Raw genomic sequence first — 57,671 nt, forward strand, 5'->3', positions numbered from 1 at the left:
TTTCCATAATCACTAAGTTCCCCAGCAATAACAAAAATCTTTCTACCCACTAATTCCCCATTTTGCTCCTCAATCGACCACAAATCCATGCTTGCCAGGTAATCCCTGGCCATATGAGTGGGGAATAATGATTGTGTAACAGGTTTTAATTTAGGTTCCCTATCTTGATTTTCCGCCTTAAAATAAGTACCTTCCGACTCATCTACCTCCCAGATATAATCCTCACTATAGTAATATCTGCTTTCCTCGTCACCGTTAATACTATTCGAAGTGGCATAACCTCCAAATGGGTCCTCCATGCTTAACTTATAATTAACTTCCTCATTTAAGTCTATATTCTCAAGGTGATAGTTGAATTCTCCTTGTGCTGTCATAAAGTTTTCATCTGAATTCAGCATTAGATTCTTGATAGCCTTTTTAGTTAAGTTGTTCTTTTCCTCATTTGTGGACTCTTCGAAAGAATGATCACTCTCACCAATTGATGGATTATCTTCGGAAGAAGAGTTAAACTGACCATTATCCTTTATGGCACTATATCCAATATAGCTTATACCGAGCAATAAAATTGCCGTAAGAACGAAATTCATTGGTCCTCTCCAATGCCGCTTTTTGTACCTTTTCTCATTATTTGTACGATGTAATTTGTCCAAGACTTGCTCTTTACTTTTTTTTGTAAACTCCACTTTTTTTAATTCCGACGAGTTATCTATTCTTTGTTTTAGTAACTGAAAGAATTCTTCATCCATTCTTGGACACCTCTTTCTTTAATAAGTCTTTAGCCCTTCTTAATTGTGATTTAATCGTGTTTTCATTCTTTTCTAATGCGTAAGATATTTCCTTTATTGTTAGCTCTTTATAAAAATATAATATAATGATTTCTCTGTATTTAACGGGAAGATTCATAATAGATGCTGTTACTTCATCCTCTATGCTCTTCTCCAGAATCTTTGTTTCTACTGAAGGGGTTTTTAGTAGATTGATAAGATTTTCTCCTAATAAAGTCCGTTTTTTGTATGCACTCCGCAAATAATCTTTGGAGCGATTGATTGCTATTTGGATCAGCCAGTTCCTCAGCGAGTCCCCTCTAAATTGGTGGTAATGTGTGAAACACTTAATAAAGGTTTCCTGCGTAATATCGTCAGCTAATGAATAATCTCTAACATACATGTACACAATTCTCTTAATATCTGTACCATAGAGATTCATTATTTCTTCAAATTCTAATTCCTGATCATCCATTTTTTCACCTCAACAATATGACGGGATAGGTTTTAAAAAGGTTTAATTTATTTTATAAAAGCACTGCAAAAGATACAATAGTAAAAGAAAAAAGTGTATTCTTGGATATTTCCAAGAATACACTTTTTCTTTACGGCAGGTTAATATTATAGCTTGAAGGATAATATCCTTTTGTGGGCTCATCCAAATAAAGTTGGGTACTCTTATAGGTACCTCCTTCATAATAACCTGTAATACGGATTAAACTGTTTTTGGGATAACTACTGGATGGTGTGTAACCGTAACCACTTGCTACATGAATTTTGGTTCCAGCAGGCAACCGTTTTAGAGGTCCTCTAATACCATAATCCGATTGGCGGTACAGTCTGCCTTCGAATCTGAGTGTATAGTAAACCCCGCCATTTCCATCCGTCCACTTAGATCCCCAAATACCATTATGAATGCTTAATCGTCTTAATGTGTAATATTTATACAACCCATTTACGTAAAAGTTCCCTCCTGAATATTCATAGGTATCGGTGATCCAACGTCCTTTTGACTGATCCCAATGCTTAAGTTCTGCTACATAACCACCTTGATTACCAAACGCGCTACTCTTATAGTAGGGGTCATTTAATTGATAAAAAATAGTACCATCCCTAGGAAACGAAAAACCTCCATTACTTGTATCCATTCCAACAAAAACCCATGCCATTATAATTCCTCCCTTATATTTTAGCCTGTATACATAAGGCCACTTTGTTGTTACATCCTTTAAAGAGAGGTATTAAGTAAAAAAATCAATCATATTATTCAATTTCATTAAAAATATCCAATCGCTCATGTATAGAAATATTCTTGTTTTTAATAGTCCCATTTCAAATCTATGTATAATTCTTCAACTTCGTTTCATCTAAACTCTATCTCCGTTAGCAACAGGAGATAGATATCTCCTTTAATCTAGCTTTTTTAGGAAACTTAAATTATTTCAATTTCATTCTTTTAAGACAGAAAGGGGATGCAGGTTCGTAAAAAGTTTGCGAAAAATTCACTATAATCTAATTGAAAGTAAAATTATAAAATAATTTATAATAATGATTGATTTTCAAGCTTTATCTTTCTCTTTAGATATTGTAATAACTTAAACAGAAAGGAATGAGTTTAAATGGATGAAATGGTACTAGAAACACAGCACTGGTTAAACGATACGTATGGAGGAAGAAGTGGATTCAATTATGTGTATCCTAGTGGTCAAACCGGTTGGGAAACAATGTATGGATTAACTAGAGCGCTACAACTGGAACTCGGAATCATAAATACCGCTGACAGCTTTGGACCGACAACCTTAAACTATCTGGATGTTTATGGTCCAATCAGCCTTTCTTCAAATAATGACGCTAGTAATCAACAAAACGTCAATATTATTAAAATTATTCAGGGCGGTCTTTATTGTAAAGGGTATTCGCCAGGCGGTATAACGGGATACTTTGGACCTGGTACAGATTTAGCCATCAAGTCTATACAATCAAATATTGGGCTGAATGAACTTACTGGCGTGGTTACACCTAAACTATTTAAAGCAATCCTAACAATGGATGCTTATATAGTAGTTAATAACGGAAGTTCCGTTATTCGAGAAATTCAACAGTTTTTAAACAGAACATATAACCATAGGAAAAATTTTTTCTTCGGACCGTGCGATGGACATTTTTCCAGGGACACTCAAAAGGCTTTGGTCTATGCTATTCAATATGAAGAAGGACTCCCAGACTCTGTTGCAAATGGTAACTTTGGACCTACTACACGAAGTGAATTACCGGTTTTAGAGTTAGGAGACTCTGATTCTGATAAAAACTTTGTTCGCTTATATCAAGCATCATTAATATTTAACAATCAAGACTCCCCATTTGATGGAGTATTTTCTCAAGAAGTTGCAAATGCAACCCGGATTTTTCAAGAATTTGCCAAACTTCCCGTAACCGGTAAGGCAGATTATCAAACATGGGCTTCACTTTTAGTAAGTACAGGTGATCCAAATCGCAGAGGGGATGCTTGCGATACAAGTACAGAGGTCACTTTCAAAAGAGGATTGGCTATCAAAAATGCTGGATATGATATTGTTGGCAGGTATTTAACTAATGCACATATACCTGACCCTTTAAACAAGAAAATACAACCTGGAGAACTGGATCAGATTTTTGGCGCAGGACTCTCCGTATTTCCGATTTTTCAAACCTATGGAGGGGACGCCTCCTACTTCGGTAAAAATCAAGGTAGAGCTGATGCTATCGAAGCCTTTAATGCAGCCAAAGAGTATGGTTTTCCTGAAGGTACAACTATTTATTTCGCAGTAGATTTTGATGCAATGAACTACCAAATAACAGACAATGTTCTCCCATATTTCAAAGCAGTTAGTGAGAGACTAACAAATCTTGGAGGATTCTACAATGTTGGGGTTTACGGTCCTCGTAATGTATGCATAAGAGTCTCCCAGAAGGGTTATGCGACAAAGAGTTTTGTCAGTGGGATGTCAACAGGTTTTAGTGGAAATCTTGGTTTTCCTCTTCCTCAAAACTGGGCCTTTGACCAAATTTCTACAATTGGAGTTGGAGCCGGGGAGAGTTACATTGAAATAGACAATAACATTGTTTCTGGCAGAGATACAGGGGTGACGAATGTCAATCCTGAACAAACAGTTCCAGACGAAACGTGGATGGCTCTTTATAACGCTTGGTTAGACGTCGCATCCAATTTCCCTGTATTTAACGAAAAACCGTCATTATTCACAACAAACTTTAATTTTAATAGAAGATATAATGTGATTAGTACCTCTTTAGTAGACGTAGATGTAGAAACATCCACAACTTTTACTATGCCCGGATCTAATGACGTACATGCTATAGAAGTAAATAATGGTACGTTAGGTATGTCAAGTTCAGAAATACTAGGAGACGCTAAAACAAAACTTTCTACGTCGCAAATTGACCAATATGAAAATTTGCTTGAGAATGTGGCTCTATCTGTAGGAAATGGCTTTGTTGAATTTACTTTAACTCCGATTGGTGACAAGTTAGAAGTAAGAGTAACAGCTTATAAAGACGATGTTCAAGTTGGAGATAATGTACTGAAACTGAAAGTAGATGTTATTTATTCTATTTCAAACTTAGAGCCAGTTGATCCTGAGCCTGGGTTAGGAACTTTATTAGGCACTCTTGCAGTAGGAACAGTAGCTCTGGGTGTACTTATTTACTTTGCACCCGCGGTGCTTGGTATAGGTTTAGCCGGAGCCACAGCGGTAGGATTATTCTCATTTCTAACAGGTGACGCCGAAGATGACAATGAAGCGTAAATTATCTAACCGCCCGTAAAACGGGCGGTTTTAGTTTCGCCCTATAAGGCTCTTTAACTTTACCAACATGGCCACTGATGGGGTTTCGGAATTGACCGTCAACCGCTTATATTCCTACCTATAACTAAATGGTGACGCATTCACATTTATCATGTTGACTATTAGTCTATCCTCCTCCTGTTCTATAATATATCTTGCCATAGTTTTTTGATTGAGCCCACTATACTGAGATCATAACCTTTTGCCCAAAATGTGTGTTTCCCATGATTTTACTTTAAGCACATGTCTGTCAACGATCATTAAAGAGCTTTTACCTTTTAAGTAACTCGTAAATAAAAGTCCTGAATATTATAGGGTAAGATTCTTACTGGTTTGTCCTCTTATAGTTTTTAGATACTCAGCTTTCTCCTCTGTACTAAGATTTATTGTCTCCTTTTTCAATATGATAGCAAAGATGTCAGAAACATATAGAAAAAAATGCTCTGAATCCTCCCCGATTCTTTCCACATCCTCCCAAGAATAATGATCCTTAAAATTATCCGTTTCTCTCTCTATTCCCGATTTTGAAATAGTTACTTTATGTTGCCCTAACAATGGTGAAGGTTTACTTTTTTTATATATTCTTTTAATACTTAATAATGTCAGCCAATCGTAAAGAGGATTAAAAATTAAAAAAAAGACAACAGTAAGAATAATGGCTAAAATACCTTCACTTAAAAATGGAGGTCTACCTAATGATATGAGCATTAACACAAATATAGAAACAGTTGAAATTAAACGGCCGTACAATTTCCTTTTGATATGAATACTTGAGTTACAAAGTGATTCTTTTTGCAAAGCCATTAAATCATCTAAATTGACATCGTACAATAAAACCATAAGATTTATTCTCCTTAATAGTTATATAAATTTTGTTTAATCAGTATGTCCAAGTAAATTTTAATATCTAGAGGATTGTAATTAAGCACAAAAGCACATATTTATTCCTTTCCCATAGAATACATTATTTTTTACTTGTTCAACAGCCTCTTTTTATTCTTACTGATTTTTCTGATTACCTAACTTTAACCACTATTAAATAAGAATCTTCTTTACATTCGTGAGAAGGTTAATAGATTACTTAAGGTCTTGGAAACCTATAATATCATCATTAAGATACAACCCTTATCGAATATGGATGGTTATTCCTCTTGTACATTTTGATAAGCTGCATTCAAAAAATCCCAGTATGTCTAGCGCTTCTGCCGAGCAAAGAATAGATTCGAAATTTTCTTGCCGTTTTTTCAATTACAGATTATAAGAGGAATATTTTGTGAATTTGTATCAAATTTAAACGAGTAATAATAGAAAAAATCCCCCGAATGATGATTAAACGGATATTCTTATATAGATAAAGTGAATTTTTAAAACTATGCAAAAAATTGATTGGCATATGCTAATAGGTTGTCCTTTATGCCACTAAAATCTTGTTGTAAATCAAGAGATATAACTATAATTTGATTACCTTTAATGTGATAAATATGGTTAGGTTGACTTAATGAGGTTGTTTTCGCATAAAGTAAAATACCAGCAACCGTTTCATCCGGTTCTTTTTTCCAATTATTTATATATGTAAATATTTGATAAAGATTACCGGATTTTTGTTTTGCAGCTCCACCTTCAAATCTTGCCACCATATTATCAGAATAAAATTTCGCATCGACAATCAATGTTTTGTTATCTTTTTGAAGTACAAGGTCTGTTTGCATAATCGGTAATGCATCTGTGAATTCATCATCAACCATCCACTGAATTTGAGGATGGGATACTTTATATTTCGTTTCACGTTTAAAAAATGCATAGATGAACTTTTCATATAAAGACGATAATCTTTGTTCGTCTTGAACCTCTTTCATCATTTGAGATGTAGAGCTTTCATCAAATAATAACTGCTCATAAAGATATCTACACACGTCTACAATAAATTGATAACGAATGTTTTTGCGGTTATATCTAACGTTTTTCCATAGCTTCAAATCCAGCTCTACATCTGATACCTCTGTAAAATAAGGCAGCATACCGTAAAATAGTCTACGCATTTTTTGACTTATTTTATTTGAGCTCGACAGGTAAACAAGTGCCGCTTTAATAATTTGATTCAACAATACATTTTCAGAGAACTCATCATATACTACTGCAACTTTCTTATTTACCAATGCATCTTTCTTTATCGTAGAATTGATATCAATTTTCCCCTTAATAACATTGGAAGTCTCTTCAACACTTATATAACCTTTACTTAATCCTCCACGAATCAAAATAGGTATACCAATCGATAAAATTTTTGTGTAAAGCTCTTTGACGTTATCAAACTTTTCTGTTCCGATTTGTTTATACTCGGAAAGATTTAACGTTTGATATGCATAGGAAAGCATATAGTATATATTACGAATTGGAATATTATTATTTCTCTCCATCGTAACAACCTCTAAGTCGTTCAGCCCAATCGTTTGCTTTCTGTTCATCATCAAACCAATACTCGAATAGCTGTGGAATAATTTCATATTCGATTACTTCCTCTACACGATCTGTAGTATCTACTTTATAAGCATCACCTACAAAGTAGCTATGCCCAATTTGAAAGCCTGTCCCTAGCTCTTCAACAATTTGATTATTTAAGCTTTTAATTTCATCAATAATACGATTTAAAGCTTCTGGATTATTTAATTCGTTTACATACGACTTAAATGTCTCATTTTGGAACGCTGGTTTAATTTCAAAAAATGAAAACCTTCTTCTAAGTGCGTAATCTAATAAAGCTAAGCTTCTATCTGCCGTATTCATCATGCCAATGATGTATAAATTCGATGGCACAGAAAACTTATCATTAGAATAAAGGAGATTGATTTGCTCGCCTCGCTTATCCGCTTCGATAAGCATCATTAATTCCCCAAATATTTTACTCATATTCCCACGATTAATTTCATCAATAATAAAGAAGTAGTCTCGTTCTGGATCTCGTGCTGCTTTTCTAGCAAACTTCACAAACGGACCTTGTTTAAGCTCAAACCCATCTCCTTCAGCTTTTGGACGGAACCCTTCAATGAAGTCCTCATAACTATAGTTCTGGTGGAACTGAACCATATGGATACGCGTTTCATCTTTTTCTCCCATCATTACATATGCTAAACGTTTGGCAATATACGTTTTACCTACTCCCGGTGCGCCTTTCAAAATAAGGTTCTTCTTATTTTCAAGTAGAGAAATTAGACGTACAAGCTCCTTCTTCTCGATAAAAACCTCCGAAAGAAATTTATCCATTGTAAAGGATTCATTTTCTTGTACAGTAGGCTTAGATTCAATAAAACGAATGTAGTAGTCAATTGAACTTCCCGATACACCTTTATATTTTTTGTAGGATGCATCTGATACAACAGCTTCTTTCACCCGTCTTAGTTGCTCAATATCTGTCTCACCAAAAATTGGAGCATCAAACTGGTGCTCTTTATCCTTTAACGCATTTACTTTTGACGTAACAGTTTTATCATTCAAGCTACCTCCTGTATCAGTAACTTGGTTGGATAACCAAATTCTAAATTCATTTACTTCAGCAATCTTTGGATCAATAAAATCTTCATTCATAACTTGATCAATTTCTTGAATGAAATTAGGATAAGGATTTAGACATGTTAACGTTTTTTGAGCAAAAGACTGATGTAGTTCCCACTTTCCAACTTGAAGCCAATCTACTTTTCTTCTATGTTTATATTCTGATGCTTCATCATCAAAGTAGTAATCTCCCGTAACAACTCCACGTGCGAGGATTTTCTTAATTCCTTCTTTCACATATATAACGTCGCCTGTTTGAATTTCATGATAGAAATCCCAAACAGCCTTTGTATCATTGACAGGGCGCACTCCATCCGCTCTTTGCTCAGTTATTTTTCGTTCAACTGCTTCCTTTGAATCATAGTTTTTTAAATCCCCAAGATAGTCCCAACCAAGTGCAATCATATCTTCTGCGTGGAACTGCTCCCATAATCTCGAATATTCACCCGGTGAAATTACCCAATAATTAATACTGTTATCAATTTCATCTTCTTGATTCGCTATTTTCTTCTCTTTTTTAGGATAAGTTAAAGTAGGATTTTCATCATAATATAAAAATATTAAATATGACCGAATTAAAACACCCCAGTCAGGTATTCCACCTATATTATCAGACTTACTTCTACGGCCGAGATTATATTCATCTTCCGCATATTTTTTTCTAAATTGAATTCTTCTCGTACCAAACTTTTCTGGATAGCGAGGTGTACTTTTACCCGTTACTAATCTCTCAATATCTTCATCACTTTGTTCCGTCATTTGTTGATAGATATTTTTATATTCCGAATATGATTGATAATCAAAGAAATTTTCCTTATAGCCGCTAGCTAATCCAAACCTTTCTAACAAGTGTCCAAGTTTTTCAAGATATGGCGTGTACCACATTCCTGTTTTTTCACCTAAATTTTCCGTAACCCAAGCTTTATATTTTTCTTTTTGAGTATTCACAACATCTTTCATAGCGTACCTCCAAAAAAGAATTATTACCTTAAATTATAACACTGTACAGTTCTTATTTCTTTCTAGTCTTATATGGTGCAATGTTTTAAGATTTCCTTCACAACAAGACCGCCTACTCAATAATTTTCGATAAAAATTAAAAACCCAATTGCTAGAGTAACTGTCTAGCAATTGGGCGATATCACTTTCAATATTTATGCTGTGACGACCAGTGTTCCTTGCATTGTGTCATGTCCTGGGCCACAAGGAATGCTGCAATAGAATTCGAATTCTCCGGCTTCTGTAAGGACAACTTCAAAGGTTTCCCCTTCCTTAATATTCATGTAAAATTCGTCCAAAGCAACACCATGTAATCCAGAATCATTGCTTATTGTAAAACGAACAGTGTCACCGACTTTAGCTTGAACTTCATTAGGATTGAATTTAAAATTTTCAGCTGTCAGATTAATTTCTACAACATCACTAGTTGAACCGTCTGCCTGTTCTGACGTATCCGCTTGTAACTGCTAAACTAAATTGGCTCTTACGCAATTTTGGTGATTTTGATTCACTTCTTATAAGACGGGTACGGTTTTATAAGGAGGGTATCATCATGATTTTAGAAAAAGCATCCAACCATAAAATTGAATTATTACATCAAGAGGAAGAGGAAACGCAATTTTCATTCGTGATGAAAGTAACTTCCAAACAGACCACCTGTCCCCGTTGCGGTTCCCTATCTAATCAAAACATAGTCGGTATAGCCGAAAGCTACGAGATCTGCCATTAGATGATAAAGAGGTAAAAGTCCTGCTTTGTTCTAATAAGTGGTTTTGCACCGACCCCACGTGTCCTACTAAAATATTTACAGAGCGTTTTTCTTGGCTGGACTCTTATCGTAGGAAAACCAGACGTCTTGAAGATAAGCTGACAGCGATTGCTTTTTCCATGAGCTGTCTGCAGGCAGAAAAAGTCTGTCAGCATTGGAAGGTACCTGCCAGCCATGATGCTTTGTTATCCCTTATCTATCGGGAAGAGGTGGTAAAAACTAAGCCTACCTTCTGTGGGGATTGATGATTTCGCTTTTCGAAGGTCATGATTATGGGACACTTCTGTGCAATCTAGATACCCATGAGCCTGTTGATATATTGGAAAACAGAGAGGAAGAAACGGTACGGCAATGGTTTCGGGAAAGGCCTCGGCAAGTTATCCATCGTGCAAATCCATCGATTATACAAATCAGTGATCGCTTCCACCTTGTTCACAATCTAGGTTCTTTATTAGAGCGTATTCTGATGAAAGAGCTACCTGCAAAAATAAAGAAATATAATCCAAAGAGAATCCAAGAAAAAAGTGATAGCCCCTCAGTTTCTTCCACAATGGGATATGCAGAAAGAAAAAGAGAAGAAAATGCCTGGAAAAAATGGGAGGTGGCTCTGGAAGTCAAAAAAAAGCGTCGGGCAGGTATTCCTTATCAACGGATAGGACGGAAGTTAAACCTTCACCGTACAACGGTGAAAAAATATGAAGAAATGAAAGGGCCTCCTGATACCCGAAGAACTTCCCGTTCTACTGCTATCCAACGCTTTCTGTTGGAATTAGAGGATCAGGTGAAAAAAGGCTATAAGACAGCTGACATCGAAGCAGCCCTTCGGGCGGAAGGATATGAGGGCAGTTATTCTGCTGTACGTAATCATGTGGAAGCCATACGCCGTAAGGCGAAGAACAAAGCAAGAAAAGAAACAATCATCTCTCGCAAACAAGCGTGGGTGCTGTTCTGGCGGCCGCTTGAAGCATTGTCCGAAAAAGAAAGAGAAGCGCTGAACCATATATTGTCCCTTTATCCCAAGACAAAAGGATAATATGGATTTGTCCAGCTTTTCCGCGATATGATCCAGTCAAAAGATAAAAGTATTTTTCATTATTTTTTACGGTGTGATCAAGCTTTTCACCATCGAAATATTACTTCTTTTATCAACAAGTAAAGAGAAGAAAAAACTTCTATCGAGGCGGCTCTTACCTATTCATATAGTAATGGATTCCTAGAAGGAAACATCACCCGGTTAAAAATGATAAAGCGACAGCTATATGGACGAGCAAGTTTTGAACTTTTAAAAAACGAGTATTATTTCATCATTAAAAAATGACAAGGATAAGGAAAGTCGTTTTTTACCACCAAAATTGCGTAAGAGCCAGTTTATCTTGACGGTTACAACTTTTCGTTTTACGACTTATTATAATTGAGAAAATAATAATAAACAGCCCAATTATCATATAAATAGATACACTTTCGTTTAGAAACAAAGAGCCAAGAAACACACCAATTAATGGAATAAAATAGTTTGAAAAAGAGGCAAATACAGCTCCTTCCATATGAATTAAGAGATTATAAAACCAATAAACTAGTCCCGTTTGAAAAACACCTAAAATAAGCAAGTCAATGACATCTATCATACTTAATGTAGCAAGTGTAGGATCTTCAATAATAAAAGTGATGGGTATTAAAATAACAGAGGCTATACATAGGACATTTCGCATAGACGCAACTGTTGCTTCAGACGGCAAATATTCCATTAAAACTAAAGCACCTGCATAACTTGCTGTAGCAATTAAAAGCGCTATAAAACCTGCTAAACCATTTGAAAATAAACTCGTTCCCAAAGATGGAGAAAAAACGAATACAATGCCAAGAAACCCTAATACCACTCCTGTCGTTTGATAGAGGCTTAGTTTTTTTCGAAACACTGCCCCAATGATTAATATTGTCCATATAGGAGTAGTACCTATTAATATTGAAGCTATACTACTGCTCACCCTTTGCTGTCCCCAAGCAACCAAGAAAAACGGTATGACTGCCTCTAATAATGCAATCGAAACATACAGTAAATATAATTTAGGAGATCTAGCGACTTTTCTTTTTTTGTGACTTGGATTCTTAATTAAAGCGGCAACAATAGATAAGGCGATGGCACCTACAATTGATCGAATTGCAGCCAATGTTAAGGGGGCTACTTCATCTAAAACTTTTTCAGCAAAGTAAAACTGAGAACCCCAAATGAAACTTATAAGTATTAAAAATACATATTTTTTCATCGTCTATTCCCTTCTGATACTCAAGAATTCAGTAGTTTCATTATAATAAGAAAGTGTTATCATTAAAAATGTCAATTGTTGATATCAGTATCACTTTTTTTGATAAAGGAGGTTATTTAAATGGATGTAGAAAATATGAAGGCTTTCGTGAAGGTTGCAGAATTAAGAAGTATATCGGCCGCTGCAATAGACTTAAATCATCTTCAATCGAACATGACTGCTAAAATTAAAAAGATCGAAACACATTATAACCAAGTGCTTTTCAATAGAAACACAAAAGGAGTCACTTTAACGGAATCTGGCCAAGAATTATATGATCAATTCAAGAAAATACTTTTACTTTGGGAAGAAACAGAAATGAAAATGGGGAAAAGGAAGGAACAACTTCGTATTGGTACGATGATATCCCTTGGAGGAGCAATGTTTTCAGATGCCTTGGAAGAACTATATAAATCTTATCCTGATCTTTCTGTAACGTTCAAAACAGGTTCAACAGAGTACTTAGAGGAGCAGGTTGTCCTTGGTCATCTCGATATTGCTTACACCATTGGCACATTACATAATAAAAAAGTTCAATATCAAAAAGCCGGTTTAGATGAAATGGTGATTATTGGGAAAGACATCAATTCAAATACGAACTTTTATGATTATATATCCGGTAAGGACTTAATTACATTATCAAATCAATGTTTATATTTTTCTAAATTAGATCAAATATATACCGACCATACTATACAACAAGGGAAAATTATTGAAGTGGGCGACTTCGAAACATTAGTTCAATTTTCAACCATTGGCATGGGAATAGCCATTGTGTCCAAGCATGTAGCCAACCGTTTCAACGTTAAGCATTACTTAGAAGTTCCCTCTCCATATAAACACATCGATCTATATTTAATCAGTAGACTAAATCATGAATTTTCACCTTTAGAGGATAGACTCATTAAAACAATATTTTGACCTTGTTCTAACAATCAATCAAATAAACAGTTGGAATAGAATCTCTATTGCAACGGGGAATACAGCAACTAAAAAATAAATGCTCTCAACGAAAATCTATGATGCTCGTTTTTCCCCCTCTAATGTTGGACTCTGTTCATTATTTAAATAGTCCCAAAGTTTTGGTTGATTAATATTCGTTTCTTCAATCAATGTAGTAATATTAAAACCATTAATTTCAAGATTCAACTCCATGTGTGTATAGGGAATCTCTTGAAAAATGCCCTGAAAAAGAATTGCTATCCTACCCAGACTTCTATTTGTGCCTTCGACTTTTCATACTGTTACATCTATACCCGAAAAAGAATGTAAAAAATACACCTATTATTTTAGCTTTACTGTAAAAAACCGCCACTAAAAGAATAGATGTCAATTTTATTTAGCATGTTTGAAATAAGTCGTACATACCCACAAAAGTCCACAATATCTTCAACTCTCTGTAGATTATCTTTACCTTACATTTTGGCCCAGTGCATGTTGTTAAGTCATCTTGAGTTGGTTTTATCCCACAGGTCAAACCTGGTGTCCATCCAGACTGTTAATTATTAGGTTAATTACGTTGCGATCTGCTATATTGTATTATCAAACAAAAAAATTGTAATTTTATGTTAAAATGAACAAAGAGATTGTGAAAGACTTGTTCTTGAATAGCTGGTAGGATAGGGTAATTAGAAATGAATTTGTTAGGTAGAGGAGATACAAAAAATGAAAAAGCGAAAGGTCGGTATTTTACTGTTTGACTATGTAGATGTTTTAGATTTTACTGGTCCCGCTGAGGTGTTTTCCTTAACAACAAATAATAAAGCAGAAAAAACGTTAACCCTTTATAAAAAGCATTTATTACCAATGAGACCATTTGAAGTATGTACTATTTCAGAAACAGGAATGGAATTAAAAACTCACTCAGAGATAATAATAAATCCTGATTTTAGCATTGATAATAGTCCTGCGTTGGATATTTTAATAATTCCAGGTGGTCCCTTAAGAGCGGTACAATCTATGGCTAAAAATCAAAAGATACAAGATTGGATCATAAAGCATAAAAGTATCGAATATATAAGTTCTGTTTGTACTGGAGCATACATATTAGGGGGAACTGGATTATTAGATGGAAAGAAGGCAACTACCCATCATTTAGCACTAAAACTGTTTGAAGAAAAGTATCCGGAGATTCAAGTTTTATCCGATAGAAAAGTTGTACATGATGGCAATATCATAACCTACGGTGGGGTTTCTTCAGGAATAAACATGGCACTATATATTGTTAAACAAATTTTAGGCAAATCTACTGCTGAAAGAACTGCAAAAACTATTGAATTCACAATGTGAATTTTCGCTTACACGAGCCTTATTCAAAGGAAAGTATGTAAGCTGGATTTAATCTAATTACAAGATAAAGAAAAAGAAGATTAGATACCCTTCTAATCTTTTTTTCTTTTTGTTGAGATACTCCTATCAAATATGATTTCAACTCTTTACTTTACTACTATTTGGGGTATGGTTCTAAGAAATAATTAAATATTCAGGATTCGCTTTCTATCTTCTCTACGAAATAGGACAACCATGCCAATCCCATCCCAAGATAGGTTACTAAAGGTAGTAATACTTCCTTTAACGAAAGTCCAAATAATCCTGCTGTTATGGTTGTTATAATTGCTAAATATAATCTTAGTCTTGCTTTAACTACCTTTGTAGATATACCTTTCACTGAGTGAAAGAGTCGCATTTAAAATGGACAATATAGCCGGCTAAAAATACACAAAATCGTCGCCTTAAATTTCGACAAGCTTCATAATTAAATTGAATTCTTAAAGGGGAGGAGATTTAGTTTATGAAGCTGGAGGCAGAGCGACGAAAAGTGAAAGAATTCTTGGAACGGGGTATGTCTTATAGGTAATGCCCAACTATTGGACATGCATCGGCATACGGTGAAAGCCTTAAGTGATCGAGAAAGAAACCATGTTTAAAAACGGACAAAGAAAGGATCAAAGTTAGATCCCTACAAAGATTATTTGCTTAAGCGATTACGTTTCAATTGTGAGAAACTCTTTCAGAAAATTTAAGTGTGTTTGTTCACATTCACTCATCATAAACAAATTAAGTGTACCTACTTCTCACAAACAATAGAGAACATTCGGTGAGGTATTTCCAACATTTCTCCTGAAAAGTTACTTTTTAAAAGATTATCTAAATCCTTATCGAATAACAATACCTCTTCCTTGGATAAACTCCCGCCTATTTCTGTTGAAGTTCTCATTCGTCCTCTCCATTCATCGTGGGTAAATGTAGTTGTTATATCGAATGTAAAAGTTTCTATATTCGAAAAACCAACTTCGTAAATTTCTTCAATCCATTGTGGATAAAAGCCAAAATTATTTTGTCGATTACACTTAGAATTATACTTGGAAACAAGTTTCCTAGTTTCAGATACTATATTATCTCCCATAATAAGCTGGTCAAATTGGGCAACAATAAATTTCCCCCCATCTTTTAAGACTCGTAAGGCTTCACTACTTGCTTGTTCCGTAGGTAAGACCTTCCAACAATGAACTGCTGTAATGAAATCAAAAGTTTCATTATTAAAAGGTAATCTTGTAACATCACCAAGAACATAATCAATTTTTAATCTTGTACTATTCTTTTTTTCTGCTTCATCTAAAAGCTCTGGTGAATTATCTAGTCCAGTTACAGAGCACCCTTCGTTTGCTAAATCTGTCGCTGCCAAACCATTAGAAGTGGCAATATCTAATACCTTTTGATTTACAAGAGCTACCCCGTATTCTTCCTGTAATTTTCTATAAAATTTTTTTGGATATCCAACACGATACTTGCTAAAATCTTTAGCTACATTACCAAATAAATTACCCATAAAAACTCTTCCTTTATCCATTGTTTTGTTTTAATCAGCAAGTAATCCTTATTCGAATATTCTGTCTCATTAGTTCAAAATTTAAGTCTAGTTATTATTTTACATTATTTACAATAGTTTTTTACCCTCTCCTTAATTATCTGTCCTCAAATTCTTTATCCTTTTATACAACTATTTAATTGTTATTATGCTAAGTAAATAACATAGAATTGTAAACTACGTAGCTCATTTTTTTAAGGTGAACTTTTCCCATCAAACCTTCAGAAAACGAAAACTTGAGATGCGTTGTCTTTGATATTCCTTGCCTTGTGCAGGCTGTTTTTCTAAACATTTTCTGTAAAACGGCAGTGCCAATCGCATTTCCACTTTTTTCGCCAAATTATGCCAAATTGCGATGCCTTCTCTGTCGATATCCCCGAAATAAAAGAACTGGTGACTAGCAGCAACCGGATATTGCCGATCAAATTGCTCGATGCTCTGGATAATGGCCTTCCCCTTACCATAAATAAGGGTTGCAAAAGCAGTTTGTTTGATGGCCGGCAACAAACCTTGATAAGTTGTTTTATTCTCGACAATCAAATGCCGTTGGGTAGGGGTTTGAATTTGTCCCGGGTTAATCGCAAACTGTAATGGGTCCGACACAGGCATGACTTGCATTTTATCGAATACTCGAACCCGTTCTAATAGTTCTTTTCCTTTTTTCTCGGTAATCCACTTCTCATCTCCAGCAATCTCATAGCTTCGTTCTGGTGCTGGAATGGCCTCTTTTGGAAAGCCCTTCATTTTTATGTACTGATCGATTTTTTGTAAATAAGGCAAATCCTTTTGCCATTGTTTTGGATCCTGTTGGTAGTAGTAGTCTAGATTTATAGCAGAGTGGAATTGTACACGATATTGTTGGATGCTGTGATGGTGTCCTTTTTTTAGCTTCGCGCTGTTTATACGGTAATGAAGTGCGACCGATGGTTTTCTAGGCGAACGCCCCTTGCTTTTCACCATCGTCAGAATGCCCAAATTCTCTAGCGCGATCACCTCGTTCGCAAACGCTTCATAGCTATCAAAAAAAGGAGAGGATAGTTCTTGCAGGGTATTTATGTCGATCGTTTTCTTGGGATATAAAGCAAGCGCTTCTTTCATCTCTTTCATGGAACGTCCCACCCTATAGATATGTTAAATCTCATTTTATTTTAGCATAATGCACGGGGTGGTGTCTGTGAGGTGGAGGCTGTGTTGTTGAAGTACACATTGTCATATCTTCCCACCCTTCCTCGTCTTTTAGGATGAAATAACAATAGGATGTTATCTTATGACTCACACGTGGGATGTTGTCATTGTTGGTGGTGGACTAGCAGGTTCTGTTGCGGCAAATGCTTTAAAAAAACGATTTATCTATCCTACTTTTAGAAAGGCTCTGTTAACCTTTAAAGTTGAAAAATAAAATTCGGAAAACCCTTAATTAAAGGTTTCCCAATTCTTGTTATCCACCTGTTAATATATGCTCTAAATATATAATCCCCATAAAAAATAGCCAGACTGCTAATGGAATTGCTAAACTCTTGATGGCTTGTAATGGTTTATAATCTTTATTTTTCCTTTGTAGGACTCTATCGGTAATAAAGAACAAAATAGAAGCACCTAAACTATACAATAGTAATATAAGACCAAAAACAGCGTGCAAAATCCCAGAGAAAATTATTTCAGATTTTCCATTTTTCATTTTTGTTGAAATAAATTGACTAACTTTATCACTAATGATAGAGGTTAACACTCCATAAATTAAAATTGCCGGGAAACTATACATCAAATAAACAGGCGTGGCTAATACAACTGCAAATAAATAATTTGGTATTGATGAAATAGTTTCACCAAATGGATTTGGCACTATTAGACCTAACAAAATAGCAAACATAGAACCAGAGACAGATGCCGAAATAATTTTTCTTGATATCATTTTGTTCACCTCCATATTCAGTATATACATAGTTTAATGAAAGGCTAAATGTTGAACTTGAACTTAGCCAATCTCAAACTATCATATGTTTCAGTCATTTCAAATACAAACTGGGCTTCTCCTCATTCTATATTGTCAGAAGGAGCTATTAGAAACGGGAAACAGGCAGCTGAAGAAATTATTCAGAAAGAAAAGAGGTGAATATGGTGCAGATTAGTAACGAGGATTATAAACAATTTAAACCGTTGTTGTTTTCAATCGGTTATCGGATGTTAGGTTCTGTAGCAGAACAGAAGCAGAAGATATGGTACAAGAAACTTTTCTAAAAGCGTATCAAATTGATGACCAGAAGATAGATAATAAGAAAGCATATCTCTGCAAAATCATGACAAACCGCTGTCTTGATGCATTAAGATGGGCACGCTATAGACGGGAATATTACGTAGGACCATGGAATCCTTAACCCCTATTGCTAGAGAGTACACATGACATTGATCTCTCGGAAGTTGTTCTTCAAAAGGAAGGATTGAGTATTGCCTATTTAGGAATGATGGAACATTTAGCACCGGATTAACGGGCAGTCCTCCTTTTAAGAGAAGTATTTCATTTATCCTATTCGGAGATTAGTAACTTCATTGATAAGAAAGAAGAAAATTGCAGGAAAATTTTTAGCCGGGCCAAGCAAAAAATTTCGAGTATAGAGGGTGAAAGTTTAAACTATGAGAAGAATAAATCCCTTATCGATCGCTTTATCCAAGCGTTTCAAATGCAAAATATCGATTCCTTATTAGAACTCATATCTGAAGTAGTCACTCTCTATTCCGACGGCGGAGGAAAAGTCAACGCCGCTGTTCGTCCAATCGAATCCCGATCCAATGTTTTGGCCTTTTTATACGGGATATTCAATAAGGCTCCTGAAGACTTTTATTTTGAAGTCAAGAAGTTCAATGGTCAGCCAACCATTGTGACCTATGTAAATGGTAAGGTTCAAAGTATCATTAGTTTTTATATACGTAATGATAAATTTAACGAAATGTATATTACCATGAATCCTGATAAGCTTCCGACTTATTAAAAAAAGGGATAATAAGTTGGTCAAAATGAGACTGTCTCTAAAGTTTAGTTAATTACAACCTTTTGAAACAGCCTCTTCATTTTCTATCAAATAACTACAATATTAAGATAACCAGCCTTATCAATTAAAGGGCTGATTAACAAGCGTTAATCAGCTTTTTCGGTGGTTAAACGGTGGTTAAACGGTGGTTAAACAGGTTTAGGTTAAGAAATGGGAAGAGTACTGTCTTGTTAATAGTTATCAAGAATTTATATACTCATCCCAATTGGATTTCTAAATCCTCTAAAATACTAGTCTCTGCCTAAGGTTTCCTTACACCATTGGTTTAATGACCACTTCACTTACATCGGTATTTTCTGGCTGTTCAAGCGCATAGACAATAGCGCGAGCAATGGCCGTTGCTGGCAGAGCGGTACGCCGGTATTCCTTCATGAATTCCCTTGCATCGTTGTCGGTAATGCTATCAGCTAGTTCTGATTCCGTTACCCCTGGCGATAACAGGGTTACACGGATATCTTGCCCTACAGTCTCTTGACGCAATCCATCCGTTATTGCACGTACTGCATATTTGGTCGCGCAGTAGACAGCAGCTGTCGGGCTAACTTCGTAGGCACCGGTGGAAGCGATATTTATGAAATGACCGCAGCCTTGTTTTTTCATGACAGGAAGACCAGAGGCAATGCCATGGAGGACGCCGCGAATATTGACATCAATCATTCGGTTCCATTCTTCAATCTTCAATGCTTCCAAAGGAGAGAGCGGCATTACCCCTGCATTGTTGACTATAGCATCCACCCGTCCAAAACGACTTTGGGCTAATCTAATGATTGCCTGCATCTGTTCTAATTCTGTCACATCGAGCTGTTGAACGACTACAGAACCACCATCCGAAAGAATGTCAGATGCCAATGCCTCTAGTCTTTCCATACGTCTTGCCCCGATAACAAGATGAACGCCCATGCTTGCAAGCAGTCGGGCTGTTGCTTCACCAATTCCGCTGCTTGCCCCTGTAATCACAACAACTTTTTCATTAAGTGCAGACATCATTATTTGCTCCCTTCACTGAGTTCTTCTAGATATAACACCATACCTGCATGGTAAAGCACCCCGTTGATAAAATCACCATCGGCAGTAAAGCCTGTATCGTCAATATATTCGATATGATTGCCCTTGATGGTATAGTTGCCTTGGTAGGCACTTTTGCGGTCACCACGGGCTTCGTCGTATCGTCCGTTCGGAAGCAGCTCGTGACGAATATAGCCGTCCGCGGTCACCCAGGTGCCCAAATAGGGATGTAAATGATCATGTTCTTTTTTCATTTCATAACCCTCCTTTCATATTTAAACGATGGATGGCACTCCATTTTTTGCAGGATAAGATAACATAAATAAAGCGTACCAAAGAGCGAATAACAGAAACTTGATCAATTTCTTACCCTCCAATTAAGTGTCTCACCATAAATTCATTATGAACTTTTGAGCTAAGTAGGGGGTAGCCGAAAACTACACAATTATTGCCTAATACTCCAATAAAATATAGTATAGTGTAAGATATCTATAAATTTGCTGGAAAAGATGGGGGAGTTGTCTATGGAGCAAATGAAGGAATTAGCAGAGTTGATTGAGAGAAATGTAACGACGGATGGAACGCATGAGACGTCTATAGCAGGCTTAAGGTTTGTTCGCACCTCCCAGATTTCCGAACCGGTTTACTCTGTTTATGAACCGTCCCTATGTGTTGTAGCCCAAGGATCAAAATTGGTCTTGCTCGGGGAAGAAAGCTATAAGTATGATTCGGCCAGTTATTTGACTGCTTCTGTTCATTTACCGATCACTGGACAAATTGTAAAGGCTACACCTGAAAAACCTTATTTATGTGTTCATTTGCAGCTTGAAATGAGTCAGATCTTTGAAGTCGTTCAATCATCGAATCAAGAAATCCCTAGTAGCTCCCCAGGACGTGGACTGGTAATCAGCCGGATAAATGACTCGCTCCTCGAAGTGGTATTACGGCTTATTCGGCTATTGGAGAACCCAAAGGATATACCAGTCCTAGCTGAAAGTATCAAACGTGAAATTATTTACCGGGTACTACAGAATGAACAGAATGAGTCCTTGAAGCATTTTGCACTTGTAGGTAGTCAGGCCCACCGGATTGCAAAGGCGATTGGGGTGTTGAACCAAAAATTTGATCAGCCCTTGAAGGTTGCCGATTTGGCGAAAGAAGCTAGAATGAGCTCCTCATCCTTCTACAATCACTTCAAGGAAGTCACGGGCATGAGTCCAATCCAGTATCAGAAACAGCTCCGGCTGCAGGAAGCACGCCGATTGCTTTTAACGGAAAACATGGAAGCAGCTGAGGCAGCGTTTCAGGTAGGTTATGAAAGTCCATCGCATTTCAGTCGGGAATACAGCCGTAGGTTTGGCCTGTCCCCAATGAAAGATATACGACTTTTGCGGGAAATGTTTTAACCCATGATTATTTCACTCCGAAATATAGGTTTTGGAGTTCAACTCCATGTCGGTATGGGGACTCTCTTGATCTATTTCATCAAATGAAAGCGTAGTTAATAGTACAGAAGTGACCCATGATTTAAAATAGGACTCATACTCAAGATGGGGTTTGAGTACCTGATTTAAATTTTATTCACATACTTCGCTTTGACAAGATGCGATCTTTCTGAATCATTAACATTTTTATCTTTTTGAATAAACTCATCTGATCTTTCCATAGAAAGTAACATAAATTTTCAAACTATTAATTCGAGATCAGACCCCTTATCCGAAAAAAGGAACACTCAAAGTATATTGTTATTCAAGCATTGCTTTTGAGTAGAATTTTTGAACTTTTAAATTTATATAAGCCTATGTTCATTGGTTAACTAACAATTTTTACTTTATCATTGACTCGTAAGTATCTGATAAACATCTCATTATCGGGAGATATGCCTGAGACTTTGAAGATTCCAACAAACCTATACCTATTAAATCCAAGATTATCTTTGTATTTTGCAAATACTGCCCTTTCACGGCCAGATTCAACTTCTTCCATATAGCTTCCGCTTCTTTCTTTGGCAATTCCCCCATCTTGGTGGGATTCATCAATGTATGACCAATCTTCTGCTAATATATTTAGCCAACCTCCAGCTACTGACTTAGTATTCCCATTTTCTATAATTGAGAGTTTTGGACACCACAACCACAGTTTATCTTTCACCCTAAAATAACTCCGTTGGTATCTTTTAGCATTTTTCCCGAATACAGTATTGGCTATATCCTTTATATCCATAAATGATATATCATCGTAAATGGTTAGATATTCTTGTTGTTTCAACTGCTTTAATTCTTCTTCATATGTTTTCCACTTCAAAATAGTTTTTGAAGCCTTATCTTGGATAACTGATACAATCTCATTGATGCTATCATTTATCTCTTCTAGTGACTTAGTGGCATCAATTCTAAACCATTGAAAATCATGAATAGAATCTTCATTAACAGCAGAAATAATATCATCCATTCGGAGTTTATCTTCTTTTTGATTTTCTTGATGGTATGCTTCATCCACTTCCACCCCTAGGTGTAATTGAGGGAAATATAGATCCATCAAAGCATATGTGCCATTTTGTCGTTTTACATATTGCTGACTAACAGGTTTAAGATTCATGTTGTCCAACTTATGCCAGATAGCAGTTAAAATATAATTCTCGTAATCTTTCCTCTTGGTACGTGAAAAGGTCTTTACTAAGTAATCACGCTTGTTCATCACTACACACCCTCTTATTAAATTACTTCAATTTCTTAGTCGTTATCACCAAAGGTAAGTTTATAAATCACACTAGATTTCTAAAAGAGGCAGTTTCTTGCTTTTTCTTTTTGTTCTTTTCATCAATTATTTATGATACGGTTCTGCGTGTTTTAATAGATGGTAAAACATCTACAGAAGAAAACCAGAAGGTTATCTTCTTAATATCCTTCCGGTTCTCCTCAACGTGTATTTCTTTTATTAGCGACCTTATTAAAAGCTTTTTTTCTTTTCCATCCGCTTGGTCGAACAACTTATTAAAATTTTTCAAAGTATAAATAATCGATTCTTCATCAAGTTCTATATTATGGCTATCCAGTTTACTTTCTAATGACCGTAGATTATGTTCAACTTCATTTATTCTTTCTTGCAAGGCGTTCATTAACCGATTATAAGTGGTAGTTTCAATATCATCATTAAAGTAGTCATCATCAAGTTTGGTTCTCTTATCATATAATTTCTGCAACTGTTGCTTAAAAATTTTTATATCTTTAGCATATATACTGCTTTCGTTGTTCTGGTTGTCCCTTAACTCACTAATCAAATCGTTAATAAATTCTTTATTGTTAATCATTCGCTTAATAACCTCTAATACCTTTGGTTCTATCACTTCTTTTTAATCAAGTTGGAACTACAAACAGACTTTCCTTTTGTGTGGAAGGCTTGGCACATATAGTAGTATATGTAATCGCCTTTTCTCCCTTTAGCTTTACTCATTACAGTTCCCGCTCCACATTTAGGACACTTTAAAAGACCAGTTAATAACAAATTCCCATTAAAATTGCGATTAGTGGTAAATGATTTCTTTTGTGCTTCATTTACTGCTTGTACCTTATTCCACAACTCTTCAGATATAATAGGTTCATGATGCCCTTGCACAATTATTGGGTCGGTTTTACCCTTCCTTCTTTTAGTGCTCCATTCTGCATGTTTCCTCCAAACAAGTTTACCTCTATACACATGATTATGTAATACTGCCTTTACACCAGCTATGCTGAAATCTTTACCTTTTTTGGTTTTAAGTCCTTTTCCGTTCAGTATGTTGGTAATTACCTTGTATCCTTTACCGATTGACCTTAACTCAAATATCTCTTTCACGATTTTACTTTCTTCTTCATTCACCACCAATTTTTTATTTTTAGAATCATACCCTAAAATTATACCGCCATTCCAATACCCTTGTTCCGCTCGTTGCTTCATTCCTGAATTTACCCTATCAATTATTGTAGCTCTTTCATAACGAGCAAACGTACCTAATAAAGAAATAAACATGTAACCAGTTGGAGTAGATGAATCCATTTCTATTGAAGTAACTACCAGTTTCTTATTATTTGGTGTCAACTCATTATCTATTAGATTTACAACATCGGTATTATTACGAGATAACCTATCCACTTTCCAAATTAAAATGACATCTACTCTATCCTTATTTAAATCTTTGAACAACCTTTGAATTTCAGGGCGGTCAAAATTCTTACCCGAGTATCCACCATCCCTATAAACATCATATATCTCATATCCTTTATTTTTTGCGTATTCTTTTAATGTATTTTCTTGAGCATCTAATGAATAACCAGTTTTTTGTTCTTCTGTTGATACTCTTGTATAAATAGCTGCAACTTTACTCATTTGTACCTCTCCCTTTTTTCATAAAGCTAGAGGAGTTCTACCCCTAGCTTTTTTTGTTAGCATTTAAAGACATACTATATTTTCTAATCATTTCTGCTATTAACTTTATGGCTTCATTTTTTTTCACTTCTGTTTCTGTCGGTATTACAACTGTACTTTTTTTGTCTTCCAATTTTTTCACCTCTTGTTGTATCTAAAATAGAAACGTGCTGACCAGTCGATGTTACTTGTCCGTATTTGTAAAATCCTTTATAAAAATCTTTTTTATCTAGTATTCTTTTTACTTGTACTTTCGTGAATTTTTTATTTTGCCTAGTTGTGTACCCCTTATCATTTAAAGCCTCCGCTAAATCAGATAATGACCATCTAGGAAACTCTTTTCTTAATTTAAATAGTTCACGTACAACTTCTGCTTGCTTATTATTTACTTGCAATTGTTTACTACCTTTTTTATCGTCATATCCAAATGTTGCTCTTCCGCCAGCAAAACCACCGTTTTGAGCCTTACACCAGGCAGTATTTCTAACTAGTTTAAAACTTCTATCAAAAGTAAAGTAACAATGACATAAGTGTTTGACTAGCCGTCTGGGTAATTCCGTTTCTTAAATAGTCTATTTTTGGTAATATGTAATTATAGAATAAGTTATTTACAGAAGGGGATTACAAAAATGGCTTTTAATCCAAATGATTATCCAGAGTTATTTACAATTAAAGATGATAGAATTTATTACAATCAAACCAATAAAGGTGGTACACCAAAAAACTATAAATGGTCTGACCCAGAAGAAAAAGTACGAGCCAAGTTTTATTATGATCTAGTACATAAATATGACTATCCTGCTCATAGAATTGACTTGGAAGTTGAAGTTTATAGAAGAAAACCAGAAGACTTTGCAGATATTGTTATCTATGAAGATAATGAATTTAATAGTCCCTATTTGGTAGTAGAGTGCAAAGAAATGGAAGTTAGCGAACCTGACTTTGAACAAGCAATAAAGCAAGCTTGGGGTAACGCAAACAACCTCGCGGCAGAATACGCAGTTGCAGTTGCAGGTAAAAGGTTATTTGCTTTTGAACCTAAATCTTTCAACTATAAAAATAGAAATAAGTATGCCCTTAATATTCCTGAAAGATACGGTAAACCTATTAAGTATAGATTAATTAAAGGAGATCCTGAATGGGATGTAAAACCTTCTTCGCTTGAAGAATTAAGAAGCGCTTTTCAAAAATGTCATGACATTTTATGGGAAGGTGGAAAACGGAACCCTTCTGAAGCATTTGATGAGATGAGCAAGTTATTATTCTGTAAGCTTCAGGATGAGAGACATGAGACTGGCGATGGAGAAGCATACAAATTTCAAATTGGTACACATGAGCAACCAAACGAAGTTGCTACTAGAGTAAAAGACATATATGCTGATTCTCGCTCAAGAATGCCTCACGTTTTCCAAAGTTCGATAAAGATTTCAGAGGAATTAATCTATAAAGTAGTAGAAGAAATCCAAGAAGTTTCACTTTATAAAACTGACTTAGATGCCAAGGGTAGAGCCTTTGAAAAATTTCTCGGTACAGTTTTCAGAGAAAAAATGGGGCAATATTTTACACCAAGGCCAGTCGTTAATTTTATGGTAGACATGGTAAATCCTACCGTTAGAAATAGAATAATTGATCCTGCATGCGGTTCTGGTGGATTTTTATTATATGCTTTAGAAAAAATTCAACAAGAAGCAAATGATAAATTCAAAGATGTTATAAGTAGAAGAGATTATTGGAAAGACTGGTCATTAAGGTCTCTTCATGGTGTAGAAATAAACGATCAAATTAGTCGCGTTGCTATGATGGGTATGATTTTGCATGAAGATGGACATACCAATATCCAATGTGCTGATTCTCTTCAATCATTTTCGGATATGAAAAATATAACCACTGAGTTTCAACCAGAATCTTTTGATATCATTTTAACTAATCCACCTTTTGGGGCAAGTGTTAAAAGGGTAAACAAAAGACAATCCCATCCAGTCTTAGATGAGTATGAACTTGGTGGAAAGGAAAGAAATGGTCAAAAAACTGAAATTCTCTTCATAGAAAGATGTTTAGACCTACTAGTTCCAGGAGGAAAAATGGGGATAGTTTTACCTGAAGGAATATTTAATAATCCGTCACTTGAATATGTAAGAGATTTTGTTGAGGGCAGAGCATTTATAGATGGTGTAATATCATTGCCATTAGAAACTTTTATAGCTTCTGGTGCCTCAGTTAAAACAAGCATACTATTTATAAAAAAATTCACCAAAGAAGAAACTTTGACCTATAACCAAAAATATAACTCCATATTAACTAAAAAAATCAAAGAGTACAGTGATACACGTGACGAGATAAAAGAGCATTATCAATCTGCAATAGACTGTTATGATAGGTCTGATATTAAAGCTTTACAAGACGAAATTAGTCACCTAAATCAAGAACTTGAAACTGACCTCTCTTCAGAGGAAAAAAAGAAAACTAAGGCTAAAATTAAAGATTTAAAGAGTAATATAAAGAAAATAATTACTAAAGAAGATAGAGACAATGTAAAGAAACTTAAGAAAGAATATAATTCAAAAATGAAAGAATTAGAAGAAAAAATAATTATGGAAACTAAACAAAAATTAAAAGAAGAGTTGAACTACAAAGTGTTCATGGCAAATGTCGATAAAGCAGGAGTTACAGCAACAGGTGATAGTGCTGAAAATGAACTTCCTGAAATTTATAAAAGATATAAGGAATTCCGGAAAAAGAAACCTCTTAAATTTAATACAAGCAAGGATGAATAGTTATGGCTGAGGTTATTGAGGTAAATTGGAAAGATACTTTTCAATGGATTGTATCTGACGGTTTAACATTATTTGAAGACCTACCAGAAGGTTGGAAGAGAACAAAAGTTAAAGATATTTGTGTACAAAAAAAAGAGGTTGTTGAAGTATTAAACAACGAGGAATACAAAATGGTTGGAGTTAGATTGGAGGGTAAAGGGTCATTCCATAGAGAAACTCTTTCTGGAAGCGATATTGGGGCAAAGTACTTAACCAAATTAGAGAATGGTGCCTTTTTATATAGTAAGTTGTTTGCTTGGAGAGGTGCCTTTACAGTTGTACCTAATTCTCAAAATGGATGTTACGTATCAAGTGAATTCCCATTATTTTACGTTGATAAAACAAAGGCTAATCCCTATTATTTATATTTGTTCTTCACTCTCCCTGATACGTTAAAACTTGTAAAGAAGTTATCGGTTGGATCAGCAGCTGTTAGCAGAAATAGATTTAAAGAGGAAAGATTTTTAGAATTAGAAATACCATTACCTCCAATTGAAAAACAGAATGAGATAGTTAATATATGGCAAAAAAATAGAGGGGAAATAAATAAATTAGAAGTCCAATTGTCCCAGAAAAAAGATGACTTGTTTACAGATTTCACTGCTGAACTTTGGGAAGATAAGGGTATTAATCTTAAAGATGAAAAAGTATTTTCTATTGATTGGTCTTCATGCAATAAGTGGGGGGTTGAATTTGCGAAGGAAAAACTAAAAAATCGTAGAACCCCTAACTATAATGTAAAGAGAATTACTGAAATCTGTAATGTAAGCAGCGGGGGCACACCTTCTAGAAAGGAAAAGAAATACTTTAACGGCGATATACCATGGGTGAAAACTACTGAAGTCCGTAACAATATTATTACTGAAACTGAAGAAACAATAACTGAGCTTGGACTTAAAAATAGCAGTGCGAAACTGTATCCTAGCGGAAGCCTAATAGTAGCAATGTACGGTCAAGGTGCAACAAGAGGACGAACAGGAAAGCTAGGTATTGAAGCAAGTACTAACCAAGCATGTGCAGTATTAACTGAATTCAGCCCAAATGTTAATGTAGACTTTGTTTGGTATTATCTTATGAGTGAATATTCAAATCTGAGAAAACTTGCTAGCGGTAACAATCAACCCAATTTAAATGCAGACATGATTAAGAACTATGAAATTCCACTACCTCCGAGAACGAAACAAAATGAGTTATCCATCACTGTTCGTAATGCTTACAATAACATAAGTAACCTTGAGCAACAGTTAGAAGAAAAATATAATGAAATTAGTAATTTAATAAGAGACTTATTGACAGGTAAGACTGGCAAATAATACATGAAATTAGAGAGAAACCACCTTATTGGTGGTTTTTTTTCCTCTTTTAACACGCTTCAATATAAATGAAAAACTTAAATGGACGCTACTAAAATTTTTTATGTCATGAAATGTATTTAAAATCTTGAAGTAAAATTTATTAAGTATATCTGTTTATATAAAAACACCCAAACAAAATATGTCCAATCTTATACCATCTTCTACAATTGTTATTTCTGATGCTTAAATTCATTTTTAGCTCTTAGCTTATTCAACCAATATTTCCTATAGCTAGGTTAACTCTTTGTTTTACCAACACTTATAGTACGGCTCTTCTATTCTATTATTTGGAAACATCAACAGTAGAAAAACCATAAGGCTATCTTTTAAATAACCTTATGGTTCGCCTCAACCTGTATTTGTTTTTTAATTTAAATATTTAAAAATAATTCACAGTTATCTAATATTTAAAATCACAAGTTATTTTATTTATATGAAATTCCGGCAGCTTCTTCTATCCAATCTGAAAAATTTTCATAGCCATTATCCAAATCCCAGAAATAAGTTTTAAATACATTTGAGGCTTTTTTTGTTTTTCCATCCACTTCCACATAATAATTATCTAGTGGATTATCGCCTCTAGTATCTTTTTCACCTTTTTGGTTTTTTAGCCGATGTATATAGATCCCCAAAAGCTTATTCCCTTTTTCCAAACTTTCCTCAATCTCATATTTAACCCATTTTCTATTTGACGTCTCTTTGCCAATTAGAACTACAGTTACAGAGGTTCCTTTTAATTGTCCTGCTATCCAATCTTTTATTGATTTATCACCCTTTTTCTTAACCTCTTCCCACTCAGCAGCATCAAGGTAACCTTTGATTTCCTGTGTTACATTTGAATTCCTTACCTGTCCTGCTCTCCAAGCATCTCTTTCATAATGAAAGCTAAAAAACACTTTCCTTGCCATTACAAACTCCTCCTTATTTTTTCTATAATTCTATGTGTTTCTTCTATTACTTTCTTCTCATCTCTTTCGTTTTCTAGAGTCTCTAATGAGTCTTCTAAATACCAATATCTATCCATATCTTTTTTAACCTCATTAAAGATTCTTTTTGTAACATATCCTGTGGAACCAATAGGGATAATATATTTATTTTTGTTTTTTGCTATTTGAAACTCTTCCATCATACCGTCCGCTTCAATAGTTTTGCCATCCTTGTCTTTATTTCCAAACAAAAATATAGTAACACCAGCATCATTAATCATGTCTTTTCTATACTCGGTCCACAGTTCTTTTAGAGTTTTTCCACCAGATTCATTCTGTGGAAAGGGCCGAAGAGTTAAAAAGTCATTTGTTTTTTTATTCTTACTATTAAATATTTCTTCAAGAGCTCCATTTATTACATAGCTTCCAACCCCTAGTCCAAAGCCTGAAATTATATGGTGATTTTTTGATACTAAAGATTTAGAAAGATTATGTAAGAGATTTTTAGCTTCTTCCTCAGAATAGTTCCCATATTCTTTTGCACTACCAGAAATAAACACCTGATTTATTTTATGTTTTTTTTCTATATTATTAAGAATAGTTGTGATATCTGTGTAATTATCAATAAGTACTGCATTAATACCATATCTCTTTAAATCTTTGATTTTTAGCTCTTGTTTTACTTTATCGTAACTAAATTCTTCTTGATTAATTGAACCGTCTTGATTTCTATATCTTTCATCTTGTTCATTAACTTTCCTAAAAAAGCAATAGTGGTTTTTTGGACTTTTACCTAACAGTTCTACCCTTATTTTACTTAAGATTTGCTCTAAGTTAGGATCCTCAAAACTAAAACCAATAAACAAAAATGTCTTAGAAATCAGTTCTCCTTTTAATTGAGTAGTGAAAAGCCTTCTATCATTATCATATCTTTCGTAATCATCTCTGGTTATGACAGCATCATCTGGAAAGTCTTTATCTCCATGCATTTTGTAAACTACAACATCTCTATCTGGCTTATAGTTTTTCATCTGACTTTGACTTATTTTTATATCCGTAACTTTATTACCGCTTTGTAACGTATCCTCAATAATAGAATCATAGTTGGTTGTCCAATAAGTATTAATAGGCAATCTAGACAAGATATCCATATTATCATTCTTTTCAGCAGTTCGTTGAAATTCTTGAATAATTGCTTCATTAATAGTCTGTCTACCATTAGCATTAACATGGTATTGAGCAACAGATACTAAATCCAACTCTTTATCAATGTCCAATTCTAATTCATCAGCAATATCCCTTAACAATTCCTTCCAATCAACAAACCCTGAGCCTCTTGATAATCCTGCCCCTGCAAATATAGCTAAGTTATTATTTCTTAGTTCCTTTAACACAGCTCTCTCAAATAAAGCTAAGGAAGTACTAATAATTATTCACCCACATTTCTATGATTTTATTTATCATACTCTATAGGTAAAATATACCATAAACTAGGTAAAAATGCAATAATTCTGTTTTTTATAAAAATAATCGACATAAATTTCTACGACTTACACTTACTTTATATCTTTGTTTTACCATCACTTGTGATACGGTTCCCCCCGATTAATCCGAAACGCCCGATAAACCTGCTCCAGCAACACCAGTCTCATCAACTGATGAGGAAACGTCAGCTTCGAAAAACTAAGCGCATAATTACTCCGTTGCTGCACATCATTACTTAATCCTAATGATCCGCCAATCACAAACACGATTTTGCTGTTTCCATAGGTGGTCAGCTTATCGATCTTTGATGCTAATTGTTCAGATGTAATCATTTCTCCCTTTATTTCCAAAGAGATAACATAGTCATCGGCGCCAATCTTTGCGAGGATACGGTCGCCCTCTTTTTGCTTGACCATCTCCATGTCGGCAGCACTTAGATTTTCTGGTGCTTTTTCGTCTGGTACTTCGATTTCCTCGACTTTCGCGTAAGCACCTAGGCGTTTTACGTATTCCGCGATGCCCTGCTTTAAGTATTTTTCTTTTAGTTTTCCTACAGAAATTATTGTTATTTTCATGGTTTCTTCCTTTTCTATCGGTAAAATTATCTATTCTCTTTAGTATAACGAGAAAAAATGGAAAATGCATGGGTTTGCGGCAAACATTGCTTATAAGCAGCTATAATAGATGTGTTTGCTCATAAAAAATCCCGGCACGCATGAACGCTGCCGGGATTTTTCCTTTATTACAGATCGTCAAACCGGTTTAAGTCGCTTGTCTTGGTGTATTGTCGGGACTTCTGTTCGAAGAAATCGGATTTTGTGCCGTTGAAGTTATCGGCATAGGCACGAATCCATTTCATCGGGTTCTCTTGATAGCCTTCGTAAATCTCGCTTAGACCGAGCATGCGAAGCATTTTGTTGGCTCGATACCTGATATAGCCTTCCATTGCATCGAGCTGGATTCCGTCAATGCCATCGAGCACGTAGCGGCTCCATTTTATTTCCTGTTCGACCGAATGGCGGAATTGGTCGTAAACCCATTCGATAAACTGCTCATTATTGTACTCCGGATTTTCTGCCAGTGTGGCACGGAACAGTTCACTGATAAAGCGGCCGTGGTACAGCTCGTCCCGATTGATGTAAGAAATCATCGTGGAGGTACCTACCATTTTCTGATTGCGTGCCAGGTTGTAGAAAAAAGCAAACCCGCTATAGAAGAATAATCCTTCCAATAAAGAAGAATATACCATTGCTTTTAATACCGTTTCAATAGTCGGATTGGTCGCAAATTCGTTGTAAATCTCGACAATCCGTTCATTGCGCTCAAGCAGGACGGGATCTGTGCGTCCTTCATTAAAGGATGCAATTTGGTTATCGTAATTTGTCACCGAAGCCAAAACGTATGTATAGCTGTGGTTATGTTCGCTTTCCTGGTCGGCGATCGTTGCAAGCAATGATTTGACGCTTGGATCTGTAGAATAGGCAGAAATCTTGGATGCGATATCCGTTTGCGGACCGTCCAATGTCGCAAGCAGTCCGATGATTTTAAGGAAGGCGGTTCGCTCCCGCTCGGAGAGTTTGTTGAATTGCTTCGTATCCGTCACCATATTTACCTCATTGGCTGTCCAGAACAGCCCTCGAATCGTTTTCCGCATGTCGTAAAAATGCGGATACTCCACATTGTCCCAGTGGAGAATCCCGCTTGCTTCACCATTAAACAGTGCGGTAGCTTTATTTGGATTTGTCGGTTCCAGTACCTTTGCTCTTGTTAACTTAGCCATGTCAATACCCCTTTCATCCAATTCACGACTTCTTGTTCCTGTTCACCTCTCGGAGATTGCTCCACCTTCAGCGGCGGAAGCGGTGAATGATAGAATGTAGCCAGCTTTTCTGCTGCCAGGCAAAACGTATCATCCCCGCCAAACTGTGTATCGCCAGTGCCAAACACAAACACATTCTCCGGCTTGTAGCCTAAATCGGCCACAAAGTCCTTTACATCAAACGGTGTCTGGCCGTTATCCCAGGTGTAGCTGCCAATCAACATGGCATCGTAAGCCTGCACATCCGGGAATGGTTCATTTCCCAAAATGTTATAGAGCTTTACCCTCTCGACATGCCGCTCCAGTTCCTCGGCAAGCATTTGCGCCACCTCACGTGTGTTACCGCTGATCGATACATACACTATGATGACGGATAACGAAGAAAGCGCCCTGTCGTTCGAATGTTTTGTTTTTATGTTCAAGCCTGTCATGGATATCAAACCAATCTTTTTAGAGTGAACTGCTAGGCTGGCAAAATATCTATATATGTAACAAAAAAACATTCAATCTACTACATATAGTAACAATTCAACTACTCAAAGACAATGGCAAATATGTGTCGTTTTTTTGTTTGGAATGAATGGACGTTTTCTCTTACCGTAGGCGTCCTTTATGATGAGGGATTGTTCAAAGAATAACATGTCGGTCATTATTTCCGGGGAAATAAAACAGGATTCTGTCGAAATTTTGGAGAAAGGAACGCTCTTCTTGTTTGATTGATTCATGTATGTACCGTTTCAACTTGCGCGTAGATTTTCCCTCACTATACATCTTGTAAAATCTGTGTACCTATTTCGTCCCGCCTATCTGCAATCGCATGTTTGTCCCCCTATTTTGACGGGAAATGTACACCATAAGCTATTTGTACCTCTCGACTTTGGCAAGATCTCTATTCACTTGGAAGGAGAGATTTTCCCATGGATAAAATTCTTTTCGTACAGACCGGAACAGGTATAGACGTGCATGGCCAGAACATCACCAAGGCAGCCGTCCGGGCGGTGGAAGATGCGATACTTTCGAATTCGATGCCCGGCATTGAACAGAGCCTGCCGGATCAATCGTTGGAAAACATGAAAGTCAATGTGCGTCTCGCCGTACCGCTAGACAGGCAGCAGCTCGATAAGGAAGAAGTGAAAAAGGTGATCCCGTTTGGTTCCGCGACGGTCGAATTGACAGATGGCGGAATGGCTACCTCAAGCGGCATCATCCTGGAAGAAGAGAACGATGACAACGATTTGATGTATATCGTCAATGCCGCTGTCGAAGTCGGCTATTGATGAATGAAGCTCCCATCTATATGGGAGCTTTTTTCTGGTTGAAAAAGGGTTTTTCTCGTGAACAACGAATCAGTTTAGAAAGGAGGAATTTTTATATGGCATATACACCAGATGAAAATCGTTATGAATCGATTGCTTATAACCGCTGCGGCAACTCTGGACTGAAGCTTCCGGCCATCTCGCTTGGCCTTTGGAACAACTTCGGTGGAGAGGATGTTTTTGAAAACCAGCGAAAGATGATCCGCAAGGCGTTCGATCTTGGCATTACGCACTTTGACTTGGCTAACAATTACGGTCCGCCTCCAGGCTCTGCAGAAGAGAACTTCCGGCGCATTTTGGAAAAAGACTTTGCCGGTTACCGGGACGAAATGGTCATTTCCACGAAAGCAGGGTTCACCATGTGGCCAGGACCGTACGGGGATTGGGGTTCGAAAAAGTATTTGGTCGCAAGCCTCGACCAAAGCTTGCAGCGTATGGGACTCGATTATGTCGATATTTTTTACCATCACCGTCCAGATCCGGAAACACCGTTGGAAGAAACGATGGCTGCCCTCGACTTGATTGTCCGGCAGGGAAAGGCGTTGTATGTCGGAATCTCCAACTACAATGCCGAAGATACCGAAAAGGCGATTGACATTTTAGAACGACAGGGAACACCGTTTATCATTCACCAGGCGTCCTACTCGATGCTGAACCGCTGGGTCGAAGACGGATTGACCGATCTGCTGGCTAAACGCGGTGCGGGATGCATTGCCTTTGTGCCGCTTGCCCAAGGCTTGCTGACGGATAAATATTTGAACGGCATTCCAGCCGACTCACGTGCCGCCAAACAGTACATCCGCTCACTCAACGAAAAGGATGTTTCTCCAGACGTCATCGAAAAAGTCCAGCAGCTCAACGAGGTTGCTCGTGATAGGGGTCAGTCCCTTGCCCAGATGGCGCTTGTTTGGGTGTTACAGGAAAAGGCTGTCGTTTCTGCTTTGATCGGTGCCAGCAAGGTATCGCAAATCGAAGAGAATGTGAAAGCCTTGGAGAAGCCTGATTTCACCACGGCGGAAATGGATCGGATCGAGGAGATTCTGCGATAGAATAGTTACCCGGATTTTCCCAAGGCAGGATCAGTTACCGTTGCCACCTAGAAAACGCTCAGAGCTAATTACTTCTCTGGGCGTTGCGTTTGATTGTTCCTTTAATAGTTAAAGCCGACAAAACGGGGTACGATGATCTTCAAATCCTTTCTGACCATGATGCCGCAAAAAGCTGGTATCCGTGAAAGATAAATGGAAAGCTGCTGCATACAATACAGAGGGTCGTTTCAAGGGTGGCATTCCTCTTTAGGGCACCCGTGATTGTTTACTTTTGTAATGCATTTAAGGAGGGGATGGGATGTTTGCAATCCTTGCAGTCGGATTGTTTTTAGGCTTGTTGATTTTTGGCTTCTTTTTTATTCTTTCAAAATTTATAGGGAAGTATTACTTGGCCCCGCTGCTGACATTTATCACAGCTTTGGCGATTGTTTGTTATAGTTTTTTCTTTGTTAGAGGATTTGAAGGGATGGGTTATGCATTTCTTGCCGGGGGCATCCTGCTGGTCAGTATACTGGGAGCGATGGCACTCCCCGTATTGACTACATCGCCGAAACTCACAAAGGTTTCTGTTTGGGATAAAATCGGTCTAGTCATATTACCGGTGATCTTTTTCATCATCCTATTAGTCGGGAATATAACGGATGATGATTATTGGATTATCGATGAAGGCCATGCCGTTGTAAATGATGACACGTACAGCCATTATCGCGTCTCCACGATTTCTGAAGGAAACAAACAGATTTATGTAATTCTGGGCGAAGAGTATATCGGTACAAAAATGGAAGTTGAGGAAATTGATCATAACGAAAGTACAGAAGTTGTCTTGGGTGTAGTGGAAGACGAAAGCAATCCGAACAAGTCCCCGTTTATTTATATAGGACTCGATGAAATCAAAGAACCTTTAACCGTCCGCACGTCAGAAGGGGAAGAAATTCAATCGGCTCTTGAGACAAGTAATGACTAGAATAAGGCATCTTTGACCCATATGCAGGAGTTTTATGTTGGCAAGGCACGACTGTCTTTACTCGGGAACCAAGTCCTCGGAATCGGGGGTGAAATAGAAACATGTAGGCAGTCATCATACAACACATCCTTCAATTCGTTCTACACTGGCACATTCATGGACCTCTTTGAAAACCAAGTATGTTGTACCACTCCCGACGTATGTGATGACCCGGAGAACTGGATGATCCCCTCACGAATCGGCTCGGACTAACTGACGGACAACGATCTCTTTCAATTCCGAATGACGACATCTGCTTGCTCGAGTGGCGAAACGGTTTCCAAATAATAGTCTTCCGCTTTCCAATACCGCTTTTCAAACTTTTCTCTGTCGCTTCTTGCTGTATTGCTTTCACGATGGAATCTCTTTTCTCTGGGGCTATCCAGAAATCATAAAATCGTAATGATGTCTCCACTCTTTTCTTTGTAACAATACCCCTTCGATAATAATTAAACCGGTATTGGGTATTTTGATTGTCTGCAATGTTTGTGTATCAACGTGGTCGTCATAAGTCCGTAACTGTAGTTCATTTGATTCTTTGAGCCTTTTGAATAAATGCTTTTCCAGGTAATTTATGTCCCATTGTAAATAATAATACTCATACCATTCTTCATACCCTGTGTGATAGCGGTCTTTTCTCTCCACAATATAATCGTCTATATGAAAAATATAAAATGGAATTTTTTCATCTTGAATCTGACGCGCAATGGATTTAACTAAAGTTGTTTTTCCGGCACGACTTAATCCATCTATTCCAATTACAGCCTTTTGGTTTTTTTCCACTACCGGAATCATTTTTAATACATTTGATATGTTCTCTTCCAAGCCCATCCCGCCCTAATGGTTATTGTCGATTCTTCCCGTTTGATTCAGGATCATTCTTCCTTCATTTTACCATGAACTTGCCCCATCCTTATCAGATATCAAAAGGATACATAAAAGTAAAAACAGGCCAAGTCATTACGATTTAGCCTGTTTTTCTCCTAGTGCCTGTTCTTTATGGATGGGAAACGATAAATGAAGCTTTCCCCGATAAATGATAGTGCTCAACAGTGGATGGCACGATAAAGTGGTCGCCTTTTTTCAAGGTGAAAGTGGTTCCTTCCATGGTTATTTCCCCTTGGCCGTCCAGTACGCTCACCTGTAAGAAGTCTTCCGCCACAGCTTGGTCGACTTCTCCGTCCAGCTCCCAGTGGTAGACGGTGAAATACTCCTGCTGGACGAGACGATTGGAGGTCAGGCCGTCTTTGTTTGTCTGTTTTTGCTCGATCTCGACTGTTTCATGTGGAACGGTGGAAACGGCGATCGCAGAATCCAGGTGCAGCTCTCTTGTGTTGCCTTGATCGTCAGTCCGGTCGTAATCATAGACCCGGTAGGTGATATCGGAACTTTGCTGGGTTTCCAAAATCACGATACCTTTTCCGATGGCATGGATAGTGCCGCTCGGAACATAGATGAAATCGCCGGCCTTCACTTTCACCTTGCGCAGCAAATCATCCCACTGGCCGCTGTCGACCATTTGCTTGAATTCTTCACGGCTGCCGGCATGGTGGCCGAAGATGATTTCTGCATCTTCTTCCGCGTCGATGACATACCAGCACTCCGTTTTGCCGTAAGGTTCGCCTTCGACTTCTCTTGCATACGTGTCATCCGGGTGTACCTGGACGGATAAATCGTTGGCCGCATCGAGGATTTTTACCAGCAAGGGATAGTCTTCCCCGCCTTTGGCTGCTTCGCCGAACAATTCGCCGTGCTGTTCCCAGGCATCCTTCAACGTGCTGCCTTGCAAAGGGCCGTTGGCGATCCGGCTCGGTCCGTTCGGATGGGCGGAAATCACCCAGGCCTCTCCTGTATGATCATAGGGGATTTCATAGCCAAATTCCGTTTTCAATTTTTGGCCGCCCCAAATCCGCTCCTGAAAAACGGGTTCTAAAAAAATCGGTTCTTTGTACATGCTTTTCCTCCTTATGTACGCTTATTTCCATGGTGTTCATTAAGCTAAAATCAGTCCGGCTGCGCCGACGACCCCGGCATTTTGATCCAATTGAGCCGGTACGACTTCTGTTTCCCGGCCGGCAGGGTTCAAGGCGTAATGCCTGACATAATCCCGCACTTTCGCAAACAATGGTTCCCCAACCTTGGAGACTCCGCCGCCGATCACGATTTTCTCGGGATCGAAGGTGTTGATCAATGTCACACAGGCGACGCCGATCAAGCGGAATACGTCTTCGATGTAAGGAACGATGTTGGCATCGCCTTGGTCGTAGCGTTGGAACACTTCTTCGGTCGCGAGTGTTTCTCCCGCCAGCTCCGAACCGCGATTGGCGATGGCGGTTCCAGACACGATGTACTCCAGGCAGCCTTTCTGGCCGCACGGGCATTGTCCGTAAGACGGATCGACGACGGTGTGTCCGATATCGCCGGCATTGCCACGGGCTCCGCCCAATAACTTGCCGTCTGCGAACAACCCGGCTCCGACGCCGGTGCTGATGGTCATGTAGGCAAAATCCTGATTTTCCTGTGCGGCGCCTAACCATTTTTCTGCCATGGCCGCCGCGTTAGCATCGTTTTCCAGCACGACAGGTACCGGAAAATGTCCGCGAATCTGCTCCACAATCGGAACGTCCTTCCAGTTTTGCAGATTCGGTGGACAGGAAATGACCCCTGCCTTGCTGTTCAACGGCCCCGGCGAGCCGATGCCGATACCGGAAATCTGGTCGGCTTCGAGTCCTTCCTTATCCAGCAGCTGTTCAATCGCTTCCATAATCTGTTGTATCATCACTGCGGGTTCTACGGATTTATCTGTTTTCAGTTTGCACTGTCTGCTGATGTCGCCTTTTTCATTCACCAGTGCTAGGGCTACTTTTGTTCCCCCGATATCTACTCCTACTGCCACTCCCATAGTATCACCTTTTCCCTGTTTGTCATTTCAGTAATAGCTGCGGATTGGAAAACAAATGATCCAGAATCACTGCCGCAGCTCCGACAAGCTGTGCCTCTTCCTTGAATTGCGACCGCTTGATGATCATCGGATTGTTTCCGTTGTACAAAATCCGGTCGTTGACGAGATACGAAATGGTTTCCATTGCAGCTGGATAACCGTGGACGATCGCTCCGCCGATAATGATTTCCTCTGGATTAAGGATATTTGCCGCGTTGGCGATACCTACACCCAAGTAGTTCGCCGATTCTTCCAACAGCTGCATGGCAAGCGGCTCTTCAGCTGCTGCAGCTTGAAAAATTTTTTCCAGTGTGATCTGCTGCTTTTCTGAAGAAGGTGCTTCCCTCTGATTGTGCATCGTTTCTGCCTTTTTCGTCATCGCGATTCCGGATGCCAGTGCCTCCAGACACCCATAACTGCCGCAGCTGCACTTGGGTCCGTCCATGTCGATGGTATGATGGCCGAGTTCTCCCGCTCCGTTTAAAAAACCGCGATACACTTTCCCCTGAAAAATGATGCCGCCGCCAATTCCCTGGTCGGCCAGTACGTACAACATGCTGCTTTTATTCTCGGAGGAACCGAACCAGTATTCTCCCAAGGCAGCTGCATTTGCATCCCGTTCCAGTACCACCGGCAGCCTATAGCGTTCCCGTAACAATGCGGCGACTTGCCACTGTTCGATTGCTTTGATGTTGGGAGGATGTAACATCGTTCCGCTATCCACATCGACAGGACCGGGAGCGGAAACACCGATTCCCAACGGCCTGGCTTGGTCTTCCGTGTTTTCCAGTAACTGATCGATCAAGTCACAAACCAATGCGGCCCATTCGTTTTGCCGGAGTTGTCCACATATGGATTGTTTTTCGACTTGTACAATATTCCCCTGGGGATTGATTTTAGCTATTTGGATGTTATCCACATGGATGGCGACACTTATCACACAGTTTTGCTCGTGAAGCTGGTAGAGCGTCGGTTTCCTCCCACCCTGTGACTCCCCGCTGCCTGTGGTTTTCACTAAATCGCACGCTTGTAATTCTTTGATGATGTTCGAAATCGACATTACCGATAACCCGGTATGACGGGCCAGATCCGCATTGGATACAGGGCTTTCTTTTCGCAATACATGCAGAACCGACGACCTGTTTTGCCGTTTCATCTCCTCGGCACCGCCTGCGATGGGTACGGAATCCATATTCCGCCTCCCTTCCTGTTTAATTATTAAAATGGTTTTAATAAGTATAGGTTATAATAAATTTTCGTAAAAATCAATTTTATTTTCAAAAGCATGGTACACGGTTATTCACCGTAACACCAAGTTATACACAAGGTTGTCCACAATTATTATTGTCCCTTTTTATACACATGTTTTCCTTGTATATAAACAAGTTATCCACGATAGTTGTCCACAAGATTCTCATCTGTTCGCTTTATTTGGTGTAAGAATGGATGTTCGCTACCAGATATGGAGAGTTATCCTCAATTCCATCCACAGCCTGTGCATAACTGTGGGAATAACTGAAATTCCGCTGTCATCAACAACCTTAACAACTGGATCTTCAGCTTCTTTTCCTCTGGTGAGTGGTGAAAAGGCGGTTTATTAAAAGCAAAAAACCGAACGAACTCGAATGCTTAGCATTTCGAATATCGCTCGGTTTTTGCTTTGGTTCCATGCTTTTGTCCCAACCTGTTTCCTTTATCAATACTCCTGGGAAGCCAGGGTTACTGTTGTTTCTTGTCTTTCTCCATCTCGGTAATAGGTGACGGTCATTTCCTGACCGACCTGTTTTTCCTGATAGAGATGCTTGCGCAATCCAATCACATCCTGAATCGGCTCGCCATCCAGCTCGGTGATCACATCTAGTTCTTGCAGTCCAGCCTGGTCTGCAGGCGACATAGGTTCGATGCTCCGTAAGTAGATTCCACCTTCGACTTCTTCCGGAAGGTTCAGTCTCCGCTCCCATTCCACCTGGGCTACTTCCTCAAGGGAATATGCTTCAACACCTAAGTATGGCCTTGTGACCGTTCCTTCTGTCTCCAGCTGTTCGATGATCGGAGTCGCACTGTCAATCGGGATCGCAAAGCCGATTCCTTCCACAGAAGACTGGGCAATTTTCATCGAGTTGATTCCGATCAATTGCCCGCTCATATTGATGAGCGCGCCGCCGCTGTTCCCTGGATTAATGGCGGCATCCGTCTGGATAACTTCTGCCTGCCAGTCTGCCCGTCCGTCTCCGTCAAAGTCTTGCGGGATAGCCCGCTGCTTGCCGCTGATGATGCCTTGGGTCACCGACCCGGAAAACATCAACCCGAGGGGATTCCCGATAGCAATTGCCGGCTCGCCAACTTTGACACTGTCCGAGCTGCCGATTTCGATCGCTTTGTCGACCTGGTCCGCGCTCATCTTCAATACCGCTAAATCGGTGAACACGTCACTGCCGAGCAGCTCTGCGGAGACGTGCGTTTCGTCCGAGAGTACCACTTCGACTTCGTCAGCGCCTTCTATGACATGATGATTGGTCACCACATAGGCGCTGCCGTCTGCTGTTTTATAAATAACGCCGGATCCGGTGCCGGCTTGTCCGGATTCCTCCTGCTGCCAGAAGTTCGTAGAGGATTGAATGTTGACCACTCCGACTACTGCGGGAGTCACCTCGCCGACGATTTCGGTGATTTGCGTCGATACATCGACGTTGACACTGGATGTAGGACCGGCTTGTGAGTTGTCACCGTTTCCTTGCGTAATCTCATTGGAACCTTGTTCAGCCGATTGGAACGGCAGTAAATCTGCTTTCTGTAAGGCAGGAAGTGCCACAATCACAATCAGCGCTCCAATGACTGCTCCGATAAGCGAAGGCAGAAACCAGTTCCTCTTTTTCTTATTCGTTCTGCTTGTTTGATAATGATCATCATAATAGCCCATCGCACCCATCCTTTCTGACCTGGAAAAAACATAAAGCTTAACGTTTATAGTGTTTCCTTTCGCCAGTCCGGTTAAACTACTTCATAGAGAGGGGTCGGCGTCTTCGGGTCTGTATCATGCAGGTGCAGTTTGTCGCCGATGGTGAAACCATGGTCATTCAAATAGTTTTGCACGGACATTCTGGCCAATTCTTTCATGTTGTTATCTTTGCTTAAATGGGCCAAATAAATACGCTTTGTTTGATCTCCGATGATATCGCTCAAAGCCAGGGCGCAATCGTCATTGGAAACGTGGCCGCTATCGCCGAGAATGCGACGTTTGACATTCCACGGATATCTGCCCATTTGCAGCATGGAAACATCATGATTAGCTTCGAAAATATAGGCGTCCGCATTTTCTACGGTTTTTTTGATGCGTTCGGATACATAACCGAGATCGGTTACGAGAGCGACTTTTTTCCCCTCATGGTGGAAGGTGAAAAACATCGGCTCTGCCGCATCATGCGAGACACCGAACGATTCCACATCCAGGTCGCCGAAAGCCTTGGTTTCCTCCATGTTGAACACAAACTTCTGATCCAACTCAATTTTGCCAATTGAACCTTCCATCGCTTTCCACGTTTTTTCGTTGGCATAGATCGGCAGCTGGTAACGGCGGGCCATGATGCCCAACCCTTTGATATGGTCACTGTGTTCATGGGTGACCAGCAGCTTGGTAAGACTATATGGGTCGATGTTCACTTCGCTCATCAACCGTTCCATTTCCTTGCCGCTCAATCCCGCATCGACTAAGATTTTCTCTTTTTCTGTCGCTATATAAAAAGCATTTCCTGTACTTCCTGATGCTAGTACACTAAAGCTTAACGTCATTCCTCATCACTCACCCTTGTGGATTCCAATAATCCTTGGTACACATTTTGCAATTCTTCTATTTCCTCGTCAGACAATTTCGTATCTCTCATGCCATCCTGCGCTTTCCGGATCGTATTCCGAACAAACGTCGGATTGTCATGCTGCGAAAATTGTCCTTCACTACCCATTACCACATAATGCAAGTGGTCATTGATGGCAAAGTGCCAGGAAGGAGCAAAAACCTGCTGCCCTTCATCGAGATCGACGAATGAATAATAGCCCACTGTCGGGGTTTCCGATATTTCCGGGTCCTCCATTGGCAATGCATTGGCTTTAAACAGGCTGCTTATCGCAGCATACGCAGTAATCATGCTTTTTGGCTCCTGTCTGTCCACTTCATCAACCGCGGTCTGCAGGTAGCTGGTAATTTCATTATCGCTATTGACAAAGGCTACCACAAAGCCGCTCTGGCTGTAATAAATCGGCTTGCTATTGTTTGTCTGGAAAAAAATCAGAGCGCCGGAAACGTCATCTTGTCCCCAATAAACATATTCTCCACCAGAAAGGATGTGTTCGGATAGCTCCAGTTCCTTCTCAGCATTCGTGCTATCCGGATCAATCGGCACTGGTTCCTCGAACTCTGAATACAGCAGGTTGCCGCCGCTAAGCAGAGCCACTTCCTGCTCACTCATTGCCTTGAGGGTTTTCACGTCATCGGCAGTAAAGTTTCTCGCTTTTACCGTAATGAACGAATCCTTCACCTGCTCCTCTGGCAGCTTATCAAGCCCTTTCACATTTTCCCTCATATACTCTTCCAGTTTCGGTTCCGTAATATCTCCGGATGGTGATCTGGAATCCATCGTTTTCAAAAATTGCTGAAGAAGGAAGATATCCAGGATAAGGAAACATATGATGAATAGTGTTTTAATTTGTCCCCATTGCATGGCTTATTCCTCCCCCAAACCGGACATTTCACTTAAATCCAGCTCGCTCCAGCCAGTAGTGTCCTGTTTGAACCAGGCTGGCATCAGCCGGATCGATATGCCTTCGTCGATCAACTTATAACCGAGGGCGATATCCTTAATACTGCTGCTGCCTTTGGTATCTTCCAAATAGCCGGCGATTTCCTCACCACTCGGCAAATCAGGCGGTTCTCCGTAATCAAACGCTTCGCCCAATTTGAACAACGGACGGTCATATTTGTAAGGCTGGTTGCGCCAGGTTATTTGAATGGTCGCCTGCTTATCATTTTGGCCGAAAACCGGATACTCGTTATAGACAAGCCGGTACGTCACTTCATTCCGCTGCACATTCATATTGTAAAGCTGATACTCATCGTTGGCAGAGTTGGTCCAGCCTCTGTGGGCATTGAGAAAATTGATGGTTTGGTTGACCAGTTCCGAGCCTTCGATGGTGCGGTTTTCCGGGAGAGGATTGACGTATTCCATATACTTCTCGCTTTCATACGCCCGAAGCTCCCGGATACTGTCCGAGTAAGACTTGCCGCCACCTTCCATCCGATTCGATGTCATGATGTCCCGGTCTGTAAACAAGTTGTTGAGCAGCGGTTCCAGATCGGTGATCGTTGTAAACGTATCAACGGAAAAAGTCAGATCATTTATTTCCGGTTCCCCCTGCGGGATATAAATTGGTGCCCCGGCACTTTCCGCATACTCGATATAATCCATTTTTCCGTCCATATCGGTATATGAGTCCAGCACATCGGCAGCACCGGCGTTCTGTGCCTCTGCGTGCATACTCATCCTTGCTTCCGTATTGTAAAATACCAATTCGACGGTACCGCTGTTGTTTTCGTTCAGATAAATCCGGTCGAATGAACCCCGTTGTACTTGATTGATGGTGTTCTCTTCCATAGAAAACAAGTCTCTTATCGCTCCAGCCGGCACCTCCAAAGGAAATATCAGCTGAGCGGTGTACTCATCACTGTCAGGCAATTCCTGATCGGTCTGGATACCTTGGTCAAAGCCGGCAAGCAACCATTCTTGCATCTCCTGGTAAAATGCTTCCTGGTCGTTTCGGTTTTCAAAAGAAGAGAAAGTGCCATTTGTTTGAAAAATGATTTTCGACGGTTCTATGATGCTCTTTTTGGTTTCCTCCTGGCCGGCCTCCAGTGGTTCATCGGTATAATTGCTTTCCACGTTTTCTGTCTCATCGTAGTTCGGCTTGTAATTCCAAATCCCCAAAGTCAGCAGCAAGCTGGCTGCAATCAACGCCGACAAGCCCAATGTTTTTATCATTTCGAGCCTCATCGTTTGTCACCTCCGCTTCTTTTGATAAGCGGCAATGTAAAATGGACGGTCGTCCCCTTACCTTCTTTACTTTCTGCCCATATGTGGCCGTGATGGGCTTCAATGATTTCTTTGGCGATTGCCAGGCCGAGTCCTGTCCCGCCCAGGTTCCGGGAGCGGGCCTTGTCAGCCCGGTAGAACCGGTCGAAGATTTTGTCCACCTTTTCCTGGGCAATCCCCATGCCCTGGTCGGTGATCGACACCTTCAGTCTGTTGCGGTTATTGACCACCCGGAAGGTGATCCGGCCGCCATCCGGCGAATACTTAATCGCATTGGAGATGATATTATCGACTACCTGGGTCAGTTTGTCTTTATCCATCCACACAAAAAATTCTTTGTTTGGAAGCTTCCGGTCGAGAATGATTTCTTCGGCTTTATTCATTTCAAAACGGTCGATGATATGGTGGAAAAACGTGATGAAATCGACCCGTTCCATGTAAAGATCGGTTGCCTTGTTATCCATTTTGGAAAGCTGCAGCAAGTCATTGACCAGCCGGATCATCCGGTCTGTTTCGTTTTGCGTCACATCGAGAAACTTCGGAGCAATTTCTTTGTCCTCCCAAGCACCATCCGTCAGTGCTTCCAGGTAGCTCCGCATCGTCGTCAACGGTGTCCGCAGCTCGTGTGAGACATTGGAGACAAACTCTCTTCTTTCCTGCTCGACTTTTTCCTGTTCTGTTACATCACTGATGACGGTAATAAAGCCGCCAAAATTCCCCTCTTCATCCTGTATCACCGAGAAATTCGCCTTGATTAAAAAGAATTCTTCGTCATCACTGAAGTCGATGGTGACCGATCCAGTGTCAGCCTGCATGTCATCATCGATTTCGTCTTCTAAATGCAGCACCTCGATCAACGGCTGGCCCTTCACTTCTTCAAAATCTTTGCGAATCAGCTGGAGAGCCGGTTCGTTCATCAAGGATACTTTTCCTTCTTTGTCCGTCGCAATGACTCCGTCCGACATGTTGGACAAGACGGAGCTCAACTTACGGCGTTCTCCCTCGGTTGTGTTATGTGCCTGCTTCAATTTGTCATTCATATCATTGAAGGTCATTGCCAGCTGACCGATTTCATCGGTGCCATAGACGTTGACCGTTTGGGAAAAATCTCCGGTAGACATGATTTTGGCCTGTTTCCGCATTTCGGTGATCGGTTTGGTAATGGTGCGCGCGACCAAAATCCCCAAAACAATGGAAATGGCGATGGCAATTACGGTCCCTTTGGCAAAAATATCATTGATGTTGCCCATTTGGTCGTAAACATCTTCCATCGAGGCTTCCAAATATAGAATCCCGTCCGGGTCCTCCTCGCCTCCTATCGGCAACACGCGTACTTTCATCCGGTTGTTGGTCTCTGGATCGCGCATGGTAGTGTTTTCTTCCACACCGAAAATCAGTGCCCGGGTGATTCGCGGATCTCCTGTTTTACGGCTGCCGATAATATTGCTGTCAATTTCATTTTTAGCTCCGATTACCCGATACTGCCTGTCCAATACTTGAAGGGTAGAAAAAACACTGCTGTCGACCCGGTCGAGAATGTTCTGAACATCCTCCTGCAAGGTCGGACCTTCTTCGTCCTCGCTTCGTTCTTTCTGGAAAGCCTGTTCCAAATAATAACTTAACCCTTCAATCCGTTCTTCGACCGTATCGTTCAAATTCTTTTTTAAATTTTCTTCCAGCCGGATGGCAAAATAGGATCCAATCACTTGAATTGCCAATAACAGCAGCAAAATATAGATAAGGACAATTTTAAATCGGATCGACTGGAAAAAACCGACTTTCTTCATAAAGCATTACTCCTGTTCAGGGTTACGCAAGTAATAGCCGACACCTCTTCTGGTCACAATCCAAACCGGCGTGCTCGGGTTGTCTTCGATTTTTTCCCGTAGACGACGCACCGTCACATCGACCGTGCGGACATCCCCGTAATAATCATAACCCCATACCGTTTCCAGCAAATGTTCCCGGGTCATCACCTGGCCGATATGCCTGGCCAAATAGTGAAGCAGTTCAAATTCCCTGTGGGTCAATTCCACTTGGTCGCCGTTCCGGGTCACGGTATAAGCATCCGGATGGATCACCAGGCTGCCAATCACGATATCTTTATTAGCCCGGCTGTTATCTTCCGGCACCACTTGTTGTCTGCGCAAGTTCGCTTTGACTCTGGCAATCACTTCCCGGTTGCTGAAGGGTTTGGTTACATAGTCGTCCGCTCCCAGCTCGAGACCGAGTACTTTGTCAATTTCCGCATCCTTGGCGGTAATCATGATAATCGGCATCGTATGGTTCTTGCGGACTTCTCGGCATACTTCATTGCCATCCTTGTTCGGAAGCATAATATCAAGCAACAATAAGTCCGGTTTTTCTTTATTGGTCAGTTCGATTGCTTCGTCCCCATCGTAGGCACATACGACCTGATAACCTTCTTTTTCTAAGTTGAACTTCAATATATCTGCAATCGGTTTTTCGTCGTCTACCACTAGTATCTTTTGACTCATGACGCCACATCCTTTTCTCGTTCTTTGATAGGTTTATTTTAACGTACTTTGCGTTGTCTGTCCTTTTTCCCGATAAAAGCAGGACAATTTACCAGGCCACCTTCTATCCTGTACAAAAGCCCTTGTCATCATTTTGACAAGGGCTGCATTGTTTTGGTAAGTGGTGAATTATACTATTCTATTAAAAAAGATTTGCCGGGTTCTGTAGTGCCCCGTTCTTATATACTTCGAAATGTAAATGGACCCCGGTTGAATCACCAGTCGAACCCATTACTCCTATTTTACTACCTTTCGCTACGGTTTGTCCAGTTTTCACCCGGATTGAAGCCAGGTGCGCATACACTGTACGGTAGCCGTTTTGATGGTCGATGACAACTTTGTTTCCATAGCCGCCGCTGTTAAAGCCTGCCGAAACGACTACCCCATTATCAGCCGCCAGAATGGAACGGTTGCTGACACCGGCAATATCAATTCCTTTATGGTGCTTTCCCCAGCGTTGGCCCATTTGACTGGTAATCGTGCCGCCGACTGCTGGCCATTGCAGCGATCCGCTTCCATGAGAGGTTTCCACTTTGGTACCTTTCACGACGATTTCGTCGGTTGGTTCCTTTGTCGTTGTTTCTTCCAACATTTTCTGCTCGGAAACTTGTCCATTCACTTTTTTCACTGCATAGCGAACTTGTTTGCTGCCTTCTTCGCCTTCTTGTTCGACTTCCGTCTCGCCTTTATAAAGCGAGTCGGATTCTTTCACTTCTTTTTCATAAGGAATCGCTTCTTCCTTCTCTGTCTCTTCAGAAACAATTACCTGCAAGTAGGGCTCCCGCTTGGCAACATGGATTTCCTGGTCGATTTGCAGCACAGATTCTTCCGTTAAATCAGGATTCAAATCGAGCAGTTCGTCGATGTCCATACCGTATTTTCCGGCGATTTCCCCAAGCACTTCCCCTTCCTTTACAGAATGGACGGAATCTTTTAGCGTCCCTTTTTCCAACTGTTCCAGCCCTTGTTTTTCTGACAGCATATCATCGGGTTCTGCTTTTGCTTCCGATACCTTTACATCCTTGGACAGTTCTACTTCCGTAACGATCGTCTTGCCATCATCCGTGGGAACTTCGGATTCACCGTCCGCTAGCTTTTCCAGCACTTCTGCATCGACAAACTTCTCCTTATAAGAGGAAAGGACCTGCTTTGCTGCTTGTTCGCTTTTGAAAAATCCAAGCTTTTCATCGCCGATCACCAATTGATAGGCATCGATGTTGATGGTGAGTTCGTCCTCCAAGGTTTTGGCCACCTGTTTTTCTTCTGTCACAGGCTCAAACACCTTCTCGGGAATGAAAGAAATATCTTCGCCAGTGGTCAATGAATAGCCTTTGTATTCAGCCTCATGCTCCGCCAGCACCTTATCGACTACTTCATCCACCGTTTGCTTATCTGCTACCGTTCCGACACTTTCACCGTCCATGTAAACGTGATAAACGGTGTCTAAATCGTCCTCCGCTGCCTGCACCACTTGAAAAGACAGAGCAAATCCTGCCAGGGCGGCAGCTGCTGTGGTGAACCATTTATTGCGACGTCGTTTCGTTTCTTTATGTAAAGCTTGTATCTTCATTTGCAGGGTCCTCCTAAACGCGTTTCCTGATTCCGAATCTATTTTTCACTCTCTTAATCTACCATAGGAGCAAATGGGAAGATACCGTTTCAGCGGGATGTAACGAAACTGTATAAAAGCTGGTAATTTCAGCCTGCGTCGGAGTGTTTTAGTGGAATTTCGTGTAAAAAGTTACTTTTATCCTGCGCTAATTAGGTGATTTTTGGTACTTTTTTTGCGGTTTTATTACAAATGTGGAAAACATATCGGCAATTTATGGCACCATTGGTTTGATTTTTCATTGATTGGGGAATAAGAATGGTTATTTTGCATAAATCCGATCAACCTATCTATCACCAATCCCCCCTAGAAAGTGAAGTATGTTAGCGATCATCTCCTCGTTATGTTAAAAGCAAAAAAATCACCAGCGCTTTTTCACGCTGATGATTTAATAAAGGGAGACTCTCAGAGAAGTCCCGTTCATTTTGTATTGATGAACCGTTAGCTGTACACACTGCGGACAACGTTGGTCTGTGTCCGGTCAGGTCCTACCGAGAATACGGACAATGGTATGCCAGTCAACTGCGAAATACGTTCCAAATAATGCCGGGCATTTTCCGGCAGCTCGTGTAAGCTTCTCACACCGGTAATATCCTCTGTCCAGCCTGGAAGTTCTTCATAAACCGGTTCGCACTCTGCCAAATCCTTCAGGCTTGCCGGAAATTCATGAATGGTTTCGCCTTTGTATTGGTATGCTGTACAAATTTTAAGCGTTTCTATGCCTGTCAACACATCCAGTGAATTCAGGGATAAATCGGTAATACCGCTGACACGGCGGGCATGACGGACAACAACGCTGTCAAACCAGCCGACACGTCGCGGGCGGCCTGTCGTTGTGCCATACTCCCTTCCCGTTTCCCGAATTTGGTCGCCGATTTCATCGTGCAGTTCGGTCGGGAAAGGACCGTCACCGACACGGGTTGTATAGGCTTTGGAGACGCCGACCACATGATTGATTTTAGTCGGTCCGACACCGGAGCCGATTGTGACACCGCCTGCAATCGGATTAGATGAGGTGACGAATGGATAGGTACCCTGGTCGATATCGAGCATAACTCCTTGTGCTCCTTCAAATAGCACGCGACGTCCGTCATCCAATGCCTCATTCAGCACAACCGATGTATCGCAAACATATTTTTTAACCTGCTGGCCGTATTCGTAATATTCGTCCAGAATGTCTTCCACAGCGATGGAATCTGTTTCATACACCTTTTCGAACAAACGGTTCTTGTCCTTCAGGTTTTGTTCCAATTTATCCTTAAACGCTTCTTTATCGAGTAAGTCGGCGATTCGGATACCGACACGGGCAGCTTTGTCCATGTAAGCAGGTCCGATGCCTTTTTTGGTCGTGCCGATTTTGTTGGCGCCCTTTTCTTCTTCCTGCAGGGCATCCAATTTCAAGTGATACGGCAGGATGACATGCGCCCGGTTGCTGATGCGGAGATTATCGGTAGATACCCCTTTATCATGCAAGTATTGCAGCTCTTCAACGAGCGCTTTCGGATCGATGACCATTCCGTTGCCAAGTACGCAAATCTTATCATCAAAGAAAATCCCGGAAGGAATCAAATGCAATTTATACGTAATTTCGTCAAACTTGATTGTATGTCCAGCATTGTTGCCGCCTTGGTATCTGGCCACAACCTCTGCATTTTGTGATAGAAAATCTGTAATTTTACCCTTACCCTCATCGCCCCATTGGGTTCCGACTACAACTACTGAGGACATATAGGCACCTCCGCCAACTAAATTATATTTACTATGTGCATAACATAGTAAGTTTATCAATCACCATTTACAATGTCAATGAAAAATACGAACATTATAAACGAAAACACCATTTTCGTTCGTAAAAATGGGGTCAGTCCCCTTCATTCATCTAAAACGGGGACTGACCCCTTGCTTTTTCGAGGAGGTTGAAGTGTTTCCCGCGGAAAGCGAGTGTCTTTTGCCACAGCGGTGGGGTAATAGTCCTTAGCAGACCAAATTGCAACCCTAATCGCATAATGCCAACAGCTGTTGTCAATGTGTTACTTCCTATGTGAATTTGAGCGTTATTTGCGATGCTGTTTTTTAAAACCAAAAGGATTTTTTTATTTTATGTTAAAATAACAAAAATGGAAATATTGTGAAGGAACGTACTTAAACTATATGGAAATAGAATTGAAGAAGAGCAGCTAACCCCAAAGTGTTACAATTTAAGTATCCTGATTAGTCAAATAGAAAGTAGGTTGATATATATGAGTAATGATTCAATTATTCAAATGTGGGAGGACTATCGAAAAATTAATCCAGATGCACCAAAGGATTATGAGGCATGGGCATTTGGTGATTAAAAAGAAATGGCTAATGAGCTTTCAAATTTAGTTTTAGAAGGAATAAAAACAGCAACAGCATCAAACTATACGTTATATGAATTGGAAAACGAGACATTACCGTTTGTTGGTCTTCATAATATTATTCTCGACGGGGATGGAGAAGCTGTTGGAATAGTAGAAACTACATCAGTAAAGGTTGTTCCGTTTGATGAAGTTACCGCAGAACACGCATATTTGGAAGGTGAAGGTGACCGCACATTAAGGTATTGGCGTGACGTTCACGAAACCTTCTTTAAAAAAGAGTTTAAGAATATAAATCAAGAGTTCAATTACAAAATCCCTGTTGTTTGTGAAAGGTTTAAGCTAATTTATAAGAAAAGTGCGTTGTCCCTATAAATTTTTTCTTCAACTATCGGGGGCGTTAGGTCAACAAGAAAATATAAAATAAAACGCTTGGAAATTAAAGATCCCAAGCGTTTTTGTTTGCTATTAGTATTGTTACTTACGGTGCTAAACATAGTGCGTTTAGTGTATCGATTTAACCTGTTAATTTAGATTTTCTCCATAGTATTGGAAAACTACTTAAGATTCGTCTCTTTTCCGTTCTTAGCCGCCGGCTGCGCCGACTGGCGGTATGTCGCTTTCCTGGTAACGATGGTCTAGGTCAACGAATTTGTTATACTCTTTCACAAACGCGAGCTCTACGGTTCCCACGGGGCCGTTACGCTGCTTGGCCAGGATGATTTCAATGATGTTTTGTTTTTCCGATTCCTGATCATAATAGTCATCACGATATAGGAATCCGACAATATCAGCATCCTGCTCGATACTTCCAGATTCCCGCAGGTCGGACATCATCGGTCGCTTATCCTGGCGGGATTCTACGCCACGGGAAAGCTGGGACAAGGCAATCAGCGGTACGTTCAATTCCCGTGCCAATCCTTTTAAGGAACGGGAAATTTCCGATACTTCCTGTTGTCTGTTTTCCTTAGAATTGGCGTTTCCTTGGATCAGCTGCAGGTAATCGATCAGAATCATGCCGAGACCGTGTTCCTGCTTCAACCTTCTGCATTTACTGCGGATTTCACTGACACGGATACCAGGTGTATCATCGATATAGATACCGGCATTGGACAGGCTGCCCATTGCCATGGTCAGTTTGCTCCAATCCTCTGTCTCCATCTTTCCCGTCCTGAGTCGTTGGGCATCGATGTTTCCTTCTGCGCAAAGCATACGAGAAACCAGTTGATCCGCCCCCATCTCCAAACTAAAAATGGCGACATTCTCGCTTGCATGAATGGCGACGTTTTGGGCAATGTTCAAAGCGAATGCCGTTTTACCCACCGAAGGACGTGCTGCGATGATGATTAAATCATTCCGCTGAAATCCTGAAGTGATCTGGTCCAAATCCCGGTACCCGGTAGGTATTCCGGTAACAGATCCATCATTCTGCTGAAGCTGTTCAATATTGTCATAGACATCAATAAGAACATCCTTGATATTTTTAAAGGCACCTGAATTGTTTCGCTGGGAAACTTCCAAAATGCTCTTTTCCGCGTCATTCAAGACGTCGGCGACTTCGTCTTCCTTGGAAAAACTATCGGTGACAATGTCTGTCGCAGTCCGGATCAGTCTCCGTAATAGTGCCTTTTCTTCTACGATTCTACTATAATACTCGATATTAGCGGCAGTAGGTACAGAGTTTGCTAGATCACTTAAATACGAGACCCCGCCTACCTCATCCAAAATTTTCGCGTTGGACAAAGCCGTCGTGACCGTGACCAAATCAATTGGTTCTCCTTTATCAGACAGATTCGTCATCACTCCGAATATTCGCTGGTGACCCGCACGGTAAAAGTCATCCGGGAGCAATATTTCCGCAGCCCTTGATAACGCCTCAGGCTCTAAAAAAACCGCCCCAAGAACGGCTTGTTCAGCTTCGATATTGTGCGGCGGCGTCCGATCGGTCCATTGTTCATTCATACAGCATCTTTTCCTCCTTTAAATGGAAAAGGAAGCGAGCTGCCGCCTTACCCGGCAGACAGCCCCTTCTTTGATGACTACCCATGGTGTAGTTGATTCGATGCGGCATCCGATTTTCAGGCTTCTTTTACGTGTACTTTAACGGTTCCGGATACTTCCGGATGCACTTTTACCGGTACGTTGGTATAGCCAAGTGCCCGAATCGGTTCATCCAGTTCAATTTTACGCTTATCTATTTTGATTTGATGGCTTTTTTTCAGTTCTTCCGCAATCTGTTTACTGGTGATCGAGCCGAATAGACGACCACCTTCTCCTGATTTTGCCGTCAATTCAACGGTCAGATTCTCCAACTTTTCTTTCAGCTGTTTTGCTTCTTCTACTTCATTTTGCTCTTTTTGTTTCTCTTTGTTCTTTTTCGCTTCCAAGGCTTTCATATTACCTGAAGTCGCTTCGACAGCTAGATTATTTTTCAAAAGATAGTTGCGGGCATATCCATCCGAAACATTCTTGACTTCGCCTTCTTTTCCTTTTCCTTTTACATCTTTCAAGAAAATTACTTTCATTCTTCAGCTCCCCCTTCAAAATATTCATCTATAATTGCTTTCAGCTGTTCTGTTGCATCCTCTACAGAGGAATCATCCAGCTGGGTAGCAGCGTTGGTGAGATGGCCACCGCCATCCATTCTTTCCATGATCACCTGGACATTGACATCGCCAAGCGATCTGGCACTGATGCCGATCCGTTTATCTTCCCGTTCGGAAATGACGAACGAGGCGACAATTCCGCTCATCGTCAGTAACGTATCAGCAGCCTGGGCAATTACGACCGGCCCGTAGGTTTCACCCGGATCTCCTGTCGAAATGGCTATGCCATCGCGATATATTCGCGTATGTTCAATTAAACGACTGCGCTTGACGTAAATATCCAGGTCTTCTTTCATAAACTTCTGGACCAATACGGTGTCAGCTCCCTTTGATCGCAAGTAGGAAGCAGCATCAAATGTACGGGATCCCGTCCTCAAGGTAAAGCTTTTCGTATCGACAATGATGCCTGCCAGCAACGCCGTGGATTCCAACATACTCAGCTTCAGATTTTTCGGCTGGTATTCCAGTAATTCCGTCACCAGCTCTGCGGTAGAGGAAGCATATGGCTCCATATAGACGAGCGTCGGATGATTGATAAATTCCTCCGCCCGGCGATGGTGATCGATAACGACCACATGCTCCGTTTTACTGAGCAGTTTTTCTTCCGCCACCATTGATGGTTTGTGCGTATCGACGATGACAAGCAGTGTATTTTTCGTCACCGTATCCAACGCCGTATCCGGATCCATGAAATAGGACCGGAGTTCTTCGTTTCCGTTGATTTCCTCGACCATCCGTTGGACGCCCGTACTGACATCCTCTGGGTCCATAACGATGCGGCCTTCCACATCACTTGCCTGGGCAATTTTCAGAATACCGATCGCTGCCCCGATCGAGTCCATATCCGGCGCTTTGTGTCCCATAATCAGTACTTTGTCACTTTCCCGTACGAGTTCGGTCATCGCATGGGAAATCACCCGCGCACGGACTCTGGTCCGTTTCTCCATCGGGTTGGTTTTTCCGCCGTAAAAGCGAACCTTCCCATTTTCATCTTTAATCGTAACCTGGTCTCCGCCGCGTCCAAGGGCCAAATCAAGACTCGACTGAGCCAGCTCACCAAGTGCCGGTAAGGACACACCGCCGAGCCCGACGCCGATACTCAACGTCAGCGGAACGTTCTTATCGGAGATCAATTCCCGTACCTCATCCAGTATTTCAAACTTGTTTTTTTCCAGCTGGTTGAGAATCTGCTGATTCATTACAGCCAGGAAACGTTCTTGCGAAATTCTTTTTAAATAGATGCCGTAATCATTCGACCATTCGTTTAAAATCGAAGTTACTTTTGAGTTGATTTGGCTTTTGGCCGTATCATCCATTGCCTGTGTGATTTCTTCGTAATTATCCAGAAAGATAATACCCAGGACGGTTTGTTCATTATGGTAAAGGTTTTGAATTTCGGTCTGTCGCGTACGGTCAAAAAAGTACAGCAGCCGCTCTTCTTTTTTGATCATTACCTGAAACTTGTAGTCCTCCATCGACAACCAGATTTCGTTGTTGTCTTCTTTTACTTTTAACACGAGGTCATCAGAAAGTTCATTCAGCGACTTCCCGACTAGGGAGTCTTCCTCCTTCAGCCTGTTCATGTAAGGGTTGGTCCACTCGATGGTGAAATCTTCACTATATAGCACAATACCGATCGGCATCTCGAGAAGGGCTTCTTCCCCTACCTTCTTGACTCGGTAGGAAAGCGTCGAGATATATTCTTCTGTTTCGTTGATCAACAGCTGTTCCTGCCTGTAACTGTAGTACAGCGAAGCAGCCAGGAATACTGTCATAATCAAGCCGAGCATCCATTGGTAATACCAAAGCATCCCCAAAAAAACCAGGGACAAAATGTATATGAACCATAAATGACTGCCTATTGTCGGCTTTTTAAATAATTCTGGCATGAAATTCAGCTCCTAAACCCTTTTCTGAGCTTATTTTTTATCAAAATTGATCCGGTCTCTTAACGAGAATCCTAAATCAATTATACCTAAGATTCGCAGAAGATACAGTCCTATAAAAGGAAAAAGAACGGTTAAGACGATAACAATAATTGGCACCGCCACCGACATTCCCTTCTGGTTAACGTAAAAGAAAACAAAGGACAGTCCCTGCAAAGCGACCAGCAGTCCGGCAAGGTTGGTGACATTGACAGCTCCTATATGCCAGATACTGTCCGGGTCACCGCTCACCCATGTGACGACCAGGGCGGCAAAATAGATCCACACCAGGCCGACTGGCAGCCGAAACTGCCTGAATGGCGGAAAACGCAGCGTTGTTTTATCCTTATCCAGCCATCCGATTACTCTATAGCCGATCCACTGACTGATTAATCCTAGTACTAGCGCCATCACCACTAAAATCACCGGCAGCAAATTGACAATTTGACGCATTTGCTCAAGCAATGTATCGACATTTTCCTGGTTGAAAGTCATGCCTAAATCTTTCAGCATTTCCTGACTTTGGGCAATTGAATCATTGATGGCCTGGTTCATTTCCTGGACGATATTGATTTGGAATAAACCTTGTACCGCTAAAAAAGTCAGCAAGAGACCGATCACAAATCCGACGGTTCCCCTTGCCCATGTTTCATAAGCTGTAAGCCGCTGATGGATTGCAATCCCGGTCATCAATCCTCCGATTCCTGTCAGTAGGACAAGCGGAAGCGAATAGTGGGTTAAAAACAAAGACGAGGCTAGTGCGAGAAGTACAAATAAACCCGCAGCCCGTTTGCCCCCAAATCTTGCCGCAAATACGATGACGGGAACGGGGAGTATAAACAAGGTCAAAATTTCGATGATTGGAATGAACAGTGTAAGAAACATTAACAGTAAATAAAGGACAGCTGTGATAGCTCCCTCTATTATGACGTTTTGCGATGTCATGGTGGCACCTCTAATCCTAATTCGGTTATTCTTCCATGATAACACGGATGTACAGGAGCATTGAATTCAGCTTCTGCTCACCTTTTGTAAGAAAAAGCACAGCTCAAGCGCTGTGCTTTTCTGTCTTATCAGGAACGGACTCCTTTTCCGCTTTTGGACCGGAAAACCCGTTTAGCTCATTATTCTACTAACTGATTATAAACGAAAAAAGGGTGTTTTTACAAATTAAACTACCTCTTCGCCATGTCTGATAACAAGTGGCGCTTACTTTTTTCTTTTTCCAACTACTAGTTTACTTCCGGCAATATTCGCTGTAAGCTGTTTTTAATAAAAGCTGTTTTCTTAAAGGATTGTTTTACTTGAAGCATAAGAA

Annotated in this window: 52 protein-coding genes and 4 pseudogenes (1 of these 56 only partly in view); 18 read left to right on the forward strand and 38 right to left on the reverse strand. The window is 40.0% G+C overall.

What is annotated here, in order from left to right:
* From ERJ70_RS18785 to ERJ70_RS18795, 3 genes are all read right to left on the reverse strand, one after another.
* Positions 1–746 carry the 5' portion of a hypothetical protein gene (locus tag ERJ70_RS18785; protein ID WP_209366251.1) on the reverse strand. Its footprint begins 190 nt before the window's first position, so the window shows 746 of its 936 coding nt (coding positions 1–746); it begins with the start codon at positions 744–746; its stop codon lies beyond the left edge, outside the window.
* On the reverse strand, positions 739–1,239 hold the full coding sequence (locus ERJ70_RS18790; RefSeq protein WP_209366252.1) for a sigma-70 family RNA polymerase sigma factor: 501 nt from the start codon (positions 1,237–1,239) through the stop codon (positions 739–741). The genes ERJ70_RS18785 and ERJ70_RS18790 overlap by 8 nt, the downstream gene beginning before the upstream one ends.
* A gap of 130 nt (positions 1,240–1,369) precedes the next feature.
* Positions 1,370–1,933: a hypothetical protein gene (locus ERJ70_RS18795; protein ID WP_209366253.1), complete on the reverse strand. Its 564-nt coding sequence runs from the start codon at positions 1,931–1,933 to the stop codon at positions 1,370–1,372.
* A 450-nt stretch (positions 1,934–2,383) separates the two neighbouring features.
* Here ERJ70_RS18795 and ERJ70_RS18800 point away from each other — a divergent pair, with 450 nt between their 5' ends.
* On the forward strand, positions 2,384–4,567 hold the full coding sequence (locus ERJ70_RS18800; protein ID WP_209366254.1) for a glycoside hydrolase domain-containing protein: 2,184 nt from the start codon (positions 2,384–2,386) through the stop codon (positions 4,565–4,567).
* Between the two features lie 348 nt (positions 4,568–4,915).
* On the opposite strand, the gene ERJ70_RS18805 is transcribed toward ERJ70_RS18800, so the two are convergent.
* From ERJ70_RS18805 to ERJ70_RS18820, 4 genes and pseudogenes are all read right to left on the reverse strand, one after another.
* Positions 4,916–5,446, reverse strand: a complete 531-nt coding sequence (locus tag ERJ70_RS18805; protein ID WP_209366255.1) for a YcxB family protein — start codon at positions 5,444–5,446, stop codon at positions 4,916–4,918.
* Between the two features lie 530 nt (positions 5,447–5,976).
* Positions 5,977–7,023 (reverse strand): 5-methylcytosine restriction system specificity protein McrC, encoded by a 1,047-nt coding sequence (locus ERJ70_RS18810; protein ID WP_209366256.1) that lies wholly within the window; start codon positions 7,021–7,023, stop codon positions 5,977–5,979.
* Entirely contained in the window at positions 7,010–9,115 is a 2,106-nt protein-coding gene (locus ERJ70_RS18815; RefSeq protein ID WP_209366257.1) for a DUF8426 domain-containing protein, read from the reverse strand. Before ERJ70_RS18815 ends, ERJ70_RS18810 begins: the two co-directional genes overlap by 14 nt.
* Before the next feature lie 194 nt (positions 9,116–9,309).
* Positions 9,310–9,570: pseudogene (locus tag ERJ70_RS18820) on the reverse strand (cupredoxin domain-containing protein); the annotation flags it as partial.
* Positions 9,571–9,707: 137 nt separating this feature from the next.
* On the opposite strand from ERJ70_RS18820, the gene ERJ70_RS18825 reads away from it, so the two are divergent.
* From ERJ70_RS18825 to ERJ70_RS20250, 3 genes and pseudogenes are all read left to right on the forward strand, one after another.
* The gene (locus ERJ70_RS18825) at positions 9,708–9,884 is read left to right on the forward strand and encodes a hypothetical protein (protein WP_209366258.1); all 177 of its coding nucleotides are present in this window, start codon (positions 9,708–9,710) and stop codon (positions 9,882–9,884) included.
* 283 nt (positions 9,885–10,167) lie between these two features.
* Complete coding sequence (locus tag ERJ70_RS18830; RefSeq protein WP_209366259.1) at positions 10,168–10,956, forward strand: transposase; 789 nt, start codon at positions 10,168–10,170, stop codon at positions 10,954–10,956.
* Positions 10,957–11,094: 138 nt separating this feature from the next.
* Positions 11,095–11,241 (forward strand): annotated as a pseudogene (locus ERJ70_RS20250) (hypothetical protein); the annotation flags it as partial.
* Positions 11,242–11,263: 22 nt separating this feature from the next.
* Here the strand turns inward: ERJ70_RS20250 and ERJ70_RS18840 are convergent.
* Positions 11,264–12,187, reverse strand: coding sequence for a DMT family transporter (locus tag ERJ70_RS18840; RefSeq protein ID WP_209366260.1), 924 nt, complete (start codon positions 12,185–12,187; stop codon positions 11,264–11,266).
* Between the two features lie 120 nt (positions 12,188–12,307).
* Between ERJ70_RS18840 and ERJ70_RS18845 the strand changes: the two genes are divergently transcribed.
* From ERJ70_RS18845 to ERJ70_RS18855, 3 genes and pseudogenes are all read left to right on the forward strand, one after another.
* A complete protein-coding gene (locus ERJ70_RS18845) occupies positions 12,308–13,147 on the forward strand; it encodes a LysR family transcriptional regulator (protein ID WP_209366261.1) in 840 nt (279 codons plus the stop codon).
* Positions 13,134–13,226 (forward strand): annotated as a pseudogene (locus tag ERJ70_RS18850) (carboxymuconolactone decarboxylase family protein); the annotation flags it as partial. The gene ERJ70_RS18845 and the pseudogene ERJ70_RS18850, both read left to right, overlap by 14 nt.
* A 665-nt stretch (positions 13,227–13,891) precedes the next feature.
* On the forward strand, positions 13,892–14,515 hold the full coding sequence (locus tag ERJ70_RS18855; RefSeq protein ID WP_209366262.1) for a DJ-1/PfpI family protein: 624 nt from the start codon (positions 13,892–13,894) through the stop codon (positions 14,513–14,515).
* A gap of 778 nt (positions 14,516–15,293) precedes the next feature.
* On the opposite strand, the gene ERJ70_RS18860 is transcribed toward ERJ70_RS18855, so the two are convergent.
* Together ERJ70_RS18860 and ERJ70_RS18865 are read right to left on the reverse strand one after the other, a co-directional pair.
* Positions 15,294–16,055: a class I SAM-dependent methyltransferase gene (locus ERJ70_RS18860; RefSeq protein ID WP_209366263.1), complete on the reverse strand. Its 762-nt coding sequence runs from the start codon at positions 16,053–16,055 to the stop codon at positions 15,294–15,296.
* 252 nt (positions 16,056–16,307) lie between these two features.
* A complete protein-coding gene (locus ERJ70_RS18865; protein ID WP_209366264.1) occupies positions 16,308–17,201 on the reverse strand; it encodes a Wadjet anti-phage system protein JetD domain-containing protein in 894 nt (297 codons plus the stop codon).
* A gap of 160 nt (positions 17,202–17,361) precedes the next feature.
* Here ERJ70_RS18865 and ERJ70_RS18870 point away from each other — a divergent pair, with 160 nt between their 5' ends.
* Entirely contained in the window at positions 17,362–17,493 is a 132-nt protein-coding gene (locus ERJ70_RS18870) for a tryptophan 7-halogenase (RefSeq protein ID WP_209366265.1), read from the forward strand.
* Between the two features lie 39 nt (positions 17,494–17,532).
* On the opposite strand, the gene ERJ70_RS18875 is transcribed toward ERJ70_RS18870, so the two are convergent.
* Positions 17,533–18,006 carry a hypothetical protein gene (locus ERJ70_RS18875; RefSeq protein WP_245208066.1) on the reverse strand — a complete coding sequence of 158 codons (474 nt, stop codon included), beginning with the start codon at positions 18,004–18,006 and terminating at the stop codon, positions 17,533–17,535.
* Positions 18,007–18,209: 203 nt separating this feature from the next.
* Between ERJ70_RS18875 and ERJ70_RS20150 the strand changes: the two genes are divergently transcribed.
* The 3 genes from ERJ70_RS20150 (at position 18,210) to ERJ70_RS20095 (ending at position 19,081) form a co-directional block, all read left to right on the forward strand.
* Positions 18,210–18,332 carry a hypothetical protein gene (locus tag ERJ70_RS20150; RefSeq protein ID WP_256439061.1) on the forward strand — a complete coding sequence of 41 codons (123 nt, stop codon included), beginning with the start codon at positions 18,210–18,212 and terminating at the stop codon, positions 18,330–18,332.
* Positions 18,311–18,469 carry a sigma factor gene (locus ERJ70_RS20090; protein WP_245208067.1) on the forward strand — a complete coding sequence of 53 codons (159 nt, stop codon included), beginning with the start codon at positions 18,311–18,313 and terminating at the stop codon, positions 18,467–18,469. Before ERJ70_RS20150 ends, ERJ70_RS20090 begins: the two co-directional genes overlap by 22 nt.
* 303 nt (positions 18,470–18,772) lie before the next feature.
* Positions 18,773–19,081, forward strand: a complete 309-nt coding sequence (locus tag ERJ70_RS20095; RefSeq protein WP_245208068.1) for a sigma-70 family RNA polymerase sigma factor family protein — start codon at positions 18,773–18,775, stop codon at positions 19,079–19,081.
* A gap of 312 nt (positions 19,082–19,393) precedes the next feature.
* Here ERJ70_RS20095 and ERJ70_RS18885 read toward each other — a convergent pair whose 3' ends face one another.
* The gene (locus ERJ70_RS18885) at positions 19,394–20,125 is read right to left on the reverse strand and encodes an SDR family oxidoreductase (protein ID WP_209369562.1); all 732 of its coding nucleotides are present in this window, start codon (positions 20,123–20,125) and stop codon (positions 19,394–19,396) included.
* A 2-nt stretch (positions 20,126–20,127) separates the two neighbouring features.
* Positions 20,128–20,400 carry an Atu4866 domain-containing protein gene (locus ERJ70_RS18890; RefSeq protein ID WP_209366267.1) on the reverse strand — a complete coding sequence of 91 codons (273 nt, stop codon included), beginning with the start codon at positions 20,398–20,400 and terminating at the stop codon, positions 20,128–20,130.
* Positions 20,401–20,670: 270 nt separating this feature from the next.
* On the opposite strand from ERJ70_RS18890, the gene ERJ70_RS18895 reads away from it, so the two are divergent.
* Positions 20,671–21,552, forward strand: coding sequence for an AraC family transcriptional regulator (locus ERJ70_RS18895; RefSeq protein ID WP_209366268.1), 882 nt, complete (start codon positions 20,671–20,673; stop codon positions 21,550–21,552).
* Between the two features lie 406 nt (positions 21,553–21,958).
* On the opposite strand, the gene ERJ70_RS18900 is transcribed toward ERJ70_RS18895, so the two are convergent.
* The 4 genes from ERJ70_RS18900 to ERJ70_RS18910 form a co-directional block, all read right to left on the reverse strand.
* Positions 21,959–22,843, reverse strand: a complete 885-nt coding sequence (locus tag ERJ70_RS18900; protein WP_209366269.1) for an AbaSI family restriction endonuclease — start codon at positions 22,841–22,843, stop codon at positions 21,959–21,961.
* Between the two features lie 130 nt (positions 22,844–22,973).
* Positions 22,974–23,456: a hypothetical protein gene (locus tag ERJ70_RS20100; RefSeq protein WP_245208069.1), complete on the reverse strand. Its 483-nt coding sequence runs from the start codon at positions 23,454–23,456 to the stop codon at positions 22,974–22,976.
* Positions 23,457–23,488: 32 nt separating this feature from the next.
* Positions 23,489–24,511 carry a recombinase family protein gene (locus ERJ70_RS18905; protein WP_245208070.1) on the reverse strand — a complete coding sequence of 341 codons (1,023 nt, stop codon included), beginning with the start codon at positions 24,509–24,511 and terminating at the stop codon, positions 23,489–23,491.
* A 113-nt stretch (positions 24,512–24,624) separates the two neighbouring features.
* Complete coding sequence (locus ERJ70_RS18910; RefSeq protein ID WP_209366270.1) at positions 24,625–24,945, reverse strand: recombinase family protein; 321 nt, start codon at positions 24,943–24,945, stop codon at positions 24,625–24,627.
* A gap of 234 nt (positions 24,946–25,179) precedes the next feature.
* Between ERJ70_RS18910 and ERJ70_RS18915 the strand changes: the two genes are divergently transcribed.
* Positions 25,180–27,324, forward strand: coding sequence for a type I restriction-modification system subunit M (locus ERJ70_RS18915; RefSeq protein WP_209366271.1), 2,145 nt, complete (start codon positions 25,180–25,182; stop codon positions 27,322–27,324).
* Positions 27,325–27,326: 2 nt separating this feature from the next.
* Entirely contained in the window at positions 27,327–28,676 is a 1,350-nt protein-coding gene (locus ERJ70_RS18920) for a restriction endonuclease subunit S (RefSeq protein ID WP_209366272.1), read from the forward strand.
* Between the two features lie 467 nt (positions 28,677–29,143).
* On the opposite strand, the gene ERJ70_RS18925 is transcribed toward ERJ70_RS18920, so the two are convergent.
* The 5 genes from ERJ70_RS18925 to ERJ70_RS18945 form a co-directional block, all read right to left on the reverse strand.
* Positions 29,144–29,626 carry a TIR domain-containing protein gene (locus tag ERJ70_RS18925; RefSeq protein WP_209366273.1) on the reverse strand — a complete coding sequence of 161 codons (483 nt, stop codon included), beginning with the start codon at positions 29,624–29,626 and terminating at the stop codon, positions 29,144–29,146.
* Positions 29,626–31,038 (reverse strand): SIR2 family protein, encoded by a 1,413-nt coding sequence (locus ERJ70_RS18930; protein WP_209366274.1) that lies wholly within the window; start codon positions 31,036–31,038, stop codon positions 29,626–29,628. The genes ERJ70_RS18925 and ERJ70_RS18930 overlap by 1 nt, the downstream gene beginning before the upstream one ends.
* A 186-nt stretch (positions 31,039–31,224) precedes the next feature.
* The gene (rlmH, locus tag ERJ70_RS18935; RefSeq protein ID WP_209366275.1) at positions 31,225–31,704 is read right to left on the reverse strand and encodes a 23S rRNA (pseudouridine(1915)-N(3))-methyltransferase RlmH; all 480 of its coding nucleotides are present in this window, start codon (positions 31,702–31,704) and stop codon (positions 31,225–31,227) included.
* 167 nt (positions 31,705–31,871) lie between these two features.
* A complete protein-coding gene (locus ERJ70_RS18940) occupies positions 31,872–32,909 on the reverse strand; it encodes a ribonucleotide-diphosphate reductase subunit beta (RefSeq protein WP_209366276.1) in 1,038 nt (345 codons plus the stop codon).
* Positions 32,897–33,379 (reverse strand): flavodoxin, encoded by a 483-nt coding sequence (locus ERJ70_RS18945; protein ID WP_209366277.1) that lies wholly within the window; start codon positions 33,377–33,379, stop codon positions 32,897–32,899. Before ERJ70_RS18945 ends, ERJ70_RS18940 begins: the two co-directional genes overlap by 13 nt.
* 486 nt (positions 33,380–33,865) lie before the next feature.
* Between ERJ70_RS18945 and ERJ70_RS18950 the strand changes: the two genes are divergently transcribed.
* The 3 genes from ERJ70_RS18950 (at position 33,866) to ERJ70_RS18960 (ending at position 36,277) form a co-directional block, all read left to right on the forward strand.
* Positions 33,866–34,225, forward strand: coding sequence for a Lin0512 family protein (locus tag ERJ70_RS18950; protein WP_209366278.1), 360 nt, complete (start codon positions 33,866–33,868; stop codon positions 34,223–34,225).
* A 95-nt stretch (positions 34,226–34,320) separates the two neighbouring features.
* Positions 34,321–35,313: an L-glyceraldehyde 3-phosphate reductase gene (mgrA, locus tag ERJ70_RS18955; RefSeq protein WP_209366279.1), complete on the forward strand. Its 993-nt coding sequence runs from the start codon at positions 34,321–34,323 to the stop codon at positions 35,311–35,313.
* A 298-nt stretch (positions 35,314–35,611) separates the two neighbouring features.
* A complete protein-coding gene (locus tag ERJ70_RS18960) occupies positions 35,612–36,277 on the forward strand; it encodes a YesK family protein (protein ID WP_209366280.1) in 666 nt (221 codons plus the stop codon).
* 272 nt (positions 36,278–36,549) lie between these two features.
* Here ERJ70_RS18960 and ERJ70_RS18965 read toward each other — a convergent pair.
* The 12 genes and pseudogenes from ERJ70_RS18965 to ERJ70_RS19020 all read right to left on the reverse strand — a co-directional run bounded on the left by ERJ70_RS18965 (position 36,550) and on the right by ERJ70_RS19020 (position 51,211).
* Positions 36,550–37,147 (reverse strand): annotated as a pseudogene (locus ERJ70_RS18965) (kinase).
* A gap of 166 nt (positions 37,148–37,313) precedes the next feature.
* Positions 37,314–38,270 (reverse strand): mannose-6-phosphate isomerase, class I, encoded by a 957-nt coding sequence (gene manA, locus ERJ70_RS18970; RefSeq protein ID WP_209366281.1) that lies wholly within the window; start codon positions 38,268–38,270, stop codon positions 37,314–37,316.
* A gap of 39 nt (positions 38,271–38,309) precedes the next feature.
* A complete protein-coding gene (locus ERJ70_RS18975; RefSeq protein ID WP_209366282.1) occupies positions 38,310–39,218 on the reverse strand; it encodes an ROK family protein in 909 nt (302 codons plus the stop codon).
* A gap of 22 nt (positions 39,219–39,240) precedes the next feature.
* Positions 39,241–40,449: an ROK family transcriptional regulator gene (locus ERJ70_RS18980; protein WP_209366283.1), complete on the reverse strand. Its 1,209-nt coding sequence runs from the start codon at positions 40,447–40,449 to the stop codon at positions 39,241–39,243.
* Between the two features lie 504 nt (positions 40,450–40,953).
* Positions 40,954–42,177: a S1C family serine protease gene (locus ERJ70_RS18985; RefSeq protein ID WP_209366284.1), complete on the reverse strand. Its 1,224-nt coding sequence runs from the start codon at positions 42,175–42,177 to the stop codon at positions 40,954–40,956.
* 71 nt (positions 42,178–42,248) lie between these two features.
* Positions 42,249–43,046: an MBL fold metallo-hydrolase gene (locus ERJ70_RS18990; protein WP_209366285.1), complete on the reverse strand. Its 798-nt coding sequence runs from the start codon at positions 43,044–43,046 to the stop codon at positions 42,249–42,251.
* Complete coding sequence (locus ERJ70_RS18995; RefSeq protein WP_209366286.1) at positions 43,043–43,972, reverse strand: two-component system regulatory protein YycI; 930 nt, start codon at positions 43,970–43,972, stop codon at positions 43,043–43,045. The genes ERJ70_RS18990 and ERJ70_RS18995 overlap by 4 nt, the downstream gene beginning before the upstream one ends.
* Before the next feature lie 3 nt (positions 43,973–43,975).
* Complete coding sequence (locus tag ERJ70_RS19000) at positions 43,976–45,286, reverse strand: YycH family regulatory protein (protein ID WP_209366287.1); 1,311 nt, start codon at positions 45,284–45,286, stop codon at positions 43,976–43,978.
* Positions 45,287–45,294: 8 nt separating this feature from the next.
* Complete coding sequence (gene walK, locus ERJ70_RS19005; protein ID WP_209366288.1) at positions 45,295–47,124, reverse strand: cell wall metabolism sensor histidine kinase WalK; 1,830 nt, start codon at positions 47,122–47,124, stop codon at positions 45,295–45,297.
* Between the two features lie 6 nt (positions 47,125–47,130).
* Positions 47,131–47,835 carry a response regulator YycF gene (gene yycF / locus ERJ70_RS19010; protein WP_209366289.1) on the reverse strand — a complete coding sequence of 235 codons (705 nt, stop codon included), beginning with the start codon at positions 47,833–47,835 and terminating at the stop codon, positions 47,131–47,133.
* Positions 47,836–48,016: 181 nt separating this feature from the next.
* A complete protein-coding gene (locus tag ERJ70_RS19015) occupies positions 48,017–49,444 on the reverse strand; it encodes a peptidoglycan DD-metalloendopeptidase family protein (RefSeq protein ID WP_209366290.1) in 1,428 nt (475 codons plus the stop codon).
* Between the two features lie 480 nt (positions 49,445–49,924).
* Positions 49,925–51,211 (reverse strand): adenylosuccinate synthase, encoded by a 1,287-nt coding sequence (locus ERJ70_RS19020; protein WP_209366291.1) that lies wholly within the window; start codon positions 51,209–51,211, stop codon positions 49,925–49,927.
* 614 nt (positions 51,212–51,825) lie between these two features.
* Here ERJ70_RS19020 and ERJ70_RS19025 point away from each other — a divergent pair.
* The gene (locus ERJ70_RS19025) at positions 51,826–52,197 is read left to right on the forward strand and encodes an ASCH domain-containing protein (protein WP_309507160.1); all 372 of its coding nucleotides are present in this window, start codon (positions 51,826–51,828) and stop codon (positions 52,195–52,197) included.
* 210 nt (positions 52,198–52,407) lie between these two features.
* Here the strand turns inward: ERJ70_RS19025 and dnaB are convergent, their stop codons facing one another.
* The 4 genes from dnaB to ERJ70_RS19045 form a co-directional block, all read right to left on the reverse strand.
* The gene (gene dnaB, locus ERJ70_RS19030) at positions 52,408–53,784 is read right to left on the reverse strand and encodes a replicative DNA helicase (RefSeq protein ID WP_209366292.1); all 1,377 of its coding nucleotides are present in this window, start codon (positions 53,782–53,784) and stop codon (positions 52,408–52,410) included.
* Between the two features lie 116 nt (positions 53,785–53,900).
* Complete coding sequence (gene rplI, locus ERJ70_RS19035) at positions 53,901–54,347, reverse strand: 50S ribosomal protein L9 (protein WP_209366293.1); 447 nt, start codon at positions 54,345–54,347, stop codon at positions 53,901–53,903.
* The gene (locus ERJ70_RS19040) at positions 54,344–56,317 is read right to left on the reverse strand and encodes a DHH family phosphoesterase (protein WP_209366294.1); all 1,974 of its coding nucleotides are present in this window, start codon (positions 56,315–56,317) and stop codon (positions 54,344–54,346) included. The genes rplI and ERJ70_RS19040 overlap by 4 nt, the downstream gene beginning before the upstream one ends.
* 30 nt (positions 56,318–56,347) lie before the next feature.
* Positions 56,348–57,298: a YybS family protein gene (locus ERJ70_RS19045; RefSeq protein ID WP_209366295.1), complete on the reverse strand. Its 951-nt coding sequence runs from the start codon at positions 57,296–57,298 to the stop codon at positions 56,348–56,350.
* Positions 57,299–57,671 lie beyond the last annotated feature (373 nt).

The organism is Sediminibacillus dalangtanensis (assembly GCF_017792025.1).
GTDB classification, from domain to species: domain Bacteria; phylum Bacillota; class Bacilli; order Bacillales; family Amphibacillaceae; genus Sediminibacillus; species Sediminibacillus dalangtanensis.

What these genes read in the sequence shown, in the direction of transcription:
- ERJ70_RS18810 (WP_209366256.1), bottom strand. Translation starts at nt 7,023, where the DNA reads ATGGAGAGAAATAATAATATTCCAATTCGTAATATATACTATATGCTT.
- ERJ70_RS18840 (WP_209366260.1), bottom strand. Translation starts at nt 12,187, where the DNA reads ATGAAAAAATATGTATTTTTAATACTTATAAGTTTCATTTGGGGTTCT.
- ERJ70_RS18815 (WP_209366257.1), bottom strand. Translation starts at nt 9,115, where the DNA reads ATGAAAGATGTTGTGAATACTCAAAAAGAAAAATATAAAGCTTGGGTT.
- ERJ70_RS19025 (WP_309507160.1), top strand. Translation starts at nt 51,826, where the DNA reads ATGGCTAATGAGCTTTCAAATTTAGTTTTAGAAGGAATAAAAACAGCA.
- ERJ70_RS18985 (WP_209366284.1), bottom strand. Translation starts at nt 42,177, where the DNA reads ATGGGCTATTATGATGATCATTATCAAACAAGCAGAACGAATAAGAAA.
- ERJ70_RS18885 (WP_209369562.1), bottom strand. Translation starts at nt 20,125, where the DNA reads ATGTCTGCACTTAATGAAAAAGTTGTTGTGATTACAGGGGCAAGCAGC.
- ERJ70_RS18980 (WP_209366283.1), bottom strand. Translation starts at nt 40,449, where the DNA reads ATGGATTCCGTACCCATCGCAGGCGGTGCCGAGGAGATGAAACGGCAA.
- rlmH (WP_209366275.1), bottom strand. Translation starts at nt 31,704, where the DNA reads ATGAAAATAACAATAATTTCTGTAGGAAAACTAAAAGAAAAATACTTA.
- ERJ70_RS20150 (WP_256439061.1), top strand. Translation starts at nt 18,210, where the DNA reads ATGGTGCAGATTAGTAACGAGGATTATAAACAATTTAAACCGTTGTTG.
- manA (WP_209366281.1), bottom strand. Translation starts at nt 38,270, where the DNA reads ATGTACAAAGAACCGATTTTTTTAGAACCCGTTTTTCAGGAGCGGATT.
- yycF (WP_209366289.1), bottom strand. Translation starts at nt 47,835, where the DNA reads ATGAGTCAAAAGATACTAGTGGTAGACGACGAAAAACCGATTGCAGAT.
- rplI (WP_209366293.1), bottom strand. Translation starts at nt 54,347, where the DNA reads ATGAAAGTAATTTTCTTGAAAGATGTAAAAGGAAAAGGAAAAGAAGGC.
- ERJ70_RS18795 (WP_209366253.1), bottom strand. Translation starts at nt 1,933, where the DNA reads ATGGCATGGGTTTTTGTTGGAATGGATACAAGTAATGGAGGTTTTTCG.
- ERJ70_RS20090 (WP_245208067.1), top strand. Translation starts at nt 18,311, where the DNA reads ATGGTACAAGAAACTTTTCTAAAAGCGTATCAAATTGATGACCAGAAG.
- ERJ70_RS18990 (WP_209366285.1), bottom strand. Translation starts at nt 43,046, where the DNA reads ATGACGTTAAGCTTTAGTGTACTAGCATCAGGAAGTACAGGAAATGCT.
- ERJ70_RS18825 (WP_209366258.1), top strand. Translation starts at nt 9,708, where the DNA reads ATGATTTTAGAAAAAGCATCCAACCATAAAATTGAATTATTACATCAA.
- ERJ70_RS18875 (WP_245208066.1), bottom strand. Translation starts at nt 18,006, where the DNA reads ATGATATCAAGAAAAATTATTTCGGCATCTGTCTCTGGTTCTATGTTT.
- ERJ70_RS18945 (WP_209366277.1), bottom strand. Translation starts at nt 33,379, where the DNA reads ATGACAGGCTTGAACATAAAAACAAAACATTCGAACGACAGGGCGCTT.
- ERJ70_RS19015 (WP_209366290.1), bottom strand. Translation starts at nt 49,444, where the DNA reads ATGAAGATACAAGCTTTACATAAAGAAACGAAACGACGTCGCAATAAA.
- ERJ70_RS18960 (WP_209366280.1), top strand. Translation starts at nt 35,612, where the DNA reads ATGTTTGCAATCCTTGCAGTCGGATTGTTTTTAGGCTTGTTGATTTTT.
- ERJ70_RS18940 (WP_209366276.1), bottom strand. Translation starts at nt 32,909, where the DNA reads ATGGCTAAGTTAACAAGAGCAAAGGTACTGGAACCGACAAATCCAAAT.
- ERJ70_RS18900 (WP_209366269.1), bottom strand. Translation starts at nt 22,843, where the DNA reads ATGAACAAGCGTGATTACTTAGTAAAGACCTTTTCACGTACCAAGAGG.
- ERJ70_RS18800 (WP_209366254.1), top strand. Translation starts at nt 2,384, where the DNA reads ATGGATGAAATGGTACTAGAAACACAGCACTGGTTAAACGATACGTAT.
- ERJ70_RS19040 (WP_209366294.1), bottom strand. Translation starts at nt 56,317, where the DNA reads ATGCCAGAATTATTTAAAAAGCCGACAATAGGCAGTCATTTATGGTTC.
- ERJ70_RS18950 (WP_209366278.1), top strand. Translation starts at nt 33,866, where the DNA reads ATGGATAAAATTCTTTTCGTACAGACCGGAACAGGTATAGACGTGCAT.
- ERJ70_RS18905 (WP_245208070.1), bottom strand. Translation starts at nt 24,511, where the DNA reads ATGAGTAAAGTTGCAGCTATTTATACAAGAGTATCAACAGAAGAACAA.
- ERJ70_RS18790 (WP_209366252.1), bottom strand. Translation starts at nt 1,239, where the DNA reads ATGGATGATCAGGAATTAGAATTTGAAGAAATAATGAATCTCTATGGT.
- ERJ70_RS18865 (WP_209366264.1), bottom strand. Translation starts at nt 17,201, where the DNA reads ATGAAAGAGATGAAAGAAGCGCTTGCTTTATATCCCAAGAAAACGATC.
- ERJ70_RS18855 (WP_209366262.1), top strand. Translation starts at nt 13,892, where the DNA reads ATGAAAAAGCGAAAGGTCGGTATTTTACTGTTTGACTATGTAGATGTT.
- ERJ70_RS19045 (WP_209366295.1), bottom strand. Translation starts at nt 57,298, where the DNA reads ATGACATCGCAAAACGTCATAATAGAGGGAGCTATCACAGCTGTCCTT.
- ERJ70_RS20095 (WP_245208068.1), top strand. Translation starts at nt 18,773, where the DNA reads ATGCAAAATATCGATTCCTTATTAGAACTCATATCTGAAGTAGTCACT.
- ERJ70_RS18845 (WP_209366261.1), top strand. Translation starts at nt 12,308, where the DNA reads ATGGATGTAGAAAATATGAAGGCTTTCGTGAAGGTTGCAGAATTAAGA.
- dnaB (WP_209366292.1), bottom strand. Translation starts at nt 53,784, where the DNA reads ATGAATGAACAATGGACCGATCGGACGCCGCCGCACAATATCGAAGCT.
- walK (WP_209366288.1), bottom strand. Translation starts at nt 47,124, where the DNA reads ATGAAGAAAGTCGGTTTTTTCCAGTCGATCCGATTTAAAATTGTCCTT.
- ERJ70_RS18975 (WP_209366282.1), bottom strand. Translation starts at nt 39,218, where the DNA reads ATGGGAGTGGCAGTAGGAGTAGATATCGGGGGAACAAAAGTAGCCCTA.
- ERJ70_RS18830 (WP_209366259.1), top strand. Translation starts at nt 10,168, where the DNA reads ATGATTTCGCTTTTCGAAGGTCATGATTATGGGACACTTCTGTGCAAT.
- ERJ70_RS18920 (WP_209366272.1), top strand. Translation starts at nt 27,327, where the DNA reads ATGGCTGAGGTTATTGAGGTAAATTGGAAAGATACTTTTCAATGGATT.
- ERJ70_RS18805 (WP_209366255.1), bottom strand. Translation starts at nt 5,446, where the DNA reads ATGGTTTTATTGTACGATGTCAATTTAGATGATTTAATGGCTTTGCAA.
- ERJ70_RS18860 (WP_209366263.1), bottom strand. Translation starts at nt 16,055, where the DNA reads ATGGGTAATTTATTTGGTAATGTAGCTAAAGATTTTAGCAAGTATCGT.
- ERJ70_RS18925 (WP_209366273.1), bottom strand. Translation starts at nt 29,626, where the DNA reads ATGGCAAGGAAAGTGTTTTTTAGCTTTCATTATGAAAGAGATGCTTGG.
- ERJ70_RS19000 (WP_209366287.1), bottom strand. Translation starts at nt 45,286, where the DNA reads ATGATAAAAACATTGGGCTTGTCGGCGTTGATTGCAGCCAGCTTGCTG.
- ERJ70_RS18870 (WP_209366265.1), top strand. Translation starts at nt 17,362, where the DNA reads ATGACTCACACGTGGGATGTTGTCATTGTTGGTGGTGGACTAGCAGGT.
- mgrA (WP_209366279.1), top strand. Translation starts at nt 34,321, where the DNA reads ATGGCATATACACCAGATGAAAATCGTTATGAATCGATTGCTTATAAC.
- ERJ70_RS18895 (WP_209366268.1), top strand. Translation starts at nt 20,671, where the DNA reads ATGGAGCAAATGAAGGAATTAGCAGAGTTGATTGAGAGAAATGTAACG.
- ERJ70_RS18890 (WP_209366267.1), bottom strand. Translation starts at nt 20,400, where the DNA reads ATGAAAAAAGAACATGATCATTTACATCCCTATTTGGGCACCTGGGTG.
- ERJ70_RS18995 (WP_209366286.1), bottom strand. Translation starts at nt 43,972, where the DNA reads ATGCAATGGGGACAAATTAAAACACTATTCATCATATGTTTCCTTATC.
- ERJ70_RS19020 (WP_209366291.1), bottom strand. Translation starts at nt 51,211, where the DNA reads ATGTCCTCAGTAGTTGTAGTCGGAACCCAATGGGGCGATGAGGGTAAG.
- ERJ70_RS18915 (WP_209366271.1), top strand. Translation starts at nt 25,180, where the DNA reads ATGGCTTTTAATCCAAATGATTATCCAGAGTTATTTACAATTAAAGAT.
- ERJ70_RS20100 (WP_245208069.1), bottom strand. Translation starts at nt 23,456, where the DNA reads ATGATTAACAATAAAGAATTTATTAACGATTTGATTAGTGAGTTAAGG.